The organism is Bacillus sp. LB7 (assembly GCF_030449715.1).
GTDB lineage: Bacteria > Bacillota > Bacilli > Bacillales > Bacillaceae > Bacillus > Bacillus paralicheniformis.
In genome coordinates this window covers 1-56308 of the sequence record NZ_JASGCA010000016.1, presented here as the reverse complement: position 1 = coordinate 56308, position 56308 = coordinate 1, and the positions used below count along the sequence as shown (strand labels likewise).

Annotated in this window: 59 protein-coding genes, 1 pseudogene, 2 riboswitches and 1 other annotated feature (1 of these 63 cut by a window edge); of the genes and pseudogenes, 19 read left to right on the top strand and 41 right to left on the bottom strand. The window is 46.1% G+C overall.

The genetic code is table 11. The features are described from left to right. On the bottom strand, positions 1 to 1014 hold the 5' portion of the coding sequence (locus QMZ64_RS18035) for a putative polysaccharide biosynthesis protein (RefSeq protein WP_243942588.1). Its footprint begins 615 nt before the window's first position; the window shows 1014 of its 1629 coding nt (coding positions 1–1014); it begins with the start codon at positions 1012 to 1014; the stop codon falls past the left edge of the window. A gap of 234 nt (positions 1015 to 1248) precedes the next feature. On the opposite strand from QMZ64_RS18035, the gene QMZ64_RS18030 reads away from it, so the two are divergent. Both QMZ64_RS18030 and opuD read left to right on the top strand, forming a co-directional pair. Further along, positions 1249 to 2523, top strand: coding sequence for a BaiN/RdsA family NAD(P)/FAD-dependent oxidoreductase (locus QMZ64_RS18030; protein ID WP_301441502.1), 1275 nt, complete (start codon positions 1249 to 1251; stop codon positions 2521 to 2523). A 230-nt stretch (positions 2524 to 2753) separates the two neighbouring features. Next, a complete protein-coding gene (gene opuD, locus QMZ64_RS18025; RefSeq protein ID WP_265627908.1) occupies positions 2754 to 4289 on the top strand; it encodes a glycine betaine transporter OpuD in 1536 nt (511 codons plus the stop codon). A gap of 299 nt (positions 4290 to 4588) precedes the next feature. Here the strand turns inward: opuD and QMZ64_RS18020 are convergent, their stop codons facing one another. From QMZ64_RS18020 to QMZ64_RS17975, 10 genes are all read right to left on the bottom strand, one after another. After that, positions 4589 to 4771: a sporulation protein Cse60 gene (locus QMZ64_RS18020; RefSeq protein ID WP_003184510.1), complete on the bottom strand. Its 183-nt coding sequence runs from the start codon at positions 4769 to 4771 to the stop codon at positions 4589 to 4591. A 174-nt stretch (positions 4772 to 4945) separates the two neighbouring features. Then, positions 4946 to 5260: a rhodanese-like domain-containing protein gene (locus QMZ64_RS18015; protein WP_265625905.1), complete on the bottom strand. Its 315-nt coding sequence runs from the start codon at positions 5258 to 5260 to the stop codon at positions 4946 to 4948. An 82-nt stretch (positions 5261 to 5342) separates the two neighbouring features. Beyond that, complete coding sequence (locus QMZ64_RS18010) at positions 5343 to 5477, bottom strand: hypothetical protein (protein ID WP_265625904.1); 135 nt, start codon at positions 5475 to 5477, stop codon at positions 5343 to 5345. Beyond that, positions 5474 to 6592, bottom strand: a complete 1119-nt coding sequence (locus tag QMZ64_RS18005; RefSeq protein WP_205689324.1) for a response regulator aspartate phosphatase — start codon at positions 6590 to 6592, stop codon at positions 5474 to 5476. The genes QMZ64_RS18010 and QMZ64_RS18005 overlap by 4 nt, the downstream gene beginning before the upstream one ends. 104 nt (positions 6593 to 6696) lie before the next feature. Continuing rightward, positions 6697 to 7056, bottom strand: a complete 360-nt coding sequence (locus QMZ64_RS18000) for a DnaJ family domain-containing protein (protein WP_265625901.1) — start codon at positions 7054 to 7056, stop codon at positions 6697 to 6699. A 37-nt stretch (positions 7057 to 7093) separates the two neighbouring features. Continuing rightward, positions 7094 to 7741 carry a YesL family protein gene (locus QMZ64_RS17995; protein WP_265625898.1) on the bottom strand — a complete coding sequence of 216 codons (648 nt, stop codon included), beginning with the start codon at positions 7739 to 7741 and terminating at the stop codon, positions 7094 to 7096. Positions 7742 to 7754: 13 nt separating this feature from the next. Continuing rightward, positions 7755 to 9032, bottom strand: coding sequence for a Gfo/Idh/MocA family oxidoreductase (locus QMZ64_RS17990; protein ID WP_265625897.1), 1278 nt, complete (start codon positions 9030 to 9032; stop codon positions 7755 to 7757). A 21-nt stretch (positions 9033 to 9053) separates the two neighbouring features. Next, positions 9054 to 9542 carry a lipoprotein YteS gene (locus tag QMZ64_RS17985; RefSeq protein WP_301441501.1) on the bottom strand — a complete coding sequence of 163 codons (489 nt, stop codon included), beginning with the start codon at positions 9540 to 9542 and terminating at the stop codon, positions 9054 to 9056. Next, positions 9539 to 10660 carry a glycoside hydrolase family 88/105 protein gene (locus tag QMZ64_RS17980; RefSeq protein WP_265625895.1) on the bottom strand — a complete coding sequence of 374 codons (1122 nt, stop codon included), beginning with the start codon at positions 10658 to 10660 and terminating at the stop codon, positions 9539 to 9541. The genes QMZ64_RS17985 and QMZ64_RS17980 overlap by 4 nt, the downstream gene beginning before the upstream one ends. 28 nt (positions 10661 to 10688) lie before the next feature. Beyond that, positions 10689 to 11654: an ABC transporter permease gene (locus QMZ64_RS17975; protein ID WP_265625893.1), complete on the bottom strand. Its 966-nt coding sequence runs from the start codon at positions 11652 to 11654 to the stop codon at positions 10689 to 10691. A 215-nt stretch (positions 11655 to 11869) separates the two neighbouring features. Here QMZ64_RS17975 and QMZ64_RS17970 point away from each other — a divergent pair, with 215 nt between their 5' ends. Continuing rightward, positions 11870 to 14179 (top strand): helix-turn-helix domain-containing protein, encoded by a 2310-nt coding sequence (locus QMZ64_RS17970; RefSeq protein WP_265625891.1) that lies wholly within the window; start codon positions 11870 to 11872, stop codon positions 14177 to 14179. A 31-nt stretch (positions 14180 to 14210) separates the two neighbouring features. On the opposite strand, the gene QMZ64_RS17965 is transcribed toward QMZ64_RS17970, so the two are convergent. From QMZ64_RS17965 to QMZ64_RS17945, 5 genes are all read right to left on the bottom strand, one after another. Next, a complete protein-coding gene (locus QMZ64_RS17965; RefSeq protein ID WP_265625890.1) occupies positions 14211 to 15716 on the bottom strand; it encodes an extracellular solute-binding protein in 1506 nt (501 codons plus the stop codon). Between the two features lie 16 nt (positions 15717 to 15732). Then, positions 15733 to 16611, bottom strand: coding sequence for a carbohydrate ABC transporter permease (locus tag QMZ64_RS17960; RefSeq protein ID WP_265625889.1), 879 nt, complete (start codon positions 16609 to 16611; stop codon positions 15733 to 15735). Positions 16612 to 16752: 141 nt separating this feature from the next. Next, entirely contained in the window at positions 16753 to 17517 is a 765-nt protein-coding gene (locus tag QMZ64_RS17955) for an NAD-dependent epimerase/dehydratase family protein (RefSeq protein ID WP_265625888.1), read from the bottom strand. An 18-nt stretch (positions 17518 to 17535) separates the two neighbouring features. Beyond that, positions 17536 to 18423, bottom strand: a complete 888-nt coding sequence (locus QMZ64_RS17950; protein ID WP_265625887.1) for a dienelactone hydrolase family protein — start codon at positions 18421 to 18423, stop codon at positions 17536 to 17538. Positions 18424 to 18454: 31 nt separating this feature from the next. Continuing rightward, entirely contained in the window at positions 18455 to 19705 is a 1251-nt protein-coding gene (locus tag QMZ64_RS17945) for an APC family permease (protein WP_301441500.1), read from the bottom strand. Positions 19706 to 19832: 127 nt separating this feature from the next. Between QMZ64_RS17945 and QMZ64_RS17940 the strand changes: the two genes are divergently transcribed. Further along, the gene (locus tag QMZ64_RS17940) at positions 19833 to 20741 is read left to right on the top strand and encodes a LysR family transcriptional regulator (RefSeq protein WP_265625884.1); all 909 of its coding nucleotides are present in this window, start codon (positions 19833 to 19835) and stop codon (positions 20739 to 20741) included. On the opposite strand, the gene QMZ64_RS17935 is transcribed toward QMZ64_RS17940, so the two are convergent. The 5 genes from QMZ64_RS17935 to QMZ64_RS17915 form a co-directional block, all read right to left on the bottom strand. Then, positions 20738 to 21145 (bottom strand): VOC family protein, encoded by a 408-nt coding sequence (locus QMZ64_RS17935; RefSeq protein WP_301441504.1) that lies wholly within the window; start codon positions 21143 to 21145, stop codon positions 20738 to 20740. The genes QMZ64_RS17940 and QMZ64_RS17935 overlap by 4 nt on opposite strands. Positions 21146 to 21270: 125 nt before the next feature. Then, positions 21271 to 23685, bottom strand: a complete 2415-nt coding sequence (gene leuS / locus QMZ64_RS17930; protein ID WP_265625882.1) for a leucine--tRNA ligase — start codon at positions 23683 to 23685, stop codon at positions 21271 to 21273. A gap of 112 nt (positions 23686 to 23797) precedes the next feature. Then, positions 23798 to 24004: a binding site (T-box leader), on the bottom strand. A 102-nt stretch (positions 24005 to 24106) separates the two neighbouring features. Then, positions 24107 to 24436 carry a DUF4257 domain-containing protein gene (locus QMZ64_RS17925; RefSeq protein ID WP_016885609.1) on the bottom strand — a complete coding sequence of 110 codons (330 nt, stop codon included), beginning with the start codon at positions 24434 to 24436 and terminating at the stop codon, positions 24107 to 24109. Positions 24437 to 24657: 221 nt separating this feature from the next. Continuing rightward, positions 24658 to 25839 carry an MDR family MFS transporter gene (locus tag QMZ64_RS17920; RefSeq protein WP_243944351.1) on the bottom strand — a complete coding sequence of 394 codons (1182 nt, stop codon included), beginning with the start codon at positions 25837 to 25839 and terminating at the stop codon, positions 24658 to 24660. Positions 25840 to 25959: 120 nt separating this feature from the next. Then, entirely contained in the window at positions 25960 to 26784 is an 825-nt protein-coding gene (locus QMZ64_RS17915) for a MetQ/NlpA family ABC transporter substrate-binding protein (protein WP_265625880.1), read from the bottom strand. 56 nt (positions 26785 to 26840) lie between these two features. Further along, positions 26841 to 26948: riboswitch (SAM riboswitch) on the bottom strand. 130 nt (positions 26949 to 27078) lie between these two features. On the opposite strand from QMZ64_RS17915, the gene QMZ64_RS17910 reads away from it, so the two are divergent. Beyond that, the gene (locus QMZ64_RS17910) at positions 27079 to 27759 is read left to right on the top strand and encodes a sunset domain-containing protein (RefSeq protein WP_265625879.1); all 681 of its coding nucleotides are present in this window, start codon (positions 27079 to 27081) and stop codon (positions 27757 to 27759) included. A gap of 28 nt (positions 27760 to 27787) precedes the next feature. Here the strand turns inward: QMZ64_RS17910 and QMZ64_RS17905 are convergent, their stop codons facing one another. The 7 genes from QMZ64_RS17905 to QMZ64_RS17875 form a co-directional block, all read right to left on the bottom strand. Beyond that, on the bottom strand, positions 27788 to 29119 hold the full coding sequence (locus QMZ64_RS17905) for an ABC transporter permease (protein WP_265625878.1): 1332 nt from the start codon (positions 29117 to 29119) through the stop codon (positions 27788 to 27790). Beyond that, complete coding sequence (locus tag QMZ64_RS17900; RefSeq protein WP_265625877.1) at positions 29109 to 29807, bottom strand: ABC transporter ATP-binding protein; 699 nt, start codon at positions 29805 to 29807, stop codon at positions 29109 to 29111. Before QMZ64_RS17900 ends, QMZ64_RS17905 begins: the two co-directional genes overlap by 11 nt. 25 nt (positions 29808 to 29832) lie before the next feature. After that, a complete protein-coding gene (locus tag QMZ64_RS17895; protein WP_265625876.1) occupies positions 29833 to 30810 on the bottom strand; it encodes a permease in 978 nt (325 codons plus the stop codon). Continuing rightward, a complete protein-coding gene (locus tag QMZ64_RS17890; protein WP_075751881.1) occupies positions 30804 to 31682 on the bottom strand; it encodes an ATP-binding cassette domain-containing protein in 879 nt (292 codons plus the stop codon). The genes QMZ64_RS17895 and QMZ64_RS17890 overlap by 7 nt, the downstream gene beginning before the upstream one ends. After that, positions 31675 to 32067: a GntR family transcriptional regulator gene (locus QMZ64_RS17885; protein ID WP_003184565.1), complete on the bottom strand. Its 393-nt coding sequence runs from the start codon at positions 32065 to 32067 to the stop codon at positions 31675 to 31677. Before QMZ64_RS17885 ends, QMZ64_RS17890 begins: the two co-directional genes overlap by 8 nt. A gap of 41 nt (positions 32068 to 32108) precedes the next feature. Beyond that, positions 32109 to 32237 (bottom strand): hypothetical protein, encoded by a 129-nt coding sequence (locus QMZ64_RS17880; RefSeq protein ID WP_256164402.1) that lies wholly within the window; start codon positions 32235 to 32237, stop codon positions 32109 to 32111. A gap of 125 nt (positions 32238 to 32362) precedes the next feature. Beyond that, positions 32363 to 32635, bottom strand: coding sequence for a YtzC family protein (locus QMZ64_RS17875; protein WP_265625874.1), 273 nt, complete (start codon positions 32633 to 32635; stop codon positions 32363 to 32365). A 153-nt stretch (positions 32636 to 32788) separates the two neighbouring features. On the opposite strand from QMZ64_RS17875, the gene mnmL reads away from it, so the two are divergent. Both mnmL and mnmM read left to right on the top strand, forming a co-directional pair. Further along, positions 32789 to 33757 (top strand): tRNA modification radical SAM protein MnmL/YtqA, encoded by a 969-nt coding sequence (gene mnmL, locus QMZ64_RS17870; protein WP_265625873.1) that lies wholly within the window; start codon positions 32789 to 32791, stop codon positions 33755 to 33757. Beyond that, positions 33754 to 34338 carry a tRNA 5-(aminomethyl)-2-thiouridylate-methyltransferase MnmM gene (mnmM, locus tag QMZ64_RS17865; protein ID WP_265625872.1) on the top strand — a complete coding sequence of 195 codons (585 nt, stop codon included), beginning with the start codon at positions 33754 to 33756 and terminating at the stop codon, positions 34336 to 34338. The genes mnmL and mnmM overlap by 4 nt, the downstream gene beginning before the upstream one ends. On the opposite strand, the pseudogene QMZ64_RS17860 reads toward mnmM, so the two are convergent. Continuing rightward, a pseudogene (locus QMZ64_RS17860) lies at positions 34328 to 35430 on the bottom strand (tetraprenyl-beta-curcumene synthase family protein). The gene mnmM and the pseudogene QMZ64_RS17860 sit on opposite strands and share 11 nt — an antisense overlap. Before the next feature lie 14 nt (positions 35431 to 35444). Continuing rightward, positions 35445 to 36224, bottom strand: a complete 780-nt coding sequence (locus QMZ64_RS17855; protein WP_265625871.1) for an alpha/beta hydrolase — start codon at positions 36222 to 36224, stop codon at positions 35445 to 35447. Positions 36225 to 36267: 43 nt separating this feature from the next. On the opposite strand from QMZ64_RS17855, the gene QMZ64_RS17850 reads away from it, so the two are divergent. The 3 genes from QMZ64_RS17850 (at position 36268) to QMZ64_RS17840 (ending at position 38681) form a co-directional block, all read left to right on the top strand. After that, positions 36268 to 36786 (top strand): gamma carbonic anhydrase, encoded by a 519-nt coding sequence (locus QMZ64_RS17850; protein ID WP_265625870.1) that lies wholly within the window; start codon positions 36268 to 36270, stop codon positions 36784 to 36786. 174 nt (positions 36787 to 36960) lie between these two features. Further along, positions 36961 to 37485, top strand: coding sequence for a phosphatase PAP2 family protein (locus QMZ64_RS17845; RefSeq protein ID WP_265625869.1), 525 nt, complete (start codon positions 36961 to 36963; stop codon positions 37483 to 37485). 59 nt (positions 37486 to 37544) lie between these two features. Then, on the top strand, positions 37545 to 38681 hold the full coding sequence (locus QMZ64_RS17840) for a glycosyltransferase family 4 protein (RefSeq protein WP_265625868.1): 1137 nt from the start codon (positions 37545 to 37547) through the stop codon (positions 38679 to 38681). A 41-nt stretch (positions 38682 to 38722) separates the two neighbouring features. On the opposite strand, the gene asnB is transcribed toward QMZ64_RS17840, so the two are convergent. After that, positions 38723 to 40621, bottom strand: a complete 1899-nt coding sequence (gene asnB, locus QMZ64_RS17835; protein ID WP_243944374.1) for an asparagine synthase (glutamine-hydrolyzing) — start codon at positions 40619 to 40621, stop codon at positions 38723 to 38725. A gap of 144 nt (positions 40622 to 40765) precedes the next feature. Further along, entirely contained in the window at positions 40766 to 41968 is a 1203-nt protein-coding gene (gene metK, locus QMZ64_RS17830) for a methionine adenosyltransferase (RefSeq protein WP_145608101.1), read from the bottom strand. 331 nt (positions 41969 to 42299) lie between these two features. Further along, positions 42300 to 42437: riboswitch (SAM riboswitch) on the bottom strand. A 194-nt stretch (positions 42438 to 42631) separates the two neighbouring features. On the opposite strand from metK, the gene pckA reads away from it, so the two are divergent. Further along, positions 42632 to 44215 carry a phosphoenolpyruvate carboxykinase (ATP) gene (gene pckA / locus QMZ64_RS17825; protein WP_265625867.1) on the top strand — a complete coding sequence of 528 codons (1584 nt, stop codon included), beginning with the start codon at positions 42632 to 42634 and terminating at the stop codon, positions 44213 to 44215. A gap of 250 nt (positions 44216 to 44465) precedes the next feature. Beyond that, positions 44466 to 45650 (top strand): dicarboxylate/amino acid:cation symporter, encoded by a 1185-nt coding sequence (locus QMZ64_RS17820; protein WP_265625866.1) that lies wholly within the window; start codon positions 44466 to 44468, stop codon positions 45648 to 45650. A gap of 40 nt (positions 45651 to 45690) precedes the next feature. On the opposite strand, the gene QMZ64_RS17815 is transcribed toward QMZ64_RS17820, so the two are convergent. Then, positions 45691 to 45933 carry a DUF2584 domain-containing protein gene (locus QMZ64_RS17815; protein WP_009329422.1) on the bottom strand — a complete coding sequence of 81 codons (243 nt, stop codon included), beginning with the start codon at positions 45931 to 45933 and terminating at the stop codon, positions 45691 to 45693. Then, entirely contained in the window at positions 45934 to 46758 is an 825-nt protein-coding gene (locus QMZ64_RS17810) for an alpha/beta hydrolase family protein (protein WP_265625865.1), read from the bottom strand. A gap of 143 nt (positions 46759 to 46901) precedes the next feature. Here QMZ64_RS17810 and QMZ64_RS17805 point away from each other — a divergent pair, with 143 nt between their 5' ends. Genes QMZ64_RS17805 through QMZ64_RS17795 form a run of 3 tightly spaced genes read left to right on the top strand, consistent with a single transcriptional unit; the run spans position 46902 to position 49446 of the window. After that, the gene (locus QMZ64_RS17805) at positions 46902 to 47858 is read left to right on the top strand and encodes an ABC transporter substrate-binding protein (protein WP_265627907.1); all 957 of its coding nucleotides are present in this window, start codon (positions 46902 to 46904) and stop codon (positions 47856 to 47858) included. Between the two features lie 12 nt (positions 47859 to 47870). Then, the gene (locus QMZ64_RS17800) at positions 47871 to 48635 is read left to right on the top strand and encodes an ABC transporter ATP-binding protein (protein ID WP_265625864.1); all 765 of its coding nucleotides are present in this window, start codon (positions 47871 to 47873) and stop codon (positions 48633 to 48635) included. Continuing rightward, entirely contained in the window at positions 48622 to 49446 is an 825-nt protein-coding gene (locus QMZ64_RS17795; RefSeq protein WP_265625863.1) for an ABC transporter permease, read from the top strand. Before QMZ64_RS17800 ends, QMZ64_RS17795 begins: the two co-directional genes overlap by 14 nt. 30 nt (positions 49447 to 49476) lie before the next feature. Here QMZ64_RS17795 and ytkD read toward each other — a convergent pair whose 3' ends face one another. From ytkD to QMZ64_RS17775, 4 genes are all read right to left on the bottom strand, one after another. Continuing rightward, on the bottom strand, positions 49477 to 49953 hold the full coding sequence (ytkD, locus tag QMZ64_RS17790; protein WP_020452677.1) for an RNA deprotection pyrophosphohydrolase: 477 nt from the start codon (positions 49951 to 49953) through the stop codon (positions 49477 to 49479). 180 nt (positions 49954 to 50133) lie between these two features. Then, entirely contained in the window at positions 50134 to 50457 is a 324-nt protein-coding gene (locus QMZ64_RS17785) for a hypothetical protein (RefSeq protein ID WP_020452678.1), read from the bottom strand. Positions 50458 to 50504: 47 nt separating this feature from the next. Further along, positions 50505 to 50909 carry a phage holin family protein gene (locus QMZ64_RS17780; RefSeq protein ID WP_020452679.1) on the bottom strand — a complete coding sequence of 135 codons (405 nt, stop codon included), beginning with the start codon at positions 50907 to 50909 and terminating at the stop codon, positions 50505 to 50507. 152 nt (positions 50910 to 51061) lie between these two features. After that, positions 51062 to 51499, bottom strand: coding sequence for a Dps family protein (locus QMZ64_RS17775; RefSeq protein ID WP_043926293.1), 438 nt, complete (start codon positions 51497 to 51499; stop codon positions 51062 to 51064). 133 nt (positions 51500 to 51632) lie between these two features. On the opposite strand from QMZ64_RS17775, the gene ytzI reads away from it, so the two are divergent. Then, positions 51633 to 51776 carry a YtzI protein gene (gene ytzI / locus QMZ64_RS17770; RefSeq protein ID WP_020452680.1) on the top strand — a complete coding sequence of 48 codons (144 nt, stop codon included), beginning with the start codon at positions 51633 to 51635 and terminating at the stop codon, positions 51774 to 51776. On the opposite strand, the gene QMZ64_RS17765 is transcribed toward ytzI, so the two are convergent. Both QMZ64_RS17765 and QMZ64_RS17760 read right to left on the bottom strand, forming a co-directional pair. Further along, the gene (locus QMZ64_RS17765; RefSeq protein ID WP_065643699.1) at positions 51770 to 52213 is read right to left on the bottom strand and encodes a FixH family protein; all 444 of its coding nucleotides are present in this window, start codon (positions 52211 to 52213) and stop codon (positions 51770 to 51772) included. The two genes, ytzI and QMZ64_RS17765, sit on opposite strands and share 7 nt — an antisense overlap. 131 nt (positions 52214 to 52344) lie before the next feature. Beyond that, a complete protein-coding gene (locus QMZ64_RS17760; protein ID WP_020452682.1) occupies positions 52345 to 52818 on the bottom strand; it encodes an S-ribosylhomocysteine lyase in 474 nt (157 codons plus the stop codon). Positions 52819 to 52955: 137 nt separating this feature from the next. Here QMZ64_RS17760 and yidD point away from each other — a divergent pair, with 137 nt between their 5' ends. Continuing rightward, entirely contained in the window at positions 52956 to 53183 is a 228-nt protein-coding gene (yidD, locus tag QMZ64_RS17755; protein ID WP_075751863.1) for a membrane protein insertion efficiency factor YidD, read from the top strand. Here yidD and QMZ64_RS17750 read toward each other — a convergent pair. Then, entirely contained in the window at positions 53180 to 53749 is a 570-nt protein-coding gene (locus tag QMZ64_RS17750; RefSeq protein ID WP_243944377.1) for a beta-class carbonic anhydrase, read from the bottom strand. The genes yidD and QMZ64_RS17750 overlap by 4 nt on opposite strands. Before the next feature lie 126 nt (positions 53750 to 53875). Between QMZ64_RS17750 and QMZ64_RS17745 the strand changes: the two genes are divergently transcribed. Both QMZ64_RS17745 and QMZ64_RS17740 read left to right on the top strand, forming a co-directional pair. Then, entirely contained in the window at positions 53876 to 55057 is a 1182-nt protein-coding gene (locus QMZ64_RS17745; RefSeq protein WP_265625862.1) for a GTP-binding protein, read from the top strand. 98 nt (positions 55058 to 55155) lie between these two features. Beyond that, positions 55156 to 56148: a metal ABC transporter solute-binding protein, Zn/Mn family gene (locus QMZ64_RS17740; RefSeq protein ID WP_265625861.1), complete on the top strand. Its 993-nt coding sequence runs from the start codon at positions 55156 to 55158 to the stop codon at positions 56146 to 56148. The last annotated feature ends 160 nt before the right edge of the window (positions 56149 to 56308 follow it).

Genomic DNA, 56308 nt, shown 5'->3' with positions numbered 1-56308 from the left:
GATCTGCATCGCCTGATCAATCTGTTTGTTTAATGCAGGGAAATCTTTGTTGGTATAGTTTTCAGTCACCGCCGGGATCAATGTCAGGCCGAATGCCGTCGCGAGAGATACCGGAATCATCACAAGCTTTGGCACGTACAGCGTCACGATCGCCATCAAATCCTGGCTGATGTTTTGATAGCCGGCTGCAATCATCGCTTTATTAAACGTATTCGTATCAATGTACTGGTAAAGCGGTATCGCCAGCCCGACAAAGACGTAAGGAGCGGCATAGCTGAACAGCTCTTTAAACATCTGCCGGTACGTAATATTGGCGGAAGGAACAAGGTTCGGCTTCAGCGCCAAAAGCGCTCCTTTTCTTTTCTGCCAGGAAAAATAAAGCGTGAACAGCCCCGCGAATGCGCCGATCAAAGCCGCAAAAGTCGCATAGCCGACAGCGACGACAAGCCCGCCGTCTAATACTTTGATCACCAAATAAGTAGCCGTTAATAGAAAGACGATTCTGGCAATTTGTTCAACGACCTGTGAAACGGCTGTCGGCCCCATCATCTGGTGACCTTGGAAAAAGCCTCTGATCAGCGCCAAGATCGGCACAACAAGTAAAGCGAGACTGACCATGCGAATGACATACACGACATGTTCAATCGTCAGCCCGTTGTTTTCTGTTCCGCCGAGGGCCATCTCCGCAAAAAACGGGGCGGACAAATATAGAATGGAGAAAGCAATGATGCCTGTGACGAGCATCATCGACATTCCGGCGCGCAGCATCCTTCTCGTTGTTTCATAATCGCCCATCGAGTTATACTTTGAAACAAACTTGGACACGGCCGCCGGAAACCCCATGGTCGCAATGCTTAAAAAAATCGTATATTGATTATAACCGTACTGGAACAGGGCACCGCCGGTGGCACCGACCATAGCTCCGAACGGAATCAAATAAATCATTCCGAGGATCCTTGAAATATAGGTACCAAGCGTTAATACAAAGGTGCCTCTTAACAGTTTGCTTGACATGTTCCCAATCACCATTTTTCTTCAATAGATTCAACTTTTCTATTTTAACATACAGGCGTATTACTCAGGTAATAATAACATGGCTAAATTTTAACATCCCCATGTTTTAACGTTTTTTCATTCTGCCGTTCTTTCGTTATAATAAGAAGATGGAGCGCGGATGTTATCTGATGCAATCCGCCCCGCCTGCACAGCATGCAGGCTCTACAAGACAGGAAAGTTGAGGATATTGGTATGAAGTATTTTGATGTCATCGTCATCGGCGGAGGCCCCTCCGGGCTGATGGCCGCCATCGCGGCCGGTGAACAGGGGGCGGACGTTCTTTTGATTGACAAAGGAAACAAACTCGGCCGCAAGCTTGCCATTTCGGGAGGCGGACGATGCAATGTGACGAACCGCTTGCCGGTTGATGAGATCATCCGGCATATTCCCGGAAACGGACGCTTTTTGTACAGCGCTTTTTCTGAATTTAACAACGAGGACATCATCAAATTTTTTGAGCGCCTGGGCGTCCAGCTGAAAGAAGAAGATCACGGAAGAATGTTTCCTGTCTCCGACAAGGCGCAGAGCGTAGTGGATGCACTTTTAACAAGGCTTGAACAGCTTCATGTAAGCGTGCGGACAAACGAAAAAGTGAAAACTGTCCTATACAATGAAGAAAAAGCGTGCGGGATCGTGACAGGCAGCGGCGAAGAAATTGGAGCGGGATCTGTCGTTATCGCTGTCGGCGGGAAAAGCGTCCCCCATACGGGATCGACCGGAGACGGCTATGAATGGGCGGAAAAAGCCGGCCATACGATTACGGAACTGTTCCCGACAGAAGTTCCGGTTACGTCTGACGAGCCTTTTATCAAGCAGAAAACTTTGCAGGGCCTATCATTGAGAAACGTCGCCCTCAGCGTATTGAACAAAAAAGGAAAACCGGTCATCACCCACCAAATGGATATGATTTTTACCCATTTTGGACTTTCTGGGCCCGCTGTCCTCCGGTGCAGCCAATTTGTCGTCAAAGAGTTGAAAAAGCAGGAAAAAGTCAGACTGAAAATCGACTTGTTCCCTGACATTCACGAAGAACAGCTTTTTCAAAACATGCATAAAGAATTAAAGGACGCTCCGAAAAAATCACTCAAAAACATGCTGAAGCCTTGGATGCAGGAAAGGTATCTGCTGTTTCTTCTTGAGCGCAACAAGATTGATCCTTCTGAAACGTTTTCATCCCTTTCCAAAGACCGTTTCAGAGCTTTCGTCAAAGACTGTAAAGAGTTTACCGTCAACGTGAACGGCACTCTTTCGCTTGACAAAGCCTTTGTGACCGGAGGAGGGGTTTCCGTAAAAGAAATCGATCCGAAAAAAATGGCGTCTAAAAAAAAGGAAGGACTTTATTTCTGCGGGGAAATCCTCGATATTCACGGCTATACGGGCGGGTATAATATCACATCCGCGCTTGTCACAGGCAGACTTGCAGGCATGAATGCGGGCGAATTTTCGCTTTGCCGAAGAAAAAAATAAAATTGCTCCAAACCCTTGACAAACGTGGAATGGCAGAGTTTCAGCGCAGTGCTGAGACTTGTGCCTTTTTTGAAAAGTATGTTACGGTTAAAGAGTTTTGTTTCACCTGATTGTGGGGTAATAGGGGAAGCTAGGTCAAACTTCCTGAGAGAGAATGAATTTTATATGTGCAACTCATACTAAACATAATGATGGGAGTAAGGACGAAAAATGATTAGAGGGTGAGGATGATTTTGAAAAATATTTCAAGCGTTTTTTGGATTGTGATTGTTATCACAGCAGCAGCTGTATTATGGGGAATCGTTGCTCCGGATAACCTTCAGGCGTTAACGACTTCGATTCAAGGTTATGTTACGAACACACTCGGATGGTATTACTTATTGGTGGTTTCTCTGTTTGTCGCATTCAGCATCTTTTTGATCTTCAGTCCGATCGGAAAGATCAGATTAGGGAAACCTGAAGAAAAACCTGAATTCTCTCGATTATCTTGGTTTGCCATGCTTTTTAGCGCAGGTATGGGCATTGGTCTCGTATTTTATGGCGCGGCTGAACCGATCAGCCATTATGCCATTAGCTCTCCATCAGGTGAAACAGAAACAGCCCGGGCCTTTAGAGATTCTCTGAGGTATACATTTTTCCACTGGGGATTGCATGCTTGGGCGATCTATGCGATCGTTGCCCTTTGCATCGCGTACTTTAAATTCAGAAAAGACGCGCCTGGCTTGATCAGCGCGACGCTGTTTCCGGTCTTCGGCGACAAAGTCAACGGACCGCTTGGAAAAGGGATTGACTGTATCGCTGTCTTTGCAACCGTCGTCGGTGTAGCAACAAGCCTCGGAATCGGCGCCACGCAGATTAACGGCGGACTCCATTATCTATTCGGAGTGCCGAACAGCTTTCAGGTGCAGCTGGCCATTATTGCGGTCGTTACCGTTCTGTTCTTAATTTCCGCATGGAGCGGTATCGGAAAAGGCATCAAGTACTTGAGTAACACGAATATGGTGCTGGCCGGCGTCCTGATGATCTTTATGCTGTTTGTCGGACCGACGGTGTTGATTATGAACTCGTTTACGGACACGATCGGAACGTATATCTCCAATGTGGTGCAAATGAGCTTCCGCCTTGCGCCTAATGATCCGGACAGCCGTGAATGGATCAATTCATGGACGATTTTCTACTGGGCTTGGTGGATCTCCTGGTCGCCGTTTGTCGGTATTTTCATCGCCCGCGTATCAAGGGGGCGCACAATCAGGGAATTTTTGATTGCCGTCTTGTTTGCGCCTACTGTGCTGGCGTTTCTATGGTTTTCAATTTTCGGGGTTTCAGCGATGGATCTTCAGCAAAAAGGGATTTTCAACGTTGCAAAACTGTCTTCAGACACGATGCTGTTTGGCGTGTTTGACCACTATCCGCTGGCGATGATTACATCTATCGTTGCCTTGGTGCTCATTGCCGTATTCTTTATCACTTCCGCAGACTCGGCAACATTTGTTCTCGGAATGCAAACGACTTACGGTTCACTGAATCCTGCGAATTCGGTCAAGATATCATGGGGTATCATCCAGTCAGCAATGGCTGCGGCGCTTCTGTATTCAGGCGGACTATCGGCGTTGCAAAACACCGCCATCCTGGCCGCACTGCCGTTCTCAGTCGTCGTGATTTTCATGCTCGTATCGTTGTATAAATCTCTGTCACAAGAGCGGAAAGAAATTAAACAGGCTGAGAAATTCCAGAAGCCAAGAAGCCCGAGGGTGAAAAAAGCATAAACGAAAACAGCTCTTCTCTCTGAAGAGCTGTTTTAAATTGTTGACAAATCCCAAAACGACTTTTAGTTTTGGGATTTTGTCATCCTTTCAGCGTGATTGAAAACCCTTGCAGTCTAGGAAGGCCGAGCATCGGAAGCTGACTTTCACAGGATGTGATGACGGCGGCGTTCAGGCAGGACGCCTGGGCGGTTAGCCGCCGATCCTTCTCCTTATTCGTGAGCACCGACTTAGCAGGCCTGACAACGAATGCGAGGGTTTGTCGACACGCTGACAGCTCTTCTCTCTGAAGAGCTGTTTTTTTATGTCCTGTATAAAATTAACGCTGAAAAACAGTAAAGCTGTTCGCCTTGAGGATCGCATGCGGCTGATACGTCATATTTTATATCGACCAGCTGGTCTTCCGACAGCTTTTTTAAGAATTCATTGATCTCATGCTGCAAATCTTTTTCGTGTTCTTCATCAAATACGGCCACCTTCAGCATACGCTCTCTCCTTTCTATAATGAAAGGTATTCGCACACAGCCGAAGTTATGCTTAAAATCCTGAGCGAAAGAACCTTGAATGTCGCCGGCAGGACGCTCCGAACGTTTCCTGACATGTAATAATCCATTGCAATAAAAAAACTTCTTATCTGTACAGATAAGAAGCCGGACCCGCTATTTTGTTTTCGGCTTTGTGTTTCCGGGCCATTCGAGCATGCCGCCGACCATATTGGTGACATCAAAGCCTTTATCCTGCAAATAGAGGCAGACATTTTCGCTGCGCTTGCCTGATCGGCAGACAAAAATATAAGGCTGCTCCTTTTGGAAGACATCGAGTTTTTCAGGAATATCCCCCATTTTAATGTGAACGGCTTCAGGGATCATTCCTTCAGCTACCTCTTCATCTTCTCTGACGTCAATAATGTTCAGTGTTTCTCCTTTTGCAAGCCTGTCTTTCAGCTCATCAGGCAAAATCTCTTTTATCGTCATCGTTACTGCTCCCTTCAATTGCCTTTAGGTGAGACTATTATAGCAAAAGTCGGGAGGCAATTTCTATTTCAGCAGATTTTCTCTATCGTCCGCTGTCAGGAAACACCGATTTGCCTAATGGCTGAAATGATCCGTCCTGTACTGCAGAATCGGCTGTGAAGCTTCCTCCTATCAGACAAACAAGCATGACGGCGAAAAAACAAATGGATTTTTTCATATGAGCTCCTCCTTCATTTTATATATTTGATTCTTGGCATGCTGCGATTTTTCCAAGTAAAGCGCGCTTTTTTCATGGTCGCCGGACTTCATGTAGTAATCGGCTATATCTTTTGTCAGTTCGGCAACATGCGGCCATAGCCGTTTATCGCTCATATATTCAAGCGAAAGTTCAATATCGAGCGGATGGCCCGCGTCATACAGGGCGAAAATCAGCCTGAATTTCGCCGCATATTCATCTTCTCCTTGTTCGGCCGCTCTGGTAAATCCCTCTTTGCAGAGACGTCTCGCTTCTTCGGGAGAACCGTTTTTGTACATGAGGTGAGACAGCTCAAAAAGGGTGTTAATGCCAAAGACCGATTGCTCATGGACACCGATTGAAAGGGCTTTTCTAAAGTGCTCTTCCGCCAAAAGCGGCATGCTGCATTTGGCGTAGTTCAGACCCATATTATGATAGATCAGCCCGATGATTCGCCGGTTTTGGAGGGAAACGGCCTGATCAAGCGCCCGGCCGTAGTGTTCCTCGGCTTGTTTGATGCGGAACAGTTCAAACTGAACCGACCCGAGAATCATTTCGCACCCGATCGTTTTGTCTATGTATTCTTTATGCTTGCTGAAAAGTGAGAGCGCTTTTTCGGAGTAGTTCAACGATCTGAAATGATCATCTATTTGGTAGTAGGCGGTCGCGATTTTATAGTAAAATTCCGCTTTTTCAATTTCATCGGTCAGTTTATGCAGCTTCATTTCCGCTTTTTTGTAACAGCTGATCGCTTCAAGATAGTTTTTCTCATAAAACTCATACATGCCTGAAAAAAAGAAAAAATAGTACTGAATGATATCATCCGCGTTCTTAACCGTTTCCTTCTGCCTTTTAATCTTCCGGAAGAGCTCGGCTGATTCTGCAAACTGCTCCATCATCAATTTGCAGCGGTAGTCCAAAAGCTGAAAATAGAGCTCCAAATCTCTGTTTTTCTCCATTTTAGAAAGCAGGTTTCGGATCTCGTATCTCAAAGATACAGCCTGGAGCGCTTCATGGCGCTTGATCATGGTGTACCACTGATTCAAGAGCCCGGCCGCTTTTTCGTATGCCGCTTTCGCTTCCACTTCTTCATTCATCCTTTCTTCTTTTTAAAAACATAAAAATTACATTTATTAACTTTATTTTGCAGAAGATAATTGTTATTGGCAATTATTTTTATGAATAAGTGCAAGGAATGGCGTCAGCTCCAATATTTGAGCTGGCTTTCGAGGTTTTTGGCTGAAACAAGGCCTTTTTGGAATTGGTTCGGACAGGTGAGGTTGTATTTTTTAATTTTTAGGTTGATGGCATCGATCAGCGATTCGCGCTGATGCGATTTGATCGCTTTTTCAATCTCTTGTTTAATTTCCTTTTGCAGCTTCAGCCACTCCGGCAGATAACGGGCGTTTTTTAGAGTTGACGAAAGCGCATCCCCCTCGAGCGCCTCTTTGCTGAGCGGTTTTCCAAAACCAGGGAGGGACTTGAAGTCGTCTTTCTTTTCGCTCTCCTTTACGGCTTGATCAATCCAGTGAAGATATCGTTTTTCAAATTCTTCACTCATATGAGCCATCTCCTCTCATCACACCTGAAGCAAAGGGTCAGGTGTGTCTTGTCGTGATGACGGTTTCCCCCTGTTCTGTGGCTTCCGCTTTTTTCAATACTTGATATGCCAGCCACATGACCGCATAGCTGAGCAGGCTGGCGCTGAAAAAAGGAACGATTCCGGGCAGAAAGGCAAAAGCGATATAAAGCACGGCAGTGACCGCCATCATCGTTAATGTATACTGTAAATACGATATGCCCAGAATCAGCGAAAACTTAAAATACATCCGCTTCTTCCAATCGAAATGGGCGAGCAGCGGGAACATATAAAACAGCATAATCAAAAACAAAAACCCAAAAATCATAATGACGAACCGGAGAACGTGCAATAGGAAATGCTCCGGATAAATAAAAGCAAGGTCAACATAAATGATGATGCCAACCGCCGCCAGAATAAGACCGATGACGTTGGAACGAAAAAACTCGCTGCGGTACGCCTGCCAAAACGTTTTACATATCGGAATATCGGTTTTGCCCATAATCCATTTTCTCATCACGGAAAACAATGCAGTCGTCGCCGGCATAAACCCGAAGACGCCAAGGCCGAGCATCGTAAAAACAAACCACAGCAGATTGGCGTAAAAAAACTTCAGCACCCAATCACAAAAGCTCAGCACCCTTCCCATGGAAACACTTTGTTCCACGAATCCCCCCCCTTTATGTATATTGCCGGGTATACAGAAGTTCACTGATTCCTATCGGCTTTTTTTCTTTGATGGAGCGCCACAATGCCTCGCCGGCTGCAATTGAATAGGCGCCTGCTTCGGCACCGGCCAGAATGTCGTAATTCCTCAACGGGTCTCCTCCGCCAAACAGCTCTTCCAAAAGCAGCGGATCTCCTCCGCCATGCCCGCCGGGCTGCCTGACGACGCGAATCGTTTCTTTCGATTCAAACAGCGGATAATAATCGATGGTCTGTTCGGAAACTTCAAATGGAACCCTTGCCGGCGCATGATATTCCTGCGTTTCAAGCCTTCCCTTTGTCCCGTTTATAGCAAGCCGGTAGCCTTCATACGGGGCTGAAAAATGAACGGAGTAATTCAGCAGCGCCCCTTTGTCGTATTTCAAAACGGCTGCATACGTATCCTCGATATCGATTTCTTCATCGAAAATACACGCGTCAGGCCTGTAATCGGTATAGAGCAGATGCCGGCTTTCGTTGGTCTTGACATGATCGTCCTGCGGGTCGCCTGCCTGCCACCTCATATAATAGCGGCACTTCTTCTTGACATGGCATGTTCCGCAATAGCGTTTTTCACCTTTTTCAGGATTCATTTCGCCGCCGGGTCCGTAGTAGTACAGGCCGCCATAGGCAAAAACCTCGCGGGGCGTTTGAGCAAGCCACCAATTGACAAGGTCGAAATGATGGGTTGACTTATGGACGGAAAGTCCGCCGGAGTATGCTCTCATCCTGTTCCAGCGTTTAAAATAGCTTGCGCCGTGATACGTATCGATGTACCAGTTCAAGTCAACCGACGTAATCGTGCCGAGCTTTCCTTCAAGTATCAGCTCTTTGATCTTACGGTGGTACGGATTGCAGCGGTAATTAAGCGTTACAGTCACTTTTCCTTTGCTCTCAGCTTCGGCTTTTAACACGGCTGCCGCATCCCGTGCCGTTGTCACCATCGGCTTTTCAGTGACCACATCGATATCCGCCTGTAAAGCGCCCAATATATAGCGGACATGCGTATCATCACGGCCTGCTACAATAATGGCGTCCGGCTTGATTTTGTCAAGCATCTCGGTAAACGCTTTCTCCTCGAAAAACGGGACAGGACGAAGCGCCGGAAACCTGTCTTTGCAGACTTCTTCCCTTAGCGGATCGCTGTCCAGGAGCGCAGCGATGCGGTGTTCTTCCCCGTATTTTCCCACTAGAGGCTCAATAAACATGTTAAAAGCGCGGCCGCTCAGACCGCATATCGCATATGTTTTCATCGGTTCCTCCCCCTTTCATTTTCAGCGAAGCGCTTCGATGAGTTCCATCGCTTCAGGGGTTTTCTTCGCATAGACCGGTATGAAAGCTGCCATGTCTGTATTCAGCTGAAACGTATAGCCGTTCAAACGTTTTTCTCCTTTTTCAATGACAGCCGCATACAGCTGTACGTCCCCGTTTTTGTCCGGAGCGCTGTACGGCTCTTTTTCTTCCGAAGCAACATTCAATGGCTGAAGTCCTTCGGGATCGTAAAAAGGTTTAAACATGTCTTCTGGAACGATAAACAGATCTCCTTCTTTCGCCGCAATTTCAACTAGAAGTTTTTCCGATGCAGCCGGGAAAACGGTGATGTTGAGCTGTTCTTTCCCGGCAGCGCGCTGGACGTTTTCCTTTATTTCAGCCGATGCATCCGAAAAGATCAATACGTCTGTTCCCCGGCTACCATCCTTTCCGCATGAGGAAAGGAGAAGCACTGCTGCAAATAGAAGGACGGAGAAAGCGAAGTTCTTCACTTCGCTTCCTCGCGGGAAAAACGGCCGGTCTTTTCGAGTTCTACAAGAGCCATGATCAATGCGCCGACACCGTGAAGATCGTTGGTGCTTTTTTCCCGCCCGACATAATAATCGTATGTCCCTGCAGAAGTTCCGACGCAAATATCTTTTAAAAGCAATCCTTCTTTTGCACTCAGCTCGATTTTCTCTTCGACGAGTCCTTTGAAAGCCTTTGCGGCTCTATCAATATATGATGAATCGATATATCCCATGCGAGCTCCTTTCGTCATCGCGTACATATACAAACACGAGCAGGAGCTTTCAAGCCAATTATCCGGAAGTCCGCCTTTATCGACAACCTGGTGCCATAACCCTGTGCGTTCATCTTGAAAATCGGCAATGCTTTTGACCATCTCTTGAAGCGCCCGGGTCCACTCCTGTCTTGTGTCATGCCCCTGCGGGAGCAGTTCGATCATATCGCTCAGTGCAAGCGCGTACCAGCCGATTGACCTTCCCCAAAATTCGGGAGAACAGCCTGAAACGGGGTCGGCCCAAGGCATTTCCCTCTTTTCATCCCACGCATGATAATATAATCCCGTCCTGGAGTCTTTCGTATGTTTTCTCATCAGTTTTTCCTCGAGGATGACCATATCGTACAGTTCAGGCTCATTGAACGCTCTTGCATACTTAAGTGCGAAAGGCCCCCCCATGTACAACCCGTCAAGCCACATTTGGTAAGGATATTTATCTTTATGCCAAAACCCGCCTTCTTCTGTTTGATTCAGCGTTTCAAAAAGGCCCTTCAGCTTTTTGGCGGCTTTACGGTAGCGTTCATCGCCCGTTTCATCATACAAAGGATAAAGGATAAGTCCGGCTTGTATGGCGTCCAGTTCATCCCTCCTGAAATAAAAATTCCCGCAGCCGTCAATGAGCTCATCGGCGTATTCTTTTACATATTTGAAGTATGCTTCTTGCCCCGTCTCTTCCCAGAGGCGAATCAGTCCGCACAGAAATACGCCCTGATGGTAGTGCCAGCGTCCGGCCGGCGGCAGCTCTACTGGTGTATACGCTTTCATCATTGTTTTGGCAGCTTCTTCGGCAATGTAAAGAGGCGTTTTTGTGATGAGAGATTGATTCATGTCATTCAATTCCTTTCATCAAAAAATATTAATATATTCCTTCTTCTCCAAATTTCTTCGCCATCCTGTTTGCAAATATGACAAGAGTGAGACCGACAGCTGCTTTAAATAAACCGACGGCTGTACTGTAGCTGAACTGCCCCTGCTTTAATCCGGCCGTGTATACATACGTATCAAAGATCTCGGCCACTTCGCGGTTCGTTGCATTCAAAAGCAGATACACATGCTCAAAGCCGAGTTCGAGCGTATCGCCGATTTTCAAGATCAGCAAAACAACGATGACGCTTCTGATCGCAGGTAGTGTGACATGCCACATCCTCCTCAGGCGATTGGCCCCGTCCATTTTCGCCGCTTCGTAAAGCTGCGGATCGACAGCGGTAATCGCCGCCAAATAAATGATCGTCGACCAGCCGGCTTCCCTCCAGATGACCTGGAGAATGTACATCGGCCTGAACCAGTTTTCATTCAACAAAAAGTTGATCTTTTCTCCGCCGAAGTAGGCGATAATCTCATTGATCAATCCTCCGTCAACCGTCAACAGGACGAATGAAAGCGATACGACAATAACCCATGACATAAAATGCGGAATATAGATCAGCGTCTGGACAAACTTTTTGAACAATGCGACTCTGACTTCATTCAATAAAAGCGCCAAAATAATCGGTATTGGAAAGAATACAACAAGATTGAGGAAAAACAAAATCAATGTATTCTTCAGAAGCATAAAAAACGTCGGTTCGGTAAACAGCCTTTCAAAATGCTTAAAACCCACCCATTCGCTCCCCGTTATGCCGAGAAACGGCTGGTAATCCTGAAACGCTATGACAATCCCCCACATCGGCACATACTTAAAAAGCAAAAAATAAATCAGTCCCGGCAGAATCATCAAATATAAATATTTTTGCTGCAGAAGCTTTTCCCAAAAACGCGTCTTTCGTTTTTTTTCAACAATATGGGCCGGATTTTTTCCGGTCTGGACATCGGCTGCTTTCATAAACGGCCTCCCTTCGTGATGTTTGCTTTCACTTTATCCCACCATGAAAAAATAAATCTACAATCATATCTTCACATCGGCCGCACCTCGCCCGGCAGCCGGCAAAACCTAATAAAATGAAACGATGGTTAGAAAATGATTATTGACAAATTCACACAAAAGTCGAATTAATTATATATGAACATCTCAAACGAAGATTTGTTGGGGGGGAATTTATGAAGAGAAAACAATATAAGTTTTACTATAAGCTGGTGACCTTCTTTCTCGTTCTCAGCACCATTCCAGTCATCATCGTCGGCTTTTTTTCCTATCAGAGATCAGCGGAAACCATTGAACAAAACGTTACAAACGAAAAGCTCCAAACCGTTGGCCAGACACAGCTAAATATCGAGCATATTTTAAAAACGGTTGACCATTCCTTCACCAATTACGTCCGTTCCTATCCTTTAATTCAGACACTCAGCCGCACCATTACACCAGAACGCTTTCAGCTGTATAACCAAATCAACAAGGAATTAAACGAACTGCAGACATTCGATACCGATCTGTCGGATATCACGCTGATCAGCCAAGAAAAAAAGTGGTATATCAACAATTCCGGTTTATATCCTTTAGATCAGGGAAAACAAGCCATCACGATCTCGCTTTACAACGCTTTAAAAAGCCGTTCCAGCTGGGTGCTTGAAAAAAACAACGATCTTGTCGCCACAAAAGAAGGGGCTTCGGGCAACTGCCTGTACAACGTCAATCTGGTCAAACAGCTTCCTCTCAACAGCATGGAAAACAGAGGCCTTGCGATCGCGAGCATTCCTTCTTGTTCACTTGTCAAGCGCATGCCTCATCATTCAAAAACAAACAGCATGATGGTGCTTGATGACAACGGACGGATCATCCTTCACTCAGACCCGTCAATGATTGGGCAATCGATCAAACAAGAGGATTATTTCAAAACGATCCACCTGCACCAGGACAAAAACGGCCAGTTTGATACAACAGTCAGCGACACTGCCTATAACATTACATACCAGAAATCAGATTACAATAATTGGATATACATTTCATTAACGACCATTCCGGAACTTTATCAGCAGACGGCATCAATCGGCTGGTTCACGTTTACGACCTGCGTCATTTTGTTAGCGCTTTCATATCTATTTTCCTGGTTTGGTTCACGTCATTTTTACAGGCCGATCAAGGTTTTGTACGAATCCGTCTCAGGCTTTTCTGCAGGGGCTGATTCGGGCCAAGAGAATCCGAAAAACGAATTTGAACTGATTGAACGGAATATTAAAGAGATGAAAAATAAAAACCATGATCTGAAGGTCCGCGTCGAACAGCAGGTCACCCAGCTGAAGCAGTATTTTTTAACAAGGCTTTTGCTCGGCAAGCTGAGCGAAGAAGAAATCAAAGACCGTTTTACAGGGCTCGGCTTCCCTGAAGATTGGAGCCACCTGTCCGTTTTTGCCCTGCAAATTGATACATTGAAAGACACGTCATATGAAAAAAAGGATCTTGATGTCCTGCTGTTTGCGATCAACAGTCTTGTCGAACGATTTGTGCCCAAGAATAAGCGCCTCCCTCCGGTTGTCATTGATAAAACGCAGACCATCATCATCCTGAACCGCGGACAGCCGCTGGACAGGTTTCAGGAAGACCTGGAACATACCGCATCATCCATCAGGGATAAAATTCATGAAGAGCTTGGATTGTTCGTCAGCATCGGCATCAGCCAGCCGTTTACAAGCCTTGCAATGTCAAAGCGCGCTTATTTGGAAGGGCTTGAAGCGTTGACATACCGTCTGAAATCAGGAAAACACGCGGTGATTTTCTATGAGCATCTTGACCGCAACAAAGCGTTTTTAACCCAATTTCCAAAGCAGATCCAAAATGAACTGTTTGAAGCCATTAAAACGTGCAACCGTAAACAAGCGGCCGAACAGCTTCATCTTCTCCTTGAATCGATTTGTTCTGAAAACATGAATCCGCATCACTGCCAGGTAGCGATTGCAAGGCTCTTGAACAACTTGATTGAATTTATGCATTTGCTCGGAATCGAGATTTTTGAACCGAACGAAAATACGATGCTGTACGACGACGTCTTTGAGCTGACGACGATCGAGGAGATCGAAAGCTGGCTGAACGCGCAGATTATCGTCAAAATGATCGATACACTCAGCATCAGAGAAGAATCGCAATACAAAAACATCTCAGAAAAAATCGTCCATATTATCCAGCAGGAATTCGACACGGACTTGACGCTCGAATCGATCGCAGGAAGGCTTCATTACAACCCCAACTATTTAAGCAGCATCTTCAGGAAAGAAATGAAAATATCGTTCAGCGAATACTTGTCATCCTACAGGCATCATATCGCGAAAAACTGGCTGACGGAAACGACGCTGTCCGTAAAAGAAATTTCCCAAAAACTGAAATACAAAAATCCGCAGAATTTCATCCGCTCATTTAAAAAACTGGAGGGAATCACGCCCGGCAAATACCGCGAGCTGAAAAATCATTCGGCATAAAAAGACAATCCCGGCTTCCCGGGATTGTCTTCTATTTTTCCGCTTTTTTAAATGACTCCTCATATTCTTCTATGACTTGATCTCCGCCGTTCGTCCGCCATTTTTCAACCGCTTTCTCGAACTGGCTTTCATCCGTTTTGCCGAGGATGAATTGATATGTGGCATCATTAATGATCTTTTGCAGTTCATCGCCTCTTTCAGATGCGACCGGTGAGTACAAGCTTTCGGCCGGATTTGAGACGATGAGCTCATTATTGTCCTCTGTCAGCTCCTCATATTTTGTACGGAGCGGATCTCCCGTATTTTTCAAATACTGTTTATCAATGCCGACGAGAGAGACGAGGGGCTGGATTTCCGCCTGCCAGTCTTTCAGTTTTTCATCCATTCGTTTGAATTGTTTTTCCCCTTCTTTTTTATAGTGAACCCCTTCGATCCCGTAAGTCATCAGGCTGTAAACATCCTCTTCGGCGATCCGGTCGAAAAAGGCCAGAATCCTCTTCAGCTCTTTTTCTGTTTTGACGCTTGTTTTCGGGAAGGCAAAGATTCCGTTATGCCCGCCTGATGCCCAGACGCGTTCCTTTCCGTCCGGCCCTTTGATCCGATTGATGATCTCAAGCTCCATTTTATCATCGACAGACTGGTCTCTTAAATTGACGGCATCGACCATATTTCCGACATAAATGCCGGCTTTCCCTTGTGAAAACATCTCCTGCTGCTGCGTTTTGCTCGTCACCGGGAAGTCTTTGTTGATCAGCCCTTCATCATACAGTTTTTTCATATATTTCATCGTATCCATGTACTCTTTTGTCATGAAGTCAGGTGTGAACTTGCCGTCTTTTTCCTCCCAGTCAGTCGGCATGCCCATATAGGACCCCAATGTTTTAAAGGCGCCGTAGATCAAATCGTTTCTGTCGGCAAAGCCGATCGTATCGGTCTTTCCGTTTTGGTCAGGATCTTTTTCTGTAAATGCCTTCGCTGTTTCGTAAAGTTCATCAACCGTCTTCGGCATTTCGAGCCCAAGGTTGTCAAGCCAGTCTTTACGGATGACAACCCCCTGTCTTGATAACGGGCGCTCCCTGTAAATGCCGTAAAGCTTTCCGTCGATCGAAGCGTTTTTATTGATCAGCTTGTTCATCTTGCTTAAATTCGGATAATCCTTTAAATAAGGACCGACCTCCCAAAACATCCCCGACCTGAATGCATTCATGACAGATGAATTTTTAATGTCCTGAATGGTGACGACTTTCGGCAGGTTTCCGGCTGCGAGCGCTGAGTTTAAGCGGTCTTCTTTTACCGCATCAGGCACCCACATTAAATCGAGCTTTGTATTGGTGAGCTCCTCGATTTTTTTAATCGCCGTATCTTTCGGCGGCTGCTGATGATAAAGGATTACCATCCAGCTCAAGTCCAAAGGCGAGTTCAGGTCGACTTTCTCATCCTTTGTAGAAGCCTGATCAGCTCCGCTGTTCGAACAGCCAAGCAGTCCGCCGGCTAAAAGCGCGAACGCAAAAACCGCGATCAGCCATTTTTTCCCCATATTGTCCCCTCCGTTTTTATCCTTTAATTGACCCTAAAAGAGCGCCTTTTGCAAAGTGCTTTTGAATAAACGGATACACGAGCAGCACCGGTATGGTTGCAACGACAATGACCGCCATTTTGATCGTTTGTTCCGGCGGCGCTGCGGCTGCTCCCATCTCCGTCATATCCCCTTGCATACCGCTTGATACGATGACAATCTGGCGAAGCAAAACTTGTATCGGCCATTTTGTCGCATCGCTCAAATACAGAATCGCCTGCATGTACGTATTCCAATAGGTGACGGCGTAAAACAGCGAAATTGTCGCAATCGCCGGCAAAGACAACGGAAGAATGATGCGGAAAAAAATGCCGATGTCATTGCAGCCGTCGATTTTGGCGGATTCCTCGAGGCTTGATGGTATGTTTTGAAAAAAGTTCTTTAAAATGATCAAGTTAAACGCATTGATAGCCGTCGGAAGAATCAGAGACCAATAGGTATCGAGCAATCCGAGCGATTTTACCACGAGAAAGGTCGGGATCATCCCTCCGCTAAACAGCATCGTGAACACGACCAAGAACATGAGGACGCGCCTTCCCATCAGCTCCCTTCTCGACAACCCGTATGCCATTAAAGAGGATAGAAACATGCTGACCGCCGTTCCAGCGGCTGTGACAAGAATAGAAATGATTAAGCTTCTGTACACAATGTCAGTTGAAAAAATATACCTGTACGCATCCAGCGAAAAAGTCGTCGGTATTAAGATAAACTTTTTTGAAATAACCTCTTCAACTGTCGCGAAAGAGGCTGCAATAACATGGATGAACGGCACCACACAAACCAATCCGAACCCTGTTAAAAATGAATAATTCAATATGTCAAACATGCGGCTTCCAGCAGAATGCCTGATCGTCATTTCCCCCTCCTTGTAAGCGCTGTCAAAATATTACGATATCGTGTCTAAAATGTAGCAAACAGAAAGGAGAGCGTCTATAATCATTTTTTAAGCAGGATCAGAAAAGCGGAGAAAAAGATCATCACCTTAGAAGATGATACGTCAGTCTTCATCAAGGATGTCTGAGGCGCTGACTTTCGGTTTGAACCCCAGTTCCCGAATGGCGGAATCGATCGACCACGGCCGCCCCTTATTGTCGCTGACAGCATAATATGTACCATATGTTTTGCCGGATTCGATTGCTGCTTTAAAAATCCCGATGAGGTCGGGGTGGGATAACAGCGTTTTTTTGCTCCTCGGTTTTGCGCGCAGCGTTTCTTGCTCATTTTCAGCGGCTGTCCCGATCCGCAGATTGATCACGGAAACCTTGGCGTCTAATTGGTGCGAGAAAAGGTAGCCGAGATTTTCGGACGCCAATTTTAGCAAGCCGTACAAGCTTTTCGACTGCGGGTAGTCATCCGTGTTGATCTGCCTCCCCAGCAGAGAATCGCCGTCCTTTTCATACACATCTGTCACATGGTTGCTGCTTGCAAAAACCACCTTCGGCACGCCGAGCTCCGCCGCCGCCCGCAAAATCGTATATGTCGCTTTAAAAAAGATATCCGTCATTTTCTCAAACTCCCGCCGATCAAGCAAATCGCCCGACGGCTTGACAGCTAAAAGGTTGATCACCGCATCCGTATTCAGAGGAATGCTTTTCACGACTTCATTGTAATCTGTCGCATCCACCCGGACAAAGCGGACAGCCGGCTTTTCATCAGGTTCTTTTAGATCCAGCACTGTAACCTCATATCCTTCGCCTGCCAATCCGCCCGCTAATACGCGGCCGACCGTGCCGTTCCCTCCGATGATCGTCACCTTTTTCACAGTGATTCACCTCCTGGTTTACAGCCATGTTTTTAAGAAACCGATTGCTTTATGCCTCATTCCGGCTGTCTCGAAGTGTCCGGAATGAGAGCGAAACACTTCATAGCGTTCACCGGCGCCTTTTTCTTTATACACATCAGACAGCTTTTCTTCAATGAGGTCAATCCCTTGAACAGGCGTCAGTTTATCTGCGGTTCCGACGAGGCTTAAATGAGGCCTTGGAGCGATCAGGCTTTCGATTTGAGCGGTTGAAAAGTACTTGACCAGCCCTGGAACATACGAATAGAGATTGTGACGGTCCAAATTCTGCGTCTTGATTAATGTTTCGCTGTCCACCTGCGCGCATATATCAACGCATACGCTGACCCGCTCATCCATTGCAGCAGTCCACCAGGCCATCAGGCCTCCCATCGACATGCCGAGTGAAGCGATGCGGCTTTCGTCTATGTCCTCCCGCATGCTCAGGTAATCGATGGCTCTGATGCTGTCGAAGACCATCATTCCCCACATCACCCGCCCTGTCCAAAGCATTTCTTTAAATATCTCACTCTCCGTTTTGCCGCGCCTGTCTCCGAAAGCCCAATGGTCAATCGCAAGCACGGAAAATCCCAAGGCCGTCAATTCCTCGGCGAACGGCGGCATTTCCAAGTAATCCGCTCCTTCAATCAGCTCCTCCTTTCCCCTTTCGTAACGTCCTCCGTGTGAATGACAGTAAAGCACGGCCGGCCGCTTGCCGTTCATCTGTTTCGGTTTTGCAAAATAGGCCGGCACCGCTTCAATTCCGTTTAAATCAAGCAAAAGCGTTTCGAGAATAAAAGATGACTTTTCTTCAATTTTAAGAGTGCTTACATCAATGCTTTTTTTCCCCGGCAAATCGCCGAGCAGTTTGAAAAGTTGACTGCGCATCGTGTTCCCCTTTCTTTTTTCGTTTGATTCATTAATACGATTTGAAAGGGCGTTTTACCTTTTTCCAGATGATAAGTTGACGGAAGTTCACTACAACCAAGGCGCTGGCAAGCATGATAAACAGTAAGACCCAGGGTGATGAAAACAAAAGAAGCAGTGAGAAGCACCCTATGAGAAAGAGGCAGCCTATTTTGTAAACGCGGCCGGATAGCAGCTTGTAAGCAGCGGCAAGACCGCACAGCGAGTTGCAGATGAAAAAGGCGTTTGCGATCAGGACCAGCGTCTCAACATTAAGAAAGTGAAACATCAGGCAGACGAAAACGACGGTATGGATGAAAAACATAAGCCCCAGCGCAGCCATCGGCTGATTTCCCCTTGATCTGCAGGCAAACAGCCCGCCGGCCTGCGATGCCACCAGCCTGGCTGCTCCGCCTGTCACCTGAAAATAAGCGCACATGCAGAGGACAGCGGTGAGCACTGCGATCACCGGCAATGCAAAAGATCCGAACAACGGCGTCAGCATCATCGCCAGCTTCAATTGTCCGTTTGCAAAGAATCCCGGATCAATCCATTGAACAGCTGCCGCAGTCGCCACATATATGATCGTTACCGTCAGGCTGCTGATCACGACGGCCCGGGGAATCGTTTTCCCGCGGTTTTTCACTTCCATGCTGTAGTTGCCGACGATTTCCCATCCGACCAATGCCCAGAACAGCAGCAGCAATCCGCGGCCAAAATCAGCAAACTGAAAGTTTCCGTCTACGAGCGGCCCCTCACGGAAGTAAGGCACAGAAGCCGCGCTGCTTCCAAACAGGATGAGGGCCGCGGCAGTGGAGAAAATGAGTGCAACCATGCCGACAAATGAAAGATTAAAGCAAAGAACTGCCATACAAAAGATAAAAAAAATGAAGCCGTACAGTTCGGCAGGGAATGCCGTACCGGCCGCAAGAGAATGAATATATTCGCCGGCCGTCATTAATACGGCGGCGGGGCCGAAGCTCGCAGCCATAATAAAATAAAAGACTGCCAACTTTTTAACACGGGAACCGAACGCTTTTTCAGCCGCATAGGCAATCCCGGCATCATTCGGATACTCGACGCTCAATCTGGCAAAAATCCAGGCAAATAAAAAACCGATTCCCAACATCAACAGCCATGCAAAAATCGCATAGTCCCCCGCTGTCTGATGAATCATCGGCGGCAGCAGAATGATTCCGGATCCTAAAATGGGTCCCGTCATCAGCCCGCTTAATAATAAAGGGCCAAGCTTTTTTTCTCTCATACTGATACAATCCTTTCGCAAAGTCGTTTAAAATGATTGTAATCTTGTTTAATTCATCAGTAAAATAGATATTATCGATCTGCAACTTCGAATTTTTCGATATAAGATAAAAAAGGGGGATGACGAGATGGAGATCCGACATTTGAAAACATTCAAAACCATCGTCGATATCGGCGGTTTTACCCGTGCTGCCGATTATTTGGGATATGCGCAGTCCACTGTGACTTCGCACGTTCAAGCAATCGAACAAGAATTAAGAAAGCCGCTGTTCTACAGGCTGGGGAAAAAAATGATGCTGACGGAAGCGGGAAAACACCTTCTCCCTTATGCCGCAGAAATGGTCGAACTGTATGAAAAAGCGAGGCACATTCCGGAAAACGACCAGGAGCCGTCGGGAAACTTGATCATCGGCGCCTCGGAATCTTTAACGGTTTACAGATTGCCTGCCATTCTTCACGAATTTACTAACAAATATCCGCAGGTCACGGTCACATTAAAGTCTTCCACGTGCTGGCAGCTGAGAGACGAATTGAAGCAGGGAAAAATCGATGTCGCTTTTCTTTTGGACAACGATCGGAAAGAAAACGACCTTCATGTTGAAAAGCTGGTCAATGAGCCGATGGTGTTCATCTTTCCCAAGGAACACCCGGCAGGACAAAAGGCCCTTGATGATTTGACTTTTACCGCAAATGAAACGTTTTTATATACGGAGCACGGCTGCAGCTACCGTGATTTTTTTGAGGAGTATTTACGTCAAAGGGGAGTCATTGCCGACCATACGATGGAGTTTTGGAGTGTCGAAGCGATTAAACAGTGCGTGATGTGCGGTTTAGGCGTATCCCTTCTTCCTTTGATCACAACGCGCACTGATATCGAAGAAGGAAAGCTTCAGGGCACGCTGGTCCGCGACGCCCTGTTTTCCACTCAAATGGCTTATCATAAAAACAAATGGCTTTCTCCTGCAATGGCGGTCTTTACAGATATCGTCCGCACGAAAGCAAGAGACTGGGCACAGGCAGAACGTTCCTATATCTAAATGCCTTCGGTATTCATCAGCACGATCCGCCAGCCGTCCGGATCTTCCACCGTTGCCCCTTTGTCCTTCCAATACGGATTTTCTGGCGGCACTTCCTGATGGCCCATGCCAGCAAGCCTTTTTAAAATGCTCTTGATTTCCTTCTGATCAGGAATATAAAAGACGAGCAGATTGTCTTTGGTCGGTGCCGGGCAAGGGCTGCCTCCGATATGGGAGGTGAATTCAAGGTGATATTGGACATTCGGCAGGCCGAACATGACACCACGATACCCTTGATGTCCGGAAAAACCGCCAAGCTTTTTCAGGCCCAGCCCCTTTTCGTAAAACGCAACGATTTCGTCAAAACGGTCTGTAGGCCGGGCGATTCTGACCTGTACGGCGGAAAAATCGGAAAAATGCATCATCATCATCTCCTTTTTCCCATTTTAAGCGGTCATGGATCATTTGAAACGAAGCGAACGGCTGAAATATTTTCATCCTTTCGGCGGAATGACAAAAAAGCCCCTTCGGATTGAAGGGGCTTTCGCCATTAATTTGCGACAATATTGACAAGCTTTCCAGGTACAGCGATCACTTTTCTGATCGTTTTTCCTTCGAGCTGTTCTTTTACTTTTTCATTGTTTTTCGCCAGCTCTTCAAGCTGTTCTTTGTCAGCGTCGGCTGGAACGTTCAGCTTCGCTTTCACCTTTCCGTTCAGCTGAACGACGATTTCGACTTCGTCATCAACGAGCTTTGCTTCATCATAGACAGGCCATGCTTCATACGTGATCGTTTCCTCATGTCCAAGTCGGCTCCACAGCTCTTCAGCTAAATGAGGCGCGACAGGAGACAGCAATTTCACGAAGCCTTCCATGTATTCTTTCGGAAGCTGATCAGCTTTATATGCTTCATTGATGAAGACCATCAGCTGAGAAATACCTGTATTGAAACGCAGACCTTCGAAATGGTCTGTCACTTTCATGACCGTTTCATGGTAGACGCGCTCAAGCGTTTCGCCGGCTCCTTCAACGATCTTCTCGTTTAACCCGCCATTGTCATCGATGAACAGACGCCATACGCGGTCAAGGAAGCGGCGGGCGCCGTCAAGTCCTGTCGTTGACCAGGCGATCGATGCATCCAAAGGCCCCATGAACATTTCGTACAGCCGGAGCGTGTCCGCGCCATGCGTCTCCACTATTTCGTCCGGATTGACGACATTGCCTTTCGATTTGCTCATTTTTTCGTTGTTTTCACCAAGAATCATTCCTTGGTTATAAAGCTGTTTGAACGGCTCTTTCGTCGGAACGACCCCGATGTCATAAAGGAATTTATGCCAGAAGCGCGCATACAATAAGTGCAGAACGGCGTGTTCCGCCCCTCCAATATACATATCGACAGGAAGCCATTCCTTTAATTTTTCAGGGGAAGCCAGTTCGTTCGGGTTTTTCGGATCGATGTAGCGCAGGAAGTACCAGCAGCTTCCCGCCCATTGCGGCATCGTATTCGTTTCGCGTCTTCCCTTTTTGCCTGTTTCAGGATCTGTCACTTCCACCCATTCTTTAATGTTCGCAAGAGGAGACTCACCCGTTCCGCTCGGTTTGATTTCCGACGTTTTCGGCAAGATCAGCGGCAGCTCTTCTTCAGGAACCGGAGTCGATGTGCCGTCTTCCCAATGGATGACCGGGATCGGCTCGCCCCAGTAGCGCTGACGGCTGAACAACCAATCGCGGAGGCGGTATGTTATCTTTTTCTCGCCCTTTCCGTTTTCATCAAGCCACTGGATCATTTTTTCGATCGCAGCCGCTTTATCAAGGCCGTTCAGAAAGTCTGAATGAATGTGTTCGCCGTCGCCTGTATATGCTTCTTTCTCAACATCTCCGCCTTTGACGACTTCTTTGATCGGCAGCCCGAATGCAGATGCGAATTCGTGGTCCCGCTCATCATGGGCAGGAACCGCCATGACCGCCCCGGTCCCGTATGTAGCCAAGACATAGTCCGCAATCCAGACCGGAATTTTTTCCCCGTTTGCCGGATTGACCGCATAAGCACCTGTGAAGACGCCTGTTTTTGTTTTCGCAAGGTCTGTCCGCTCCAAGTCGCTCTTTGATTGAACTTCTTCGATATAGGCATCGACTGCGTCTTTCTGTTCAGGTGTCGTGATTTTTTGAACCAAATCGTGCTCCGGAGCCAAAACGGCATATGTCGCACCGAATAATGTGTCAGGCCGCGTTGTGAAAACCGTAAACGTTTCGTCTGTGCCGTCGACCGCAAAATGAACATGCGCCCCTTCGGAACGGCCGATCCAGTTGCGCTGCATCTCTTTAATGCTTTCCGGCCAGTCGAGTTCTTCCAGATCTTCAAGCAGGCGGTCGGCATAAGCGGTAATCTTCAGCATCCACTGCTTCATTGGACGGCGTTCTACAGGATGGCCGCCGCGTTCGCTTTTGCCGTCGATAACTTCTTCATTGGCAAGAACGGTTCCAAGCGCAGGACACCAGTTTACAGGGACTTCATCTACATAAGCGAGACCTTTTTCGTAAAGCTTTAAGAAAATCCACTGCGTCCATTTATAGTAGTCCGGATCTGTTGTATTGACTTCTCTGTCCCAGTCATACGAAAAGCCGAGCGCTCTGATCTGACGGCGGAAGTTGGCAATGTTCTGCTCGGTAAAGACGGCAGGATCGTTTCCCGTATCCAGCGCATATTGTTCCGCAGGAAGACCGAATGCATCCCAGCCCATCGGATGGAGGACATTGTACCCTTGCATCCGTTTCATGCGGGACAAAATGTCGGTCGCCGTATAGCCTTCAGGGTGTCCGACGTGAAGGCCTGCGCCTGACGGATACGGAAACATGTCCAATGCATAAAATTTCGGTTTCGATTTATCTTCACGCGTGGCAAACGTTTTATTTTTCAGCCAATAGTCCTGCCACTTTTTCTCGATTGTTTGATGGTCAAAACTCAATTGTAAAAACCTCCTTTGAATATGAGTACGGCTTCTTTGTCTTCAAGTATGGACGGGACTGGCAGCGTTATATTCAGATTATTCTAAAATCAAAAAAACTCTCCCATCCCTAAGAAGGGACGAGAGATTTCCCGCGGTACCACCCTTGTTAGTGTGCATGCGGCACACTCACTTGATATCTGTAACGCAGATACGCGGCAGCAGCTCATCACTGCTGCAACTCTGAGGCGAGTTCGGAAGCTCATTTGATTGACTTTCACCAGCCGTCAACTCTCTGAAACAAAATGGGCTTCTTACTGCTCCTCTTCACTGTTCTTGCCGTAACCGTAATCTTATCTGTATTTTATAGAATTCTGTTCATAAGTGCAAGCAGGTTTGTATACAATGGGAATGTGCTGAAAAAAGGGTAAGAGTGAGGATCTTAATCGTGTGGAGATTTGTTTTGCCGTTCGGAGTTCTGTACATTTGCCTGCTGTTCTCTGACAAAGTCAAAGCTTCTCAATACAGCTTCACCGCCGTAGCCGGCAATGATCGATAAAACGACAAGCTGAATTCCAGAATCAGGCTCCGCAGATAAAACAAGCAAAATAGAAGCAACCATTCCGACAAGAATATCTTCAAAAAATCCAAGGTAAATGAATCGTTTCGTTGTTCTCGGTTTCTCGAGGCGTCCTCTTTTTTTAACGTGCCCGAGAACCCCCATAATCCCTCCAATCAAACAAGCAACCAAAACTTGATGCAGCATCTTCATCACCTTCCTAAAGCCCTTAGTTTAGTCAAGCGACTTCAGGCCATCGAGCAGCCCCCCCTAGACCCCTTGCGATGATATTCGATACTACCATACAGAAAATGTGTTCTGTCTGAGAAGAAAAAAAGCTTGTTTCTTCCATTATATGTGAAGATTTGGTTGATAATCTTGATTCCTTCGATTCATTTTCGCATAATTACAATTACCTATTTTTTCTATATCACTCATGCATCTGATTGAGCGGAGAGCTGCTTTTCCTTCCTGTCGTATAAAAACGCCGTTCCTATTGCGATCAGCAGCAATACGAGCAGAACCGCGAGCAAAAGCTGCATATTGAAATAATCAACCAGCATTCCGCCAAAAAGCGGCCCGATCATTCTTCCGCCAGTCGCCATACTGTTGACAAACCCTTGATAAAACCCTTCTTTCCCCCTCGGAGCGAGACGGTTTGCGATTGTCGGCACAGCCGGCCATACAAGCATTTCGCCAATGGTCAGCACAACCATCGCGGCAAGAAACGCCGGAAACCGTTCAGCGCCAAACAAAATTCCGTATGCCATCATAAAAATGACAAATCCGATCACGATTTGGTTTTTCAGCGATTCGGCAAACCGTTTCACAAAAAAACCGATCAGCGGCTGGCCGAAAACAATGAGCGCACCGTTCACTGTCCAAAGCACGCTGTACTGCCCAAGAGATATCCCCAGCTCCTGGGTGTGTGAAGCGATGGTCGAGGACCATTGCGAATAAGCGACCCAGCCGAGCAGATAGCCCGTACATATAACCAAAAGCGCGGAAAATCTCGATTTCCCGCTGACTGAATCGGCATGATCCAAAACAGAAGACTGCATGGCTTTTTCAGAGCGGATGCGCCTAAATCCGAAAATCGCAATCATGAAAAAGACGGCATACAGCATCGCATTCGCCAGAAAAACATACGTAAATGAAAAAGACGCGACAATTCCGCCGAGCGCTGAACCGACTGCCACCCCTGCATTTTGCGCCACGTATACAGCATTGAACGGCTTTCTGCCGCCTTCCGGCCAAACTGAGCCGGCCATTGCATAGCATGCCGGAAACACGATACCTGATCCAAAACCGGCCAATGTTAAGAAAAGAATGTATTGGAACCAATCGTGAAAAAAGACGAGGCCTGAAAGGCTCGCAAATGTAATCACAATTCCAAGAACGACCGTTTTAAATCCGCCGATTTTATCGAATAGATATCCCCCGAACAGGTTGCCCAGCACATTTGCCCCTGAGTTCAGCATCAGCACAAATCCGGCCGCTGTCAGCGACTTTCCCAAATGCTGATGGATATAAATGGTATTCAGCGGCCATAAAAAAGATGCCCCTGTGACATTGATAAACATTCCGATGACCAAAAGCCATAATGTGCGCGGCATAGCGTTTCCTTCTTTCTCTTTAGCATTCCCTCTAGATTCTATTCGTTTTGCCCATTTTTTTCAATTGACACGATTTCGATTTTCAACATAAAAAACCCCCTTTTTAAAGGGGGAATTTTTTTATGATTGCGTCATCCATTTCGGCTTTCCGAAACCGGCGAACTCCCGATCAATCGCATCTTCAAAAGCTTTGGATTTGACCGCTTCTTTGAGATCTTCGGCGAATGGCTTGTTTTTGTTTTTTTCATCCACTACCACTTGATTGCGGTAGCGGTCGGGCATGTTCTCAAGCGCCAGCGCGTCCTGCAGCTTCATATTGGCGGAGAGAGCGAAATTGCCCGGGACAGCCGCGATATCCAGGTCATCGACAGCTCTTGGAAGATTGGCGGATTCAAGCTGTTTAAATGTCAGCTTTTTCGAATTTTCCGCAATATCCTGGACAGAGGCTTTCAATGTGTCGACATCGCTTTTCAGCCGAATCAGCCCCTGATCCTGAAGCGTTAAGAATGCCCTGGCGGCATTGGCTGGATCGTTTGGAACAGCCACTTCCGCCCCGTTTTTGACATCGTTCAAGTCGTTATATTTGGCAGAATAGAGACCCATCGGAGCGGTCGGCACAGAAATGAGCGCCGCAAGATGTTTATTGTTTTCTTGATTGTATGATTTCATAAAAACCTCATGCTGAAACAAATTGGCGTCGAGTTCGCCTTCGCTTAATGCCGTGTTCGGCTGTACATAATCGGTGAATTCGACAACTTCAACTTTGTAGCCTTTTTTCTCAAGTTCAGGCTGAATCGCTTTTTTGACCATATCGTAATACGGTCCTGCAGTAGCGCCTATTTTGATCGTTTTACCGTCGCTTTCAGCATTGTTTCCGCACGCGGCCAGAAGCGCCAGGCTCAAGGCCAGTCCCAGCGCAAAAGTCCATTTTAATAACTTGTTCATGTATATCTCCTCCTCCAAAATAAAAAAACTCTTTCAGCCGCCTGAAAGAGTTGTTCAACTTATCTTTCAGAATGCGCCTGACATTCTGCTGGATTTAGCACCTTGCTCTGCTGCAGGTTGCTGAGATTTCGCCGGGCCAGTCCCTCCATCTCTCTTTATAAGCTGCATATTCGGTTTTTAAATGATTTCTCTATTTTACGTTTGAATATTTAGATTTGCAAGAAATTTTTTAGTATAAACATTTTTTTCTTTTTAAGCTAAAATATAGTTATCAAACACGAAAGGAGACGAATTATGGAATCTATCATGCTGATCGGGTTTTTATCCTTCATTTTTTCCATCTGCTATCTTGCCTTTCATTTTATCAGAAGAATCTTTTCTCCAGGCAAAAAATTTTCCAGAAAACTCTTTTATCCTTGTTTTGCAGGCGGACTTCTCCTCCTGATCATCTCTCTTCCTTATTACGATGAGGAAACATATGCCGTCGATGAGACAAAAACAGAGGACCTGACAACCGAGCTTCAGGAACTGAAAACTGAACACAGCGCTGTACAAAAGGAGCAAACCGCATTAAAGCAGCAGCTCAATCAAGCAAATGAAAAACTGAAGGCAGTCAAAACGGAGAATGACACATTAAAAAAAGAAAACGAAAAACTGACAAAAGAAAAAGACTCGCTTACGAAAAAAACAAAATCGCTATCAGAAAAACTGGCCAAGGCTGAAGAAAAAAGCGGCAGTGCCGAAGCCACTGTAAAAGAAAAGAACACCACCGCTCAGGCCGGAACGTCACACAGCGCGCCCGCCGCTAAGAAAAGCAGCGGTGAAAGCACACAGGAGTGCAAAATTAAAGGAAGCGTCAACCATATTTATCATACACCGGGAAGTACATATTATGACCGCACGAAAAACGTCGCCCGTTGGTTCTGCACAGAACAGGAGGCACGTGATGCGGGATACAGACCTCCGAAACGTTAAAAAAGCCGGCATACCGCCGGCTTTTTTCTTAAAGCTCTCTTCTTAATGCTGTCAGCACGTTCGTTCTTGTCGCTTTAATGGCCGGATTCAGGCCTGAAAGAATGGCGACGCCTGCACTGATCAAGGTGGCGATGAGTACAAGGCTGACCGGAATATGCGAGAAGGTGATGCTGAGCTCTGCAGCACTTGCTTCTCCTTCTGAAACCGATGATAAAATGACAGGAATAATCTTGTTCACTAAAAAGCTGACACCGTATGAAATGATAATACCTAAAACAGATCCTAAGATGCCGATATAGGCGCTTTCCAGCAGGAACATTCGGCGGATCACATTCGGGCTCGCCCCGATCGCTTTCATAATCCCGATTTCCTGCGTCCGTTCTGTAACCGCCATTGTCATCGTGTTGAAAATCCCGATGGCTGAAATCAAAACGGCAATGACTCCGACAAAGATCAGACCGATTTTAAAAGCCATGAAAAACAGATTGATGCTTTCGAGTTTTTTCGTTATTGAATCGACGTAGTAGCCTTCATCCTCCAAATCTGTTGTCAGCTGTCCGACATGTTCAAAATTATCCGCGTAAACCGAAAGCTTTTTTTCGATCGTGCCGTTGTCTTTGTCCGCCTTCAGAAATCCGGTGATGTCTTTTTGCATGTCGTTGCTGACATAGACTGTTGAATCGCTTGCCCATTCATAAGAAGGTTTTTTCGTCACTCCGACAACTTTCAGATCATATGTTTTCGCTTTCCCTTCTTCTCCTGTTTTTTCATCCATTTTTGAGATCTTTAATTCAATTGTTTTGCCGAGAATATCTTCTGCGTATCCTTTTGGTTCTTTTACTTCCTCCGCATTATTTTCCATCTGTTTTTCATAATCTTGGGCTTCTTTTTTCGTCCAGAGATTCTTCCCGAAATGGTAGCCGACGACGATTTCATTCGGTGTTTTCGCTACGCGGCCGCGATCGAGTTTGATATTGGCTTTTTGTTCAGCGGCCATGTCAGTAATCGTGATATTCGACATTTGATTGTTGGTCCTATTGCCCAACTTTGCTTCAGCAGGTGCGAACACCTGCGTGCGCTCGATAATCGCGGACACATCTTTGCGATTTTCAAACTCTTTCAAGTCTTTCTTTTGAACTTTCTGATCGCTCTTTCCTTCTTTTCCGACAACCTGAATTTCAGTGACAATCTGTTCTTTCATCAGCTGTTCAGTCATCGATTTTTGCAGTCCGAATCCGACCGATGCGAGCACGATTAAAAACGCGCAGGCCACCGTTGTTGCGAGAATGGTCATAAACACACGCAGGCGGTTTTTCTTCATATTTCTTCTAATGAACTTTAACTGATCCTTAAACTTCAAGAGTCTCTTCCCCTTTCTCTAACACGCCGTCAGATAATTGAAATTTCGTATTGGCGATCGATGCCACCTCGTCATCGTGCGTGATGATGACAAATGTAATGCCGCGCTCCCTGTTCAGCTGCCGAATGAATTCGAGGATTTCCTGCTCTGTTTCGGAATCGAGGCTTCCGGTCGGTTCATCGGCTAAAATGATTGATGGATTCAAAATCAAAGCGCGGGCGATGCTGACGCGCTGCTGCTGTCCGCCTGAAAGCTCATTCGGATAGTGGCCGGCGTGGTTTTCAAGGCCTACGCGGTGAAGCATCTCATTGACGCGCTGCTTCCGCTCCGACGGCTGAACACCTTTTAAAGTCAGAGGCAGTTCGATGTTTTCGAAAGTCGTCAAGCTCGGAATCAGCTGAAAACTTTGAAAGATGAAGCCGAAATGTTCAAGCCTGAATGCCGCCCATTCTTTTTCGCCGTAATTCGTGACATCCGTGCCGTCAATGACGATCTTGCCTTCTGTCGGGGCGATATAGCCGGAAATCAAGTTCAACAGCGTCGATTTTCCGGAACCGCTCCGTCCGACAATGCAGGCGATTTCGCCTTTTTCGACGGTAAGCGAGACATCCTTTAACACTTTAATTTCATTTTCCCTCCCCTTTTTACCGACTTTAAACGAGTGGTGAATATGCTCTACACTGATCATTTGTAAATCTCCTCTCCATAATGGGTTACAGCTGTTTTATTTTTTTAAAAATCAAGAAGTAACTGATTAAAAACCCGACTGCCGAACCGATCAACATACCGAAGATATAGCTGAACAGGCTTGAGCCAGAGGCTGTGCCAAATCCCCAGATGCCAAATAAAATCACGAGAATTTGGATTGGCCGGTCCATTTTTCCCCAAAGGAAAAAATGTCCGTTCCGTTCAATCTGCTGTCTGATAAAGCAGAAGTAGCCGATCATATAAAACAAGATCCCCATGGCGAGCGGAATAAGCGTAAAGGCCAGGCTGCCGTATTGATTGCCGAATTGGTTGAGGTACATGATCGGCGTTATATAATCCAATAGTTCTGTTTCACCATAAAAGAAAGCAGGGTGATCTCCAAAGAAACTCCGGATGATTCGAATGTTGGCCAACGGAAGCCCGATCAGCAAATACGGCAGGATCGAAGTTGAAAATGCAACAATCAGCTGGGCCAGCGGATTGCCGGTCATCGTGCCCGCCGCCATGACAAGCGAATAGACCATAAAACAGAAAATAACCGACCCGATAAAATACTCATGAAAATGAATGACATCAACCTTATACAAAATAATCAAAGCGTAAGATAGCAAGTAAGATAATAGCTGGGCTGTTAAAAGAATTGAAATGCCGAAGAAATATTTCGTATTGAAAATGACGCCGCGCTTATAAGGAAGGCCTAGTGTGAAATCAAGCGTTCCTCTGCTCCGTTCAAACCCGATCTGGCTTAGCGCAAGCGCGACTCCGCCAACCCAGAACATTCTCATAGCCCCGCCTATCTCATAATTTTTATATAAAACGCACTCCATATCGGGAAATTTTTTCAGTTCTGAAAGACATCCTTGATACTGAAAATAATCATTTAAAATCGAAAACGGTTCACTCAGCATCACCGCTGCAAACACAACTAAAAAAATCCAAAAATGCTGTTTCCACTCTTTATATAAAAGTCCGCGGTCTACCATCTTCGCTTACCTCCATACTTCGCGATGAATACTTCCTCAAGACTGACCGGAAGCTCGTTCCAAACTTTCGGAGACAAACTTTTAAGAAATTGTTTGCTCACATCGTCTTCTTTCGGAATCAACACCGTATAAAAGACGCCGGTGTGATCCAAAACAGGGATTTCCCTTTCCCTGATTTTCAAATTGACATCTTCTTCAAATGCCATTTGGATTTTAATAAAATCGCCTTTCAGTTCATCAAGATCCATAATGTTCGACAATGTATTGTCTTCGAGAAAACCGATTCGGTTGCACATTCTTTCAATATCCTCAAGCCGGTGGGATGTGATGAGAATCGTCGTGTTGTTTTCAGCCACTTCATCGACCATCAGCTGGAGAACGTCTTGTCTTGTGACGGCATCAATGCCGTCTGTCGGTTCATCGAGCAGGATGACCGCCGGCCGGATTGCAAATGACAAGATCAGCGACATTTGCTTTTTCAATCCTGTAGACAATTCCCTGTACTTTTTTGTTTCGGGTATATCGTAACGGTTCATTAATTCATTCGCGTATGTAACATCAAAGTCAGGATAAATGTTGCGCAAAATATTGACGAGCTGTTTGTAATTGTATTTTTCGAAATAGGTGTTTTGAACGGGCATATAGACGATATTGCGCTTGACGAGCGGATGGTCCTTCACCTTGACGCTGCCGAAGTAGATGTCTCCCTCATCAGGCAGCAGGATTTGCTGAATCAGGCGGAGAAGCGTCGTTTTCCCTGAGCCGTTTCTTCCGAGCAGCCCGAAAATCTCTCCTTCCTCAAGCTTAAAGGAGATGTTTTTGAGTATTTGTTTTCCCTCAATCGTTTTTGACACAGATTTGAGCTCAATCATTCACTTCGCCTCCTCTCACTTCTTCGTCGATTTCCGCCATCCACTCCTGCAGCTTTTTCGTGTCGATCCCGGCGTAATGCGCATCGATGATCAGCTGCTTTAACTGCTCTTTAATCATCGCAATCTTCCCTTCATCAAGCGTAACTTTCGCGTTTTCAGAAATATACGTTCCTCTTCCCCTCAACGTTTCAATAATTCCTTCCCGTTCAAGTTCTTTATAGGCTTTGCTGACAGTGTTCGGGTTCGCAATGATAATAGTTGCAAGCTCTCTGACAGAAGGAAGTTTATCTCCAGGCTTGATTATCCCTTTTAAGCAAAGCTCTTTCATTTGCTGGATGATCTGCTCATAGATCGGGGTTGAGCTTCTCGGATCGATTTGAATCATCTATCTCCCTTCTTTCTCGTTCAATCTCAGATCATTCACTTTTAAAAAAATACGTATCCCAAATTTTCTTGAATTATAAAGCCCAGCTTCGCAAGTACAAACAAGAACGAACAGGCAATGATAAACGCCACGACCACCATCGGCGTTACTTTTTTATGTTTATCACTCATGAGTATTGCTCCTTTACATGTGTGTGTTAATTGTATTACTCGATATAGTACACCTAATACAATAAATACATCGTCCTTTTTTGTCAATCACTTTTTTCAAAAAAATGAACCCTTTCAAAAAGGGTTCATCTTTCATACGATCTCTGCAGAATCATATTGTTTTGAAGGGTTTGCAGCTGAAGCCTTTTGCGGTGAATTTCCTCCCTTTGCTGCTCATTGGCAAACAGCGAAAGCTTGTTTAATTCGTTAACCGCGTTTTCAAGCATCAGCTGCGCATGGCTGTACTCTGTCTCATTGTAATGTTCCTGCCTGCTTGCAGTTTCAAATTGAGATAAAGCATAATCATAAGCATCTTCGCTTCTTTGGATGTGCTCTCCGACGGATTGTCTTGTAGCCAAAGAAAACCCCTCCTTAATGGAAAAATCCATCGTGATTAGTTTGACCATCACAGCCGTGATCATTGAAGAAAATAATTGGGAATCGGTTTGTTCTTATCGTGTTTATTTGCTACAATTTTAGGATGCCGTGATACTAAAAGGAGGTCCTTTTGTTTGCATCAGTACAACCCTTTTCCATATACAAACAGTGAAAAACGATATCATACATGGAATTATCATTTAAGAAATCATTTCGGTCATAAAGTGTTTAAAGTCGCCCTTGACGGAGGCTTTGACTGCCCGAACCGCGACGGCACGGTCGCACACGGCGGATGCACATTTTGCAGCGCCGCAGGGAGCGGAGACTTTGCGGGAAACCGAGCCGACGATCTGCTGACCCAATTTAATGAAGTGCGCGACAGAATGCATGAAAAATGGAAAGACGGCAAATACATGGCGTACTTTCAGGCATTTACGAACACGCACGCTCCCGTCAGCGTTCTTCGCGAAAAATACGAAACGGTCCTCGGCCTCGACGGCGTAGTCGGCCTTTCTATCGCAACCCGGCCGGACTGTCTTCCCGACGATGTTGTCGAATATCTTGCCGAGCTTAATGAACGCACATACCTCTGGGTGGAACTCGGCCTTCAGACCGTTCATGAACGGACGGCTGATTTGATCAACCGCGCCCATGATTTCGACTGCTATGTGGAAGGCGTGAACAAGCTGAGGAAACACGGTATCCGCGTCTGCTCCCACATCATTAACGGGCTGCCTCTCGAAGACCGCGGCATGATGATGGAAACCGCAAAAGCGGTCGCTGACTTGGATGTGCAGGGGATTAAAATCCATCTGCTCCACCTGTTAAAGGGAACGCCAATGGTGAAGCAGTATGAAAAAGGCAAATTAACATTCCTTTCTCAAGATGATTATGTCCAGCTTGTTTGCGATCAGCTTGAAATTCTTCCGCCGGAAATGATCATTCACCGGATTACGGGTGACGGACCGATCGAATTGATGGTCGGACCGATGTGGAGCGTCAATAAATGGGAAGTCTTAAACGCCATCAATGGAGAACTGGAAAGGCGCGGCAGCTATCAGGGGAAATGGTTCAACAAAGAGAAAGAAGGCATGGCCACATGAAGCTCAAGAAGATCCTCCCGTATGCGAAAGAACTGCTGAAATCAGCCGCAGGCGAAGGAGACATCGTCATTGATGCGACAATGGGAAACGGACATGATACTCACTTTTTAGCAGAACTTGTCGGTGAAAGCGGACATGTCTATGCCTTTGATATCCAGGAAGAAGCGCTGACCCATACTGCGGAAAGGCTTGGAGAAAAGCACCGCGGCAACGTCACCCTGATTCAAAAAAGCCACGATCAGCTGATTGAATCGCTTCCGTCTGAAACGATCGGCCGTGTATCGGCAGCCGTCTTCAATCTCGGATATCTGCCGGGCGGAGACAAAGCGGTGACAACAAGAAGCGAGTCAACCATTTCGAGCATCGAGCAGCTGCTGCACATCCTGAAAGACGAAGGGCTGATCGTGCTTGTCGTCTATCACGGCCATCCGGAAGGAAAAAGAGAGAAGGAAGACCTTCTCGAATTTTGCTCGAATCTTGACCAGGATAAAGCGCGCGTCCTCTGCTATCAATATTTAAACCAGCGGAATGATCCTCCGTTTATTATCGCCATTGAAAAAAAAGCTCAAATCAGCAAATGATTTGAGCTTTCTTTATGAACTTTTCATCCACGGCATTTTTTGAATTTTGCGGTAGGCCCTTCCGTTGATATAGAAGAAGTAGGAAGTTTTTCCGCTTGCTTTAATGAGGCGCTTCGCCAGCCGGCCGATTTCCTTTTGACCCGCGACCTTATCGTCTGATAAATAAACACCCAGAAGACCTCTGTTGATCAAACGGTGAAAGTTTTCGTGCGGAATCCCGCGCAAATGTTCATCCGCCATTTCGATGAAATATTCGAGCCTATCCATCATATCTGAATGCGATGGGTAATACGTGCAGAAATTCAAATCTCCGCCGATTAAGTCTTCCTCCTGGTCAATTAAATAATCGAGCAGGATGTGCAGTCCCTGTATGTACGGAAAATAGCTGTCGCGGATCTTTCCGGCCATCGATTCAGTAAAATCGGAACGGACGGAATACGAGACGAGACAGAAGATGCCGAGCGTTGAACCCGCACAGGCTGAGAACTCGTACCATTCCATTTTCGGCAAGGCCGATTTATATTTCTCAAACCACGCTTCGAGCCGGGGAACACGCTCATGCTCCACAACGTGTTTATGAACTTGCAGATCGCAGTAGTAGCTGCAAAGCTCAAGCAGGTGCTGCTTGATCAGATCATAGTTCTCAATTTCCGCAAGCACGCCTTGGCACGTTTTCACTAAGTCGTGCAAATAGCCCTGATCATCCTGGTCTTCCCTGAACCGGTAATAGTTCTTCAATTCAGCCCCGACGGTCAGCGCGTCTTTCATCGACTGATGAAGCATGGTGAAATCATCCGGATCAAGCGAGGTGCTCCGGTCGCATAGATTGTCGAGATAGTCGCTTATCGTCTGATACGCCGTAATAAACCGGATCGACTGCTCGATTTTGTCGCCTGAAAGGAGGGCCATAATGCCGCCGCCTTCACAGTGAAAGGTTTTATCCCTGATGCTGGCTTTCGCCTGCGTTTTCAGCTCGGGATTTTGAATCGTTTCAGCTTTTCGTTTCCACTTGTCCAATTCCTGATGAACAAGAGGAAAAACCTCTCTGTATACTTTAGCCATTAATCCAAAAGGATGCTCCGGTACTGCCAAAGAATGCACCTCCATTATGTCATATACTGTTCCGCAAACGCTCTCGCCGCTTTAAAAACGTCTTCCCGCTCAGGCTCATTGAAAATTTCGTGGTATAAGCCCTCCCACTCCCTGTACGTCTTATTGTGAGAAGCAAGCTCGTTAAACCACTTGACGACCATTTTTTTGTCGACAAGCCAGTCTGTGCCCGCCTGCATGACAAAGAGCGGGATGTTGAGAAAAGCGTCCGTCGGCTCCATCGCGCTTTTCAACGCTTTTAACATTTCTTGATACCATCTGACAGAAACTTTTGTGATATATAATGAATCGTTGATGTCCATTTCGATGACTTCATTGTTTCTCGTCGCTTTATCAGGCGTGATCCCGGATTCAAACCGCATGGACGGAGCCAAAACGTTGAGCCCTTTGGAAATCCAGTCCAAAAATTTGTTCGGCTTTAATTGCAGCCCGAGACAAGGGGATGATAAAATGAGACCGGCAATGCCGCTTTGCTGCTGCTTAAACCACTCGATCGCGATCAGGCCGCCCATGCTGTGCCCGAGCATAAACACAGGCAGTTCAAATGCTTTCGCCCTGGCGACCCATTTGTCCACTTCATCAATATATTCTTGAAACGAGCGTATATGTCCTCTTTCTCTTGTCGAAGTTCCCTGTCCGGGCAAATCCCCTATCACGACATTAAACCCGGATGAACGCCACATTTCGGACAGCCATTTATACCGCCCGTGATGCTCACACGCACCGTGAATGATGACGATTGAAGCAACAGGTCTTTCCGCTTCCATGCACCACATGCTGACCACCTCACACAATTTTATAAATGAAAGGATGAAACCTATGATCTACCCTTATAAAAAAACGGAACCCGTTATTCATGAAACGGCGTTTATCGCCGACAACGCGGTCATCACCGGAGATGTAACAATCGGAGAGCAATCAAGCATCTGGTTCTCTTCTGTTATCCGCGGCGATGTCGCCCCGGTCAGGATCGGAAAAGGCGTGAACATTCAAGACCTTTCCTGTCTGCACCAAAGCCCTGAACGTCCTCTCGTGATTGAAGACGGTGTGACGGTAGGCCATCAGGTTACACTGCACAGCTCCGTGATACGAAAGCATGCCCTTATCGGAATGGGGTCGGTTATTCTTGACGAAGCGGAAGTCGGGGAAGACGCTTTTATCGGGGCAGGCAGTCTTGTCCCGCCTGGCAAAAAGATCCCGGCCGGGCACCTCGCCTTCGGCAGGCCCGCTAAAGTCATCCGCCCGTTAACCGACAAAGATAAACAGGAAATGGAAAGAATTCGCAAAGAATATATTGAAAAAGGACAATACTACAAATCCTTGCAAAAAAAAGATTAGCTTTGCTACAACTTTACCATTTTTCCACCGATAATTTAAGCAATAACCTTTTCGGCCGCACGCGTCTGCGGCTTTTTTCTTTTCCGAAATCTTTACAAATACTTATCATTTGCTAAACATTCATTTTTTACAATAAACATGAAGCAGCCATTCATGTAAAGGAGGTTATGACATTTGAATAAACTGATGGTCGGCATCTACAACTTTGAATGCCGGATTTTCCTCGGTATGAACAGCTTATTTCACCAAAAAACGCTCAACCGTTACTTTCGTTCCTCAACACATTTGGGAGGGGCTTTCTGCACGATTTCCGCCTGCCTGTCTCTCTTGCTGTTCGGATCCGGAAGTGTTCGTACAGCGGGGATCGCCAGCGCCCTTGCCCTTTTGGTCAGCCACCTTCAAGTCATGCTGATCAAAAAGCTGTATCCGAGAAAGCGGCCGTATTTAACGCTAAAGGAAACACAGGTTTTGCAAAATCCGCTCAAGGATCATTCTTTTCCATCCGGCCATACGACCGCGGCATTTTCTGTCATTACACCGCTAATGATATTCTTTCCGATACTCGCGCTTTTATTAATTCCGATAGGCATCAGTGTGGGGCTCTCCAGAATCTATCTCGGTCTTCATTATCCTTCGGATGTTCTGGCAGGCACGGCCCTTGGGATTTCAGTCGGAACTTTGTCGGCGATGATCTTCTAAGCCGGCCGTTTCTTCCAAAAACGTCACTGATTTTCACATCACCAACAGGAGGGGAAACGATGAAAATTGCGATATTTACGGATACGTTCACACCGGATGTGAACGGTTGCGCCAGAACGCTGAAAAGGTATACGGATTACCTTGAAAAAAACGGGATACCCTATAAAGTATTTGCGCCGGAAAGCACGCATGAAACACAATTTTCGAGCCGCATCAGCCGTTTTACGAGCATGCCGTTCTTCTTATACCCCGAGTGCAGAATCGCTCTTCCTAATCTCATCAAAATGAAATCAGAACTCCGCGAATTCAATCCCGATCTCATTCACATCGCAACTCCTTTTAATATCGGCCTGGCGGGGCTCAAGCTTGCGAAGAAATGGAACATCCCCGTCGTAGGCTCTTACCATACCGATTTTGACCAGTACCTTTCATATTATGATCTTCAAATGTTTTCCAAACTATTATGGAAATATATGCACTGGTTTCATAAAGATTTTCGAAAAGTTTTCGTCCCTTCGCGCGAAACGTTTATGCAGCTCAAAGCCAAACAATTCAGGAACCTCTCCATCTGGAAGCGCGGCGTGGACTGCTCGCTGTTCAGTCCCGCGTATCAAACCGAACACATCCGCAAGCGATACGGCATAAAGGAAACCTATATCCTCAGCTATGTCGGAAGGCTTGCACCTGAAAAAGACTTGGAGACGCTGCTCAAGATCGCAAGTCACCCCGCTTTGAAAGATGACATCCACTGGCTGATCGCGGGAGATGGCCCGTTAAAAAAAGAGCTTGAGAAGCGAGCCCCCCTCAATATGACTTTTGCCGGCTATGTCAAAGGAGAAGAGCTGGCAAGCATTTATGCGAGCTCAGATTTGTTCGTCTTTCCTTCTCCGACGGAAACCTTCGGAAATTCCGCGCTTGAAGCGCTTGCCTGCGGGACGCCTGTTATCGGGGCAGATTCCGGCGGCCTGAAAGACTTTATACAAAACGGAAGAAACGGTTTTCTTTCCGAACCTAGAAATCCGGAGGCGTTCACCGCAAATATATTGCGCGTCCTCTCCAACCTGCCGTTAAAAAAACGGATGGCATACGAAGCGAGAAGCTATGCCCTTACCCAGTCGTGGGACGTGATCTTTGACAATCTCCTCTCCGAATGTGAACATGTGCTTGCAGATTTATCAGCTGAAAAACCGGCATAAAAAAAGAAGGTTTTCGATTAACGAAAACCTTCTTTTTTGGCTTAAACGATAATGACTTCTTTTGGCTGATGGTTCAGTTCTTCCGGTACAAAGCGCTTTTCAACGAATATGCTGTGCCAGATCATAAAGATGAGAACCGTCCAGATTTTGCGGCTGTTATCCGCTTTGTTGGCGCAGTGGTCTTCAAGAAGCTGAAGCACGTAATCTTTATGGATATACGCGTCTGTGTCGCTCTCTTTAATGATGTTCACGGCCCAGTCATGCATTTCGTTTTTCAGCCAGTGGCGGATCGGCACAGGGAAGCCTAGCTTTTTACGGTTTAAGACATGATCTGGAACGATGCCTTCCGCCGCTTTTCTAAGCAGATATTTTGTCGTGCCGTTTTTCGTTTTCAGCTCTTCCGGAATTTTGGAAGCCGCTTCAAATACGACTTTGTCCAAAAACGGAACGCGGAGTTCCAGTGAATTGGCCATCGTCATTTTGTCGGCCTTCAGCAAAATGTCGCCGCGCATCCATGTGTGGATATCGACATACTGCATTTTGTTGATTTCGCTGTAGGACTTGCTTTCTTCAAAATACGGCTTTGTCACGTCACAGTAAGAGAGGTTGCTGTCATACTGGCGAAGCAGTTTTGATTTCATGCCTTCTTCAAAAATCTTTGCGTTACCGATATATCTCTCTTCAAGAGGCGTACAGCCCCTCATTAAAAAGCTTTTCCCTTTCATTCCTTCCGGCATCGCTGACGCTACATGCAGAAGCATCTTTTTCAGCGGGGACGGAATTCGCTCAAACGGCTTTAATGAAAGCGGCTCGCGGTAAATATTGTAACCGCCGAACAGCTCATCTGCTCCTTCTCCGGACAAAACAACCGTAACTTGCTTCTTCGCTTCCTTCGCGACAAAATACAAAGGAATCGCAGCAGGGTCTGCCAGCGGATCATCCAGATGCCAGACGATCTTTGGAAGCTCGTTCATATATTCCTCAGGGGAAATGATCGCGCTGAAGTTTTCCACGCCGACCCTATCAGCGGTTTCTTTCGCAACGTCAACTTCGCTGAAGCCTTCATGTTCAAAGCCGACAGAGAACGTCTTTAAGTTGGGATGGAATTGCTTCGCCACCGACACGATAAAAGAAGAGTCGATGCCTCCGGAAAGGAAGGAACCTACAGGCACATCGCTTCGCATATGGACTTTTACGGAATCAAAGATCGCATCTCTTACTTCCTGAACAAGCTTGTCTTCTTCGGTCTGAACAGGCTTGAATTGAACTTTCCAGTATGTTTTAAATTGAATATCCTCGCCCGGGCGGACAGTAAACTGATGGCCCGGTTCTACTTTTTGCACCTTTTTGTCAAGCGTCTCAGGCTCCGGTACAAATTGGAACGATGTATACTGCTGAAGCGCTTTTTCATTCAATTCCAAATCGGCATCAACAGCCATCAGGCTCTTTCTTTCTGACGCAAAATAAACATGGCCGTCCGTTTTCGTGAAATAGAGCGGCTTAATGCCGAACGGATCGCGCGCTCCGTATAGGAGCTGTTCTTTTTTATCCCAGATTAAAAAAGCAAACATTCCGCGCAGCTTTGAAGCGGCTTCCTGTTTGTAGTGGCGGTAAGTCGCAAGCAAAACTTCCGTATCTGAATCGGTTTTGAACTCGTATCCTTTTGAAATAAGTTCGTCTTTCAGTTCTATATAGTTATAGATTTCTCCATTAAAAATAATCCAATAGGAATCATCTTCATAAGACAGAGGCTGTCCTCCGTTTTCCACATCGATGATGCTGAGCCTTCTAAATCCGAAGCCTACATGCTCATCATGATAGTACCCATCATCGTCCGGACCGCGGTGTACAATCATTTCATTCATTTGTTTAATCAGTTCTTCCTGGGCTGCTGTCTCGGATGATGGGCGATGATTGAATACCCCTACAAATCCACACATAGTATTGCCTCCGATTTTTTAAATTTCGTGCAGAAATCAAAGTCTGCTTCTTGATTAGACAAGTGTTTAAAGAAAAACGTTTCACATCCGCCCGCTTTTTGCCATCGAAAAACAAAGCCGCTTATGAAAGCGGCTATGCGGTTGTTATTCTCCTAATGCATCTTTCTTCAGCTGATCTGCTTTGTCTGTGCGCTCCCAAGGCAGATCGAGGTCGAGGCGGCCGAAATGTCCGTAAGCTGCCGTTTGTTTGTAAATCGGACGGCGAAGATCGAGCATTTTAATAATGCCGGCAGGTCTTAGATCAAAGTTTTTGCGAACCACTTCGATCAATGTTTCTTCACTGGCTTTGCCTGTACCGAATGTATCGATTGAAATGGACACCGGCTGTGCGACACCGATCGCGTAGGCAAGCTGCACTTCACAGGAATCAGCAAGGCCTGCGGCGACGATATTTTTCGCCACATATCTCGCGGCATAAGCTGCAGATCTGTCAACCTTTGTCGCATCCTTACCGGAAAACGCTCCGCCGCCGTGACGGGCATATCCGCCATAGGTGTCAACGATGATTTTGCGTCCTGTTAAACCGGCATCTCCCTGCGGTCCTCCGATAACAAAACGGCCCGTAGGATTAATGAAGTACTTCGTGTTTTCATCGATCAGCTCTTTTGGCACTACCGGGTTGATGACGTGCTCTTTCAGATTGCGCTGAATTTGTTCAAGCGAAATCTCAGGGTGATGCTGAGTCGAAATGACAATTGTATCGATGCGAATCGGCTTGTTGTTCTCATCATACTCAACAGTTACCTGTGTCTTTCCGTCCGGACGCAGATACGGCAGAATGTCCTCTTTGCGGACTTCTGTCAAACGGCGAGACAATTTATGAGCAAGCGAAATCGGCAGAGGCATAAGCTCCTTTGTTTCGTTGCAGGCAAAACCGAACATTAAACCTTGGTCTCCGGCTCCGATCGCTTCAATTTCAGCGTCGCTCATTGCTCCTTCACGCGCTTCAAGCGCCTGATCGACTCCCATTGCAATGTCTGGAGACTGTTCATCTATAGACGTTAAGACCGCGCAAGTTTCGGCATCAAAACCGTATTTTGCACGTGTGTAGCCAATTTCTTTAATCGTTTCGCGGACTGTTTTCGGAATATCGACGTAAGTGGACGTCGTGATTTCACCGCTTACCAGCACCAATCCGGTTGTCACAGATGTTTCACAGGCAACGCGGGCATTCGGATCTTTCTTTAAAATTTCGTCTAATATACTATCCGAAATCTGGTCGCAAATTTTGTCCGGATGTCCCTCCGTAACTGACTCTGATGTAAATAACCGACGGTTTTTGCTCATTTATGTTTCCTCCTGTATATGAAGATCAGCCGTGATCTTAAGTATGATACGGATCTCGTCCCTCTTGATTATATGACGATACTCGGGCTTCATACGCTCTCGTTTTGAAACAATTTCCATATGCTATTCTTGACGAGATTCTAGGTCATAATTCCCTTTAACAGAATTTTTCCTGACTGGCTGCCCGGCTAGACCTTTCACGTCCTGTGAAAAACGCCGAGTACCTTCCTCCTGAAGGCAGTTTTTTTAGCAATTATTGTATCTCGATTTATGCAATAAAAAAACCTTTTCCTATTCGCTGAGGAAAGGGTCTGGTATTGCGTGCCTTTCACTCTTATCGCTCAAGGTATTGAACACCTTGCATCAGGTTAGCACCGTAGTTGTCTCAGAAACTGTTTTTTTCCATTAATAAGAGAAACCGGTTGCTGGGTTTCATTGGGCCTGTCCCTCCACCAGCTCGGGATAAGAGTATCCGCTCAATGAAATATCTTATCTTAAAATGGCTTGTTATGTCAATATCGGCCGAAATAAATTTAAACTTGTCTTTCGAGAAAAAACCCGAACGAAAAATGAAGAAACGGTATAGACTATAAGAGTAAATGTGTTATACTAATTCTACATTAATGTTATACACATTAAATAACACGCAAAGGAAGGTTTTTTATGAATTCTGTAGATTTAACAACTGACTTACAAACGTTATTAACGGGCGAAAACGTTCAGCTGAACTTATCCGTTCCCCTTTTAGTTGAAAAAGTCCTTGAACGCAAAGAAGGAGTCTTAACATCTTCCGGAGCCGTGCGGGCTACAACCGGTACATACACCGGCCGCTCGCCAAAAGACAAGTTCATTGTGGAAGAAGCGAGCACAAAGGACAAAATCGATTGGGGTGCAGTGAACCAGCCGATTTCAGAAGCCGCCTTTGACCGGCTGTACACAAAAGTGCTCAGCTATTTAAAGGAACGCGATGAATTGTATGTATTTGAAGGGTTTGCAGGAGCAGACGAAAAATACCGGCTTCCGATTACAGTTGTTAACGAGTTCGCCTGGCACAACCTGTTTGCAAGACAGTTGTTCATCAGACCTGAAGAACATGATAAAAAACCTGAAGAACAGCCGTTTACGATTCTTTCCGCTCCGCATTTCAAAGCAGACCCGCTCATTGACGGAACCAGATCTGAAACGTTTATTATCGTGTCGTTTGAGAAGCGTACGATTTTAATCGGGGGCACCGAATATGCCGGAGAAATGAAAAAATCGATTTTTTCTATTATGAATTATCTTCTTCCTGAACAAAACATTTTACCGATGCACTGTTCGGCAAACATTGGCGAGGAAGGCGGAACAGCTCTCTTCTTCGGATTGTCAGGCACAGGCAAAACGACGCTTTCCGCCGATCCGAAGCGGAAGCTGATCGGTGACGACGAACACGGCTGGTCCAGCACAGGCGTTTTCAACATTGAAGGAGGCTGCTACGCCAAGTGCATTAACTTAAGCAAAGAAAAAGAACCGCAGATTTACAATGCGATCCGCTTCGGTTCCGTTCTCGAAAATGTCGTGGTTGACGACAAAACCGGAGAGCCGGACTATTCCGACGCATTCTATACGGAAAACACGAGAGCGGCTTACCCGATTGACGCGATTGACAACATCGTCAAGCCGAGCATCGCAGCACACCCGCAGACCATTGTATTTCTGACGGCAGATGCTTTCGGTGTGCTTCCCCCGATCAGCAAGTTAACGAAAGAACAAGCCATGTATCATTTCCTGAGCGGATATACAAGCAAGCTCGCCGGCACCGAACGCGGGATCACCGCTCCTGAAGCCACCTTCTCGACCTGCTTCGGTTCCCCGTTCCTTCCGCTCCCGGCACATGTGTACGCTGAAATGCTCGGAAGAAAAATCGATGAGCACGGCGTCAGCGTCTTTCTCGTCAATACAGGCTGGACCGGCGGCGGATACGGAACAGGGGAAAGAATGAGCCTCGCTTATACGAGAGCGATGGTTCAGGCTGCGATAGAAGGAGAACTGGATAACGCCGAAATGAAGACCGACCGCATTTTCGGACTTCATTCACCGGTCCATGTTCCGGGTGTGCCTGATCAAGTGCTTGACCCGGCTAAAACTTGGACAGATGAAAACGAATACGAGGAAAAAGCGATCCACTTGGCGAATGCATTCAAAAAGAATTTCAAAAAATTCTCTAATACCGAAAGCATCGAAAAAGCCGGAGGACCGCTCGTTTAACTCAGCCCGCTTGCAGCAGCGCAGGTATTCTGCGCTGCTGCAGTTTATTAAAAATCCGCTTCGCCTGCCAGTGATCGATGCCATTTTCTGGGCAATGATCAAGATGACAATCAAGTACCGCCTGTGATGAAACGCTTCCAATTCCCGATTTCTATTATTTGAAAATACAGACTTTTTTTATTTTTAACAAAAGAAATCTTTCATATGATAATATGATAAAAACATTTGTATATATCAGGAGGACACATCTATGAAATTTGGATTACTGCCGAGAATTATTACGGCAATTGTTCTTGGTGTTATCGTCGGAAGCTTTGCTCCGCTTTGGTTTGTCAAAGCTGCCGCTACTTTCAATGATATTTTTGGAAACTTCATTAAATTCGTCATTCCTTTTATTATTATCGCTTTTATTATTCCCGGCATCGGACAAATCGGCCGCGGCGCCGGAAAAATCCTTGGCATTACAGCAGGTATCGCCTACACGTCAACCATTTTTGCCGGCCTCCTGGCGTACCTTGTCGGATCAAATCTTCTCCCCGCGATCATTTCCGGCCATCAGCTGCAGGAATTTAAAAATCCGGAAGAAGTTTTGCAAGCAGGATTTTTCACCATTGAAATGACGCCGTTTATGAGCGTGATGAGCGCACTGATTTTCGCTTTCATCATGGGAATCGGAATCGCTTATCTGCCCGGAAAAACATTGAAAAACGCGTTTGATGAATTTCAAACGATCGTTGAAAAGCTGATATCATATATTATTATTCCGTTACTGCCTGTTCATATTTTCGGTATTTTCACCAATATGACGTTCGGCGGTCAGGTGCAGACGATTTTATCCGTATTTGCAAAAGTTTTCGTGATGATTATCGTGCTTCACCTCGTCATCCTTTTGATTCAGTACTCCGTTGCGGGCGCTGCAAACGGCAGAAATCCGCTGTCGCTGTTGAAAATCGTGGCGCCGGCATACTTCACCGCGCTCGGCACACAATCGTCAGCGGCAACGATTCCCGTCACGTTGAGACAAGTCAGAAAAACGGGCGCAAGCCAAAAAGTGGCTGACTTCGCCGTTCCGCTCCTGGCCAATATTCATTTGTCAGGTAGCACGATTACACTGACGAGCTGTGCAATGGGCGTGATGATTCTAAACAGTCAAACGCCGACTTTTTCGATCATGATGCCGTTCATTTTAATGCTTGGCGTCACAATGGTCGCAGCGCCCGGTGCCCCGGGGGGTGCCGTCATGGCCGCGGCCGGACTGCTGCAGTCGATGCTCGGCTTTAATGAAACCAGCGTATCATTGATGATCGCACTTTACCTTGCTCAGGACAGCTTGGGTACAGCAACGAACGTGACAGGAGACGGCGCTCTCACCATGCTGATTCACAGGCTGACTTCCAAAAAAGGAATCGGAAAAGAGGAAGATGTGCCTGCATAATACAGAAAAGCCAAGGACGCTATCCGCGCCTTGGCTTTTTTTAATTCGTCGAATTTAATGATACGAGCCTGTATGTTAAATGAGTCCGTCCGTCTGACCATTCAAGGCGCTCCGCCTGCGCGGTGCCGGTAATGTCGCCCCGCTTAGTCTTTCTGACTTCAAGCGGCACATGAAGAGGGTAAACCCGATAACCTTCTTTCTCAAGTGTAAACACATTTTCCTCAACCCGTGTTTCTTTTCCTTTAGTCACAATCATCGTGTTAAATTCAACTGGCATTCCCACCTAAAGTCCCCCTCCTTTTCTCTTTTCCTTTAGTTTACCATAACTTGTCCAAGGCCGGCTTTTCATCCATTGAGACAATTCTCTTACAATCCGCCTGTTTTCCCGCGGAGGAAAATAGTGAGTATATCGACTGAAATACCACGTATCCACAGACTTGTTTCTTTGCAGGAGTTCGCGTTCTAGACGCCGCGCATGCCCGATGGAGACATTTTCATCGTTTGCTCCGTGGATCAAAAGCACGGGCGCTTCAATCTTCTCCAGCTCATCAAAAGGCGTCCTCCATTCGTACGCTTCAGGAACCTTTTCAGGCGTCCCGCCGATGACCCGCTTCATCATCCGCCGCAAATCTTTGCGTTCGCGATAGGTCATGACCATATCGCTGACACCGCCCCAAGACACAAACGAAGCGGCCGCTTCTTTCATTTCGATTGCCGTTAAGATCCCCATGATCCCGCCGCGGGAAAAGCCAAAAATGTGTACGCGTCCGTCTTTTACCAGCTCGTGCTTCTGAAGAAGACGAAAAGCGGCAAAAGCATCTTCCCGGTCATCACCCGCAAAGTCTTCATCGCCTTCTCCTCCTTGATTGCCTCTGTAAAACGGAGCAAGAACGACAAAGCCCTGTGAAGCGAACTGGACGATTCGACCCGGTCTGACCATCCCGACGTTTTTAATTCCCCCACGCAAATACAAAAATCCGTCATAATGTCCGGGAGCGGCCGGTTCCGCCAAGAGCCCCTTAACCTTGAGTCCTTGCGAAAGGTATGTGACGGAAAACAGACGCACCTTTTTGTTTGGCGATGGAAACCTTCTTTTTTCTAACCACATTCGTCACGTCACCTCTTTTAATCCGCAGCTGCCCCTCACACCTGTTTAGTATATAACATAAACTATTTTATGCCGAAAATAACCGAAATCAAAGGAGGGAAATCGGTTTGAAGCGTTTCTTTTTTACCATATTATCCTTCATTATGATGCTGTTTATCCTCGCTTCATGCGGCGGTCAAAAGCCCGAAAAGATCCGTCTGGCGGAAGTAACCCGTTCTGTTTTCTATACGCCTTTATATATCGCCATGTCTGAAGGTTTGTTTAAAGAAGAAGGCCTTGAAGTTGAACTGAAAACGACCTGGGGCGGAGATAAAACGATGACTGCCCTTCTGTCAAACGGCGCCGATATTGCGCTTGTCGGCTCGGAAACGTCAATATACGTGAATGCCCAGGGCGCAAGCGATACGGTGATTAATTTTGCACAGCTTACCCAAACGGACGGAACATTCCTCGTCTCCAGGAACGATTCGGGGCATTTCAGCTGGAATGATTTGAAAAACAAAACGTTCCTTGGCCAGCGCAAAGGCGGAATGCCGCAGATGGCGGGCGAATTTGTCCTCAAACAGAAAGGCATCGATCCCAAAAAAGATGTGGACCTGATCCAAACGATTGATTTCGCGAATATCGCAAACAGCTTTGCATCTGGTACAGGCGATTATGTTCAATTATTTGAACCCCAGGCCTCCATTTTTGAAAGAGAAGGCATCGGCCGCATTGTCGCCTCCTTCGGAAAAGAATCGGGCCGAATTCCATATACCACTTTTATGGCCAAACAAAGCTACTTAACGAAAAACGAAGAAGCGGTCGAAAAGTTCACCCGCGCGGTTTATAAAGCGCAGCAGTGGGTAGAGACGCACTCTGCAAAAGAAGCAGCCGAAAGCATTCAAGACTATTTTAAAGATACCGAGCTTTCAATCATTGAATCTTCAATCGAACGGTATAAACAACAACGGTCTTTTGCCCTTGAGCCTGTTTTGGATGAAAAAGAATGGAACCAGCTTCAAACCATCATGGATGAAGCAGGCGAGCTGCCGAAGCGCACCCCGCATCAAGAGCTGGTCAATACAAAGATCGCCGAAAAGGTCACAAAAAATCACTAGGAGGTGGCCGCAGTGTCTTTTTTGCAAGTTCAGGATGTCACACATACTTACTTTTCATTAAAGGAAAAAACAGCAGCGCTGGAAAACATCAGCATTGAAGTCGAAAAAGGCGAATTTGTTTCGTTTCTCGGCCCAAGCGGATGCGGCAAAACAACACTTTTATCGATCATCGCCGGCATCGTTTCCCCCACGGAAGGAAGCGTCTTGGTGGAAGGACGCACGCCTGACGAAGAGGATCGGCACATCGGTTATATGCTCCAGCAGGATTATTTATTTCCCTGGAAAACCATTGAGGAAAACGTCTTAATCGGTTTGCATATTTCCAAAGAATTCGGACCGGAAACCAAGGAGACCGCTCTCGGCCTGCTGAAAAAATTCGGGCTTTACGATGTTGAAAAAAAGTATCCAAAAGAGCTCTCAGGCGGTATGAGACAAAGGGCGGCGCTTGCCCGCACACTCGCTGTCGACCCCGATATCCTCCTGCTTGATGAACCTTTTTCAGCCCTTGACTATCAGACAAAACTGAACCTCGAAGATTTGGTGTTCAACACGTTAAAGACGTATCAAAAAACAGCGGTGCTCGTGACCCATGATATCGGTGAAGCGATCGCGATGAGCGATCGGATATTCCTATTTTCAAAACAGCCGGGCACCATCCATCAAACATTTGCCGTTCCTGAACCGATCAGGAAGCTGACACCGTTTGAAGCGAGGCAGGAACCGGAATTTCAGCCCCTCTTTCAGAACATATGGAAGGAGCTCAATGACCTTGAATAACAAACATCTGAAATCAAAAATTGACTTCCTTCATGAGGATTTTTTAAAGGAGCAGCAGGCCGAAAAAAGGCGGGTCCGCTTTTATCAAATCGCGATTTTCATCGTTTTCTTTTCGCTGTGGGAAACCGCAAGCCGTCTGGCATGGATCGATCCGCTGATCTTCAGCTCTCCTTCAGCCGTCTGGGCGCTTTTCCTCGAAAAGATGGGAGACGGATCATTGCCGGGGCATATCGGTGTCACCGTATTTGAAACCATCCTCGGCTTTCTGGCCGGAACATTGCTTGGAACTTTTCTGGCCGCCCTCTTATGGTGGTTCCCGAGGCTCTCCAAAATATTGGATCCGTATCTTGTCGTCTTAAATGCGATGCCGAAAGTGGCGCTGGGCCCCATTCTCATCGTGGCGATCGGCCCCAGCTTGACGAGTATTATTGCAATGGGCGCCATCATCAGCGTTATCATTACGACAATCGTCGTCTACACGTCCTTTCAAGAAATCGATGAAAACTATTTAAAAGTCATGAAGACGTTCGGTGCAACAAAACGCGAGATTTTCAAAGAAGTCATTCTGCCCGCTTCCATTCCGACGGTCATATCTACACTGAAGGTCAACGTCGGTTTGAGCTGGGTCGGTGTCATCGTAGGAGAATTTTTAGTGTCGGCTCAAGGCCTCGGCTATATGATCATCTACGGCTTTCAAGTCTTTAATTTCAACCTTGTCATGCTGAGCCTCCTGATCATCGCCGTCTTCGCAACGATGATGTATCAAGGTGTCGAGCTGTTGGAAAGAAAGTGGATGAAAGGCAGAGTATAACATGAAAAAACCCTGCAAATGCAGGGCTTTTTATTTGATGATGCCGGCCTTTTTCAGCTTTTCTAGACTGATCGTCAGGACGGAATCTTTCATTATAAAACTGTAATTTCTGTTTTTAGCGATATCTTTCGGGAGGCTCTTCAGCAAAACAGGGCCATTTGTCTCATAGTATGTCTGCTGTTTTTCGATCTTTTCGATATCGGCAAAATAAATATTTTTGACGATCACTTTCTCTCTGCCAAGAACTTTATATTGTCCGAGATAGGTCAGCTTTCTTACGACAGCGCCTGTTTCTTCCTTCACTTCCCGCAAAGCCGCTTCCTCTGCATTTTCGCTTGGTTCGACTTTGCCGCCTGGGAATTCACGGCCCCTGTCTTTATGATTTGTCAACAGCCATTGATCTTCGTAACGGCAGATCACCCATACATGCTTTGGTTCTTTTGAAAAAGGTTCCTTTTCAAAAGAAAGCTGAACCGTATTACGGTAAAAATCTTTAAATTCGTACATCCTAATCCCTCTTATCCGTTTCCTTGCTTCTTCCACTCATCATATCATATATTGGTTCTTTCGGTAGAGTTTTTGTCCAGTTCAGCTCAGTAATTTTATCGTTCCCTCGGGAACTTCATTGTCCATTCCTGAGTGAGAAGGCGGCAAGGCTGGGTAACTCCGTGCTTGCGGGTGCTTCGTTTAATCTGCTGAATTGAGTTCCGCAAGGCCGTTTTCACTGATAAACGACTTGGTTTCTTCATTGCCGAGACGGTAAAGCATTGAGTAAATGTCTTTGCGCAGTTCGTCCATTTTGTCATTTGCACTGTCATAATGGTATTCGACTGCCGGCACGTGAGCTCTGAAAAAGTTAATCCAGTCTTCTGAATACAGCTGATCAAAATACTCCCTTAATATAATGATGTCATCATCTGTCGCTGAGATTTGAAATTCCCACGGGGAAGCGTCTGAGCTCTGTGAAATCATTCCATCTTGCACCGAAACATAGTATGTCCTTTTTTCCAAAGCCAATCATCCTTTTTCGTGTTAGTATGACCAGTTGTGTTAAAATGTTACGGCTTCCCCCGGAGTTTTTCCTTTATGGTATTTAAAATATCCAATAACATCTGCGGCACGGGGATTCCTAACGAATGAGCCGTGCTTATGATTTGAAACGCTTCATATAAAATATAAAACATGATAGAAAAATCGCGGATCGAACTGCCTGTTTGCAGCATCTGATCAAAAAGGTGGGCAACGGATATAAGAAAGAGCGTCACCAATTTTTTCGCCAGCCTTGTAAACAGCCTCTTCATTGTAAATCGATCTTCCACACATTCGTTCAAGCTTTTGCTGACAAATTCAATTCCCATGAGCGTTATTAAGATCATAAATAAATATTCGATTCGGCCAAACAAAAATCCGATGGCTGATAAACCGATTGTAAAGAGCGAAAAGATGCTTAAGTCCTTAAACATATGCTTCAACATCCTTTCAAAAAAGACTTTTCATAGCTTATCCTATGAAAAAAGACTTTGAAAGGCTTGGATGAATTGTTTGACAATTTCTAAAAAAGGCTTTAAAAAGAACGAAAATATAAAAAAAGCTCAGGCATTGCCCGAGCTTTTCCTTACCCTAAGTAGGCTTTCAGCATCCAGTTGTGTTTTTCGATCGATTGATGAATCGCGAGCAGCATATCTCCCGTCGTTTCATCATTGACTTCATCGGCAAGCTCCATTCCGCTTTTCAGCTCCTCAGCCACCGTTAAAAAGTCATTATAAATATTTTGCACCATTTGTTCAGAAGACTCGCTTCCGTCCGCTTCTTTAATCGCGGACATTTCCAGGCATTCCTTCATCGTTCCGACCGGGGAACCCTGTATAGCCAAAAGGCGTTCAGCCAAATCATCGATATGCTCTGCCGCTTCTGTGTAAAGTTCCTCAAATTTTTCATGCAGCGTAAAGAAATCTTTCCCTTTCACATACCAATGATAATTATGTAGCTTCACATATAGAACGGTCCAGTTCGCGACTTGTTTGTTGACGGTTGCTTTCAATTTTTCAGACATAAGGTCGTCCTCCTTTTCGTTTACTTTTGATTTACCCGTTTAGCTTGTGCAGGAAACATTTCTTTTACTCTTTATCATGATTTTCTTTGCCTGATATGGTAAACTGTTGGAAAAAGCTATTCGGAGGTAAGTGATGATCCTCTTTTGGATTATTGTAGGAATTCTGATTACCGGCGCCGTTCTGGCCGTATCGCTTGTCACAACATCAAAAGCTTATGACTACAAGCATGAAGTCGATCCCCTTCCGTCGCGGGAAGAAGAACAGCCCCATCAGTGATGATGGGCTTCTTCTTTTTCATTTTCATCAGTCACATCCGTTGCTTTTCCTACTTTAATGTCTGCAACCGGCATTGTGTGCTGTTTTTTCGCCGTGACATGGACTTGAACTTTGTAATGGCCGTCTTCAGGAAACGCTTTTTCAATGCTGTATACGCCTTTTCCTTCATTCTTCGCTTTGATGAGCTCGCTATTTTCCTTGCTCCCGGCCTTCCAGCATTCAAACTCCACCTCATCGGCATCTGCAACAGGCTCGTCCCCATAGCGCACGGTCGCTTTTATGACAGCCTTTTCATTTTTGGCCGCCGCTTCAGGAGCCGCCAGTTTGGCCGTCAGCACTTTGGGCTCCTCATCTGATGCCGCCTGCTTGTCCCCCTGGCTGCAGGCGGAAAGGCCGACTGCTAAACATAAAAGAATGAACCATTTTCCCAAACGCATCCTATCACCCTTCTTCTATGATATGTATTACAATATAAAGTGTAGCAAAGTTCAGGGATATATGGCATTATTTTCTTTGTGAACAAAAAATGAAAACCGGCTCTCTTCTGAGCCGGTTTATTTCAAACGTTTTATCCAAACACTTTGAGCAGATCTTCTTTATTTTGCGAAAGCCAAAAACGCATCATGCGCTTTGCCCCCTCTAGATCGTGAAGCTTTGCCTGGCCGCACTGTTTTTCGTTAGCCGCCGGAATTTCAGTCACTTCAACGGCTTCTTTGAACGTATCCTCAAGCAAATCAACGATTTCTTCCACTTTCGGTTCACCGCTCACCACCAGGTAATAACCTGTTTGGCAGCCCATGGGCGAAATGTCGATAATATCAAAGTGGTCATATTTTTCCGCATATGTGCGGATCGTAAATGCAAGAAGATGCTCCAAAGTATGAATCGTATCAGGTTTCATCGCCTGTTTATTCGGCTGGCAAAAACGGATGTCAAACTTGTTGACGACGCCGTCCGATCCCACTTTATGGACACCGCAGTGTCTGACGTAAGGCGCTTTTACTGCATTATGGTCAAGTTCAAAACTTTCAACTGAAGGCATGGTTCCTCTCTCCCCTCTAATCGGTCTTTTTGTATTATATCATACTTTACCGATAAGTTTTTAGGTCAATGCTTTTCCTTTTTATGCGTTTTTTGCTTATATTATAATAAGGTCAAAACAAAAAAGGTGCGAAAAACATGAAAACCTTATTCCTGCTGCTCATCCGCTTTTATCAAAAATGGATATCACCGGCTCTTCCGCCGACCTGCCGTTTTTATCCGACATGCTCCAATTACGGCCGTGAAGCGATCGAAAAGCACGGGGCATTTAAAGGCGGATGGCTCACCATTAAGCGGATTCTGAAATGCCATCCGTTCCATCCCGGCGGAATAGATCCCGTTCCTGAAAAAAAGCAAAAGGATTAACGCTCTTCCGGATATCCGTTGACAATAAGATCCAGTCTGCCTGTTTCCGGATCGATGACAAGTCCGTGAACAGGTACTTCCTCCGGCATCAACGGATGGTTTCTAATCACGCTTACACTGTCCCTGACGCTCTCCTCTACAGAATCAAAGCTTTTCAGCCATTGTTCAAAATCGACGCCGGAGTACTCAAGCGTCTCAATCCGTTCTTTTGGAATGCCTCGCTTAACGACTTTATCCAAAAAGCTGTCGCAGCTCAGCTTGCTCATTCCGCAGTCATGGTGGCCGATCACGCATACTTCATCAGCGTTCAGTTCGTATACCGCAACGAGAATGCTCCGCATAATACTCCCGAAAGGATGAGCCACGAGTGCACCCGCGCTCTTAACGATCTTCACGTCCCCGTTCCGCATATTCATGGCATGAGGAAGCAGCTCGACAAGCCTTGTGTCCATGCAAGACAGAATCACCATTCTCTTATCGGGAAACTTGCTTGTTTGGTATTTTTGATAGTCCTGCCGCTCAACAAACTGGTGATTGAACTGTAGAATGTTGTCCAAAAGTTTCATGGCTCATTTCCTTTCTCAACGCTTTTTATATCTAAATATAACATATTTCTTGTATTTTTTTCATAAGTCAAGTAAGATTCCCTTTGTATAAATCGAAATAATTACGTTTTAAAGGAAGTGAAAAACATGACGCAACACCTGATTCCTGTCACTGTTTTAAGCGGCTATCTCGGGTCCGGGAAAACGACGCTGCTGCAGCATGCCCTCCATGAAGCGCACGGCATGAAAATCGCCGTGATCGTCAATGACATGAGTGAAATAAATATCGACGGCTCCCTGGTGAAAAAAGGGGATCTTATCCGCACGGATGAAAAGCTTGTCGAAATGCAGAACGGCTGCATTTGCTGTACGCTGAGAGACGATCTGCTCATCGAAGTCCAAAAGCTGGCGGAGAACGGCGGAATCGATTATATTCTCATCGAATCTTCCGGTATCAGCGAGCCTATTCCCGTTGCCCAAACCTTTACTTACAAAGACGAGGAGCTGGATATTGATTTAGGCAAATATTGCAGACTTGATACAATGGTCACCGTCGTCGACGGGAGCCGTTTTTTTGAGGACTTCGCTTCGGGCGAGAGCCTTTTGGAACGGAAACAGGCGGCAGATGAAACAGACAGCCGGGAAGTGGCCGACCTTTTAATTGAGCAAATCGAATTTGCCGATGTCCTCATTTTGAATAAAATTGATTTACTCAATAAAGAAGAGCAAGAAAAGCTTTTCTGGTCCCTTAGAAAACTGAATCCGGACTGCAGAATCCTTTCTACGACATTCGCAAAAGTGCCGCTTTCGGCCATCATGAATACGAAATCGTTCGATTTTGAAAAAGCAAGTCAGTCAGCGGGGTGGATCAAAGAGCTGAATGAAGAGCACACACCTGAAACAGAGGAATTCGGAATTTCTTCCTTCGTCTATCAAAAACAAAGACCTTTCCATCCTGAAAGACTGAAGCGCTGGCTTGAAAACTGGCCGCCTCATATTATCAGAGCAAAAGGCTTCTTCTGGCTTGCTTCTCGAAATGACACAGCAGGCCTTCTGTCCCAGTCGGGCTCTTCTCTGATGATCCAAAGCGCAGGCCCCTGGATTGCAGCGTCTCCCGAGGAAGAACAAAAGCTCGCGTTTGAAGAGGATCCCCATTTAAAGACGAACTGGGATGAAACATACGGAGACCGGAAAACGGAAATCGTTTTTATCGGCATCGACATGAATCAGGAAGACGTGATCCACTCCCTGGATCAGACCCTTCTTACAGATGAAGAAATGAATTCAGACTGGTCGGCTTTCCATGATTCACTCCCTGAGTATATTTAACTATCATTTCCTCTTTTCAAATCGTAATTATTACGATACAATGATACAGGACCATTAAATCGGAACCATTACAGTTTTACATTGAGAGGAGAAATACCATGAAAAAAACATTCGGATTAGCATCTGCATTCATTCTTGCTGCCGGATTAGCAGCCGGTTGTTCAAGCAACAGCACTTCCGGTGAACAAAAAGAAAATAAAGACACGCTGGATATCTATACAACCATTTATCCGCTTGAAGACTTCACCAAAAAAATCGGCGGAGAATATGTGAACGTCAAAAGTGTTTACCCGCCAAACGTTGAAGCGCACACTTACGAGCCTAGCTCAAAAACGATGGCGGAAATTTCCGACTCGGATGCCTTTATTTACTCTGGAGTCGGTGTAGAAGGATTCGCAGACAAAGCTGTAAACACATTAAAAAACAGCGACGTCAAAATCGTCAAAGCCGGAGAGGGCATTGACCTTCTGTCACGTGAAGAGGAAGGCGAACACGATGAGCATGCTCATGAAGAAGAACATGAACACGGAGAAGCCGAAGGCCACGATCATCACGACCACGGAGATCATGACCCGCACGTATGGCTCGATCCTGTCCTTTCTGCAAAAATGGCCGAAAACATTAAAGACGAACTCGTAAAATTAGAACCGGAACACGAAAAAACGTTTACGAAAAACTATGAATCTCTAAAAAAAGATTTGGAGCAGCTTGACAAAGACTTTAAACAGACCGTCGACAAAGCGGATAAAAAAGAAATTCTCGTCTCACATGCCGCCTACGGCTACTGGGAAAAACGCTACGGCATTAAACAAATAAGCGTTCTCGGCCTTTCGCCTACTGAGGAACCTTCACAAAAGCAGCTTGAAAACATTGTTAAAACAGCGAAAGAACATAATATTAAATACGTCATTTTTGAAAGCAATGTCAGCAGCAAAATCTCCGAGATCATCAAAAAAGAAATAGGAGCCGAAAGCCTGACAATGAAAAACCTTGAATCTGTAACAAAAGAAGACATTGAAAGCGGCAAAGATTATACCACCATCATGAAAGAAAACCTGGCCGTCTTGAAAAAAGCTTTATCAAATAAATAACAAAGATCAAGCGCATGAGAGACCTCATGCGCTTGTTTTTTATATAGACGAAAAAAAGACCGGAAGCATCCGGTCTTTTCAGATTGTCGACAAAGCCATAAAAAGTGGCTTGATCGACAAGCTTTTTTTGTTAAAATGTGAGTGAAATCTAGTTTTTGGA

Excerpts from the sequence above, each read along its gene's own strand:
- QMZ64_RS18030 (WP_301441502.1), top strand. The coding sequence starts at position 1,249 with ATGAAGTATTTTGATGTCATCGTCATCGGCGGAGGCCCCTCCGGGCTG.
- QMZ64_RS18020 (WP_003184510.1), bottom strand. The coding sequence starts at position 4,771 with ATGCTGAAGGTGGCCGTATTTGATGAAGAACACGAAAAAGATTTGCAG.
- QMZ64_RS18015 (WP_265625905.1), bottom strand. The coding sequence starts at position 5,260 with ATGACGATAAAAGAGATTTTGCCTGATGAGCTGAAAGACAGGCTTGCA.
- QMZ64_RS18010 (WP_265625904.1), bottom strand. The coding sequence starts at position 5,477 with ATGAAAAAATCCATTTGTTTTTTCGCCGTCATGCTTGTTTGTCTGATA.
- QMZ64_RS18005 (WP_205689324.1), bottom strand. The coding sequence starts at position 6,592 with ATGAATGAAGAAGTGGAAGCGAAAGCGGCATACGAAAAAGCGGCCGGG.
- QMZ64_RS18000 (WP_265625901.1), bottom strand. The coding sequence starts at position 7,056 with ATGAGTGAAGAATTTGAAAAACGATATCTTCACTGGATTGATCAAGCC.
- QMZ64_RS17990 (WP_265625897.1), bottom strand. The coding sequence starts at position 9,032 with ATGAAAACATATGCGATATGCGGTCTGAGCGGCCGCGCTTTTAACATG.
- QMZ64_RS17980 (WP_265625895.1), bottom strand. The coding sequence starts at position 10,660 with ATGAATCAATCTCTCATCACAAAAACGCCTCTTTACATTGCCGAAGAA.
- QMZ64_RS17975 (WP_265625893.1), bottom strand. The coding sequence starts at position 11,654 with ATGAAAGCAGCCGATGTCCAGACCGGAAAAAATCCGGCCCATATTGTT.
- QMZ64_RS17970 (WP_265625891.1), top strand. The coding sequence starts at position 11,870 with ATGAAGAGAAAACAATATAAGTTTTACTATAAGCTGGTGACCTTCTTT.
- QMZ64_RS17965 (WP_265625890.1), bottom strand. The coding sequence starts at position 15,716 with ATGGGGAAAAAATGGCTGATCGCGGTTTTTGCGTTCGCGCTTTTAGCC.
- QMZ64_RS17960 (WP_265625889.1), bottom strand. The coding sequence starts at position 16,611 with ATGACGATCAGGCATTCTGCTGGAAGCCGCATGTTTGACATATTGAAT.
- QMZ64_RS17950 (WP_265625887.1), bottom strand. The coding sequence starts at position 18,423 with ATGCGCAGTCAACTTTTCAAACTGCTCGGCGATTTGCCGGGGAAAAAA.
- QMZ64_RS17945 (WP_301441500.1), bottom strand. The coding sequence starts at position 19,705 with ATGAGAGAAAAAAAGCTTGGCCCTTTATTATTAAGCGGGCTGATGACG.
- QMZ64_RS17940 (WP_265625884.1), top strand. The coding sequence starts at position 19,833 with ATGGAGATCCGACATTTGAAAACATTCAAAACCATCGTCGATATCGGC.
- QMZ64_RS17935 (WP_301441504.1), bottom strand. The coding sequence starts at position 21,145 with ATGATGCATTTTTCCGATTTTTCCGCCGTACAGGTCAGAATCGCCCGG.
- QMZ64_RS17925 (WP_016885609.1), bottom strand. The coding sequence starts at position 24,436 with ATGAAGATGCTGCATCAAGTTTTGGTTGCTTGTTTGATTGGAGGGATT.
- QMZ64_RS17920 (WP_243944351.1), bottom strand. The coding sequence starts at position 25,839 with ATGCCGCGCACATTATGGCTTTTGGTCATCGGAATGTTTATCAATGTC.
- QMZ64_RS17915 (WP_265625880.1), bottom strand. The coding sequence starts at position 26,784 with ATGAACAAGTTATTAAAATGGACTTTTGCGCTGGGACTGGCCTTGAGC.
- QMZ64_RS17910 (WP_265625879.1), top strand. The coding sequence starts at position 27,079 with ATGGAATCTATCATGCTGATCGGGTTTTTATCCTTCATTTTTTCCATC.
- QMZ64_RS17900 (WP_265625877.1), bottom strand. The coding sequence starts at position 29,807 with ATGATCAGTGTAGAGCATATTCACCACTCGTTTAAAGTCGGTAAAAAG.
- QMZ64_RS17895 (WP_265625876.1), bottom strand. The coding sequence starts at position 30,810 with ATGGTAGACCGCGGACTTTTATATAAAGAGTGGAAACAGCATTTTTGG.
- QMZ64_RS17890 (WP_075751881.1), bottom strand. The coding sequence starts at position 31,682 with ATGATTGAGCTCAAATCTGTGTCAAAAACGATTGAGGGAAAACAAATA.
- QMZ64_RS17885 (WP_003184565.1), bottom strand. The coding sequence starts at position 32,067 with ATGATTCAAATCGATCCGAGAAGCTCAACCCCGATCTATGAGCAGATC.
- QMZ64_RS17880 (WP_256164402.1), bottom strand. The coding sequence starts at position 32,237 with ATGAGTGATAAACATAAAAAAGTAACGCCGATGGTGGTCGTGGCGTTT.
- mnmM (WP_265625872.1), top strand. The coding sequence starts at position 33,754 with ATGAAGCTCAAGAAGATCCTCCCGTATGCGAAAGAACTGCTGAAATCA.
- QMZ64_RS17855 (WP_265625871.1), bottom strand. The coding sequence starts at position 36,224 with ATGTGGTGCATGGAAGCGGAAAGACCTGTTGCTTCAATCGTCATCATT.
- QMZ64_RS17850 (WP_265625870.1), top strand. The coding sequence starts at position 36,268 with ATGATCTACCCTTATAAAAAAACGGAACCCGTTATTCATGAAACGGCG.
- QMZ64_RS17840 (WP_265625868.1), top strand. The coding sequence starts at position 37,545 with ATGAAAATTGCGATATTTACGGATACGTTCACACCGGATGTGAACGGT.
- asnB (WP_243944374.1), bottom strand. The coding sequence starts at position 40,621 with ATGTGTGGATTTGTAGGGGTATTCAATCATCGCCCATCATCCGAGACA.
- metK (WP_145608101.1), bottom strand. The coding sequence starts at position 41,968 with ATGAGCAAAAACCGTCGGTTATTTACATCAGAGTCAGTTACGGAGGGA.
- pckA (WP_265625867.1), top strand. The coding sequence starts at position 42,632 with ATGAATTCTGTAGATTTAACAACTGACTTACAAACGTTATTAACGGGC.
- QMZ64_RS17820 (WP_265625866.1), top strand. The coding sequence starts at position 44,466 with ATGAAATTTGGATTACTGCCGAGAATTATTACGGCAATTGTTCTTGGT.
- QMZ64_RS17810 (WP_265625865.1), bottom strand. The coding sequence starts at position 46,758 with ATGTGGTTAGAAAAAAGAAGGTTTCCATCGCCAAACAAAAAGGTGCGT.
- QMZ64_RS17805 (WP_265627907.1), top strand. The coding sequence starts at position 46,902 with ATGATGCTGTTTATCCTCGCTTCATGCGGCGGTCAAAAGCCCGAAAAG.
- QMZ64_RS17795 (WP_265625863.1), top strand. The coding sequence starts at position 48,622 with ATGACCTTGAATAACAAACATCTGAAATCAAAAATTGACTTCCTTCAT.
- ytkD (WP_020452677.1), bottom strand. The coding sequence starts at position 49,953 with ATGTACGAATTTAAAGATTTTTACCGTAATACGGTTCAGCTTTCTTTT.
- QMZ64_RS17780 (WP_020452679.1), bottom strand. The coding sequence starts at position 50,909 with ATGTTTAAGGACTTAAGCATCTTTTCGCTCTTTACAATCGGTTTATCA.
- QMZ64_RS17775 (WP_043926293.1), bottom strand. The coding sequence starts at position 51,499 with ATGTCTGAAAAATTGAAAGCAACCGTCAACAAACAAGTCGCGAACTGG.
- ytzI (WP_020452680.1), top strand. The coding sequence starts at position 51,633 with ATGATCCTCTTTTGGATTATTGTAGGAATTCTGATTACCGGCGCCGTT.
- QMZ64_RS17765 (WP_065643699.1), bottom strand. The coding sequence starts at position 52,213 with ATGCGTTTGGGAAAATGGTTCATTCTTTTATGTTTAGCAGTCGGCCTT.
- QMZ64_RS17760 (WP_020452682.1), bottom strand. The coding sequence starts at position 52,818 with ATGCCTTCAGTTGAAAGTTTTGAACTTGACCATAATGCAGTAAAAGCG.
- yidD (WP_075751863.1), top strand. The coding sequence starts at position 52,956 with ATGAAAACCTTATTCCTGCTGCTCATCCGCTTTTATCAAAAATGGATA.
- QMZ64_RS17750 (WP_243944377.1), bottom strand. The coding sequence starts at position 53,749 with ATGAAACTTTTGGACAACATTCTACAGTTCAATCACCAGTTTGTTGAG.
- QMZ64_RS17745 (WP_265625862.1), top strand. The coding sequence starts at position 53,876 with ATGACGCAACACCTGATTCCTGTCACTGTTTTAAGCGGCTATCTCGGG.
- QMZ64_RS17740 (WP_265625861.1), top strand. The coding sequence starts at position 55,156 with ATGAAAAAAACATTCGGATTAGCATCTGCATTCATTCTTGCTGCCGGA.